Below are 57671 nucleotides of genomic sequence, written 5' to 3'. Positions count from 1 at the left end.
GCCCTCAAGGGCCGCTCCGGTTCCGGCAAGACGACCCTGCTCAACCTCGTCGGCGGCCTCGACGAGCCCGACTCCGGGCAGATCGTCGTCGACGGCCGCGACCTCGCCGGCCTCGACGAGAACGGCCTGCTCGAACTGCGCCGCGACCGCATCGGCTTCATCTTCCAGTCGTTCGGCCTCATCCCCATCCTGACCGCCGCCGAGAACGTCGGCGTCCCGCTGCGTCTGCGCCGGGCCCCCGCGCGCGAGCGCGAGGAGCGTGTCGAGCTGCTGCTCTCCCTCGTCGGCCTCGACGGTCACGCCGAACAGCGCCCCGGCGAACTCTCCGGCGGCCAGCAGCAGCGCGTCGCCATCGCCCGCGCCCTCGCCAACCGCCCCGCCCTGCTCATCGCCGACGAGCCCACCGGCCAGCTCGACGCGGAGACCGGCCTCGCCGTCATGCAGCTGCTGCGCGCCGTCGTCCGCAGCGAGAACGTCACCGCCCTCGTCGCCACCCACGACGCCACGCTCCTCAGCCTCGCCGACCGGGTCCTCGAACTCAGCGACGGCGAGATCGTCCAGCACTGATGCGGCCCGCCCCGCGCCCCGCCCCGCGCCCGGCCCCCCGTCCCACCCCGCGCGCGTGCCGCATCAGGGTTACGTCAAAGCCGTCGCCCCCGGCAGCCGTCCGTCCCATTTGCGACAATTGCTGGCCGTAAGGTCGACGCTGCGTGAAGCGGCGACGGAAAGACATGAGGCCATGGGACGCGGCAAGCTCCGGATCTACCTGGGTGCGGCACCAGGCGTCGGCAAGACGTACGCGATGCTCGCCGAGGCGCACCGCCGCGTCGAGCGGGGCACCGACTGTGTCGTCGCCTACGCCGAACATCACGGCCGGCCCCGCACCGAGGTCATGCTCAGCGGCCTGGAACAGATCCCCCGTAAAGACCTCGTCCACCGGGACAGCGCCTTCCAGGAGATGGACGTCGACGCGGTCCTCCAGCGCGCGCCCGCCGTCGCCCTCGTCGACGAACTGGCCCACACCAACGTCCCCGGCTCCCGCAACGCCAAGCGCTGGCAGGACGTCGAGGAAATGCTCGCCGCCGGCATCGACGTCATCTCGACCGTCAACATCCAGCATCTTGAGTCACTCGGCGACGTGGTTGATTCGATCACTGGTGTACGTCAACGCGAGACGATCCCGGACGAGGTCGTGCGCCGGGCCGACCAGATAGAGCTTGTCGACATGTCGCCCGAGGCTCTGCGCCGCCGCATGGCCCACGGCAACATCTACAAGCCCGACAAGGTCGACGCCGCCCTCTCCAACTACTTCCGCCCCGGCAACCTCACCGCGCTGCGCGAACTCGCCCTGCTGTGGGTCGCCGACCGCGCCGACGCCTACCTCCAGCAGTACCGGGGCGAGCACAACATCCGCACCACCTGGCAGGCCCGCGAGCGCATCGTCGTAGGGCTCTCCGGCGGGCCCGAGGGCCGTACCCTCATCCGGCGCGCCGCCCGCCTCGCCGAGAAGGGCGCGGGCGGCGAGGTCATGGCCGTCTACATCGCCCGCAGCGACGGACTGACCGCGGCCTCGCCGAAGGAGCTGACCGTCCAGCGGACCCTCGTCGAAGACCTCGGCGGAACGTTCCACCACGTCGTCGGCGACGACATCCCCTCCGCCCTCCTCGAATTCGCCCGCGGCGTCAACGCCACCCAGGTCGTCCTCGGCTCCTCCCGCCGCAAGACCTGGCAGTACGTCCTCGGACCCGGTGTCGGGACCACCGTCGCCCGCGAGTCGGGCCCCGACCTCGACGTCCACATCGTCACCCACGAGGAGGCCGCCAAGGGGCGCGGCCTGCCCGTCGCGCGCGGCGCCCGCCTCGGCCGCTCCCGCATCCTGTGGGGCTGGCTCATCGGCGTCGCAGGGCCCGCGCTGCTCGCGCTGATCCTCATCCACGTCCACAGCGATCTCGGCCTCGCCAACGACATGCTGTTGTTCCTGTCGCTGACCGTCGCCGCCGCCCTGGTCGGCGGGCTCCTGCCCGCGCTCGCCTCCGCCGCCTTCGGCTCCCTGCTCCTGAACTACTTCTTCACGCCGCCCCAGCACCTGTTCACCGTCGCCGACCCCAAGAACATCGTCGCCATCGTGATCTTCGTCGGCGTCGCGGTCTCCGTCGCGTCCGTCGTGGACCTCGCCGCGCGCAGGACCCACCAGGCCGCCCGGCTGCGCGCCGAGTCCGAGATCCTCTCCTTCCTCGCCGGCAGCGTCCTGCGCGGCGAGACCAGCCTCGAAGCCCTCCTGGAACGCGTACGGGAGACCTTCGCCATGGACTCCGTCGCCCTTCTGGAACGGGAGAGCGACACCGCGCCCTGGACCTGCGCCGGCAGCGTCGGCCCGCGTCTGCTCGCCCGGCCCGACGAGGCCGACGTCGACATGCCCGTGGGCGACCACATGGCGCTCGCCTTGGCGGGGCGCGTCCTGCCCGCCGAGGACCGCCGCGTCCTCGCCGCGTTCGCCGCCCAGGCCGCCGTCGTCCTCGACCGCCAGCGGCTGCGCTCCGAGGCCGACCGCGCCCGCGCCCTCGCCGAGGGCAACCGCATCCGCACCGCCCTCCTCGCCGCCGTCAGCCACGACCTGCGCACCCCGCTCGCCGGCATCAAGGCGTCCGTGACCTCGCTGCGCTCCGAGGACGTCGACTGGTCGCCCGAGGACCAGGCCGAACTGCTCGCCGGGATCGAGGAGGGCGCGGACCGCCTCGACCACCTCGTCGGCAACCTCCTCGACATGTCCCGCCTCCAGACCGGCACCGTGGCCCCCCTGATGCGCGAGATCGACCTCGACGAGGTCGTCCCCCTCGCCCTCGTCGGCGTGCCCGACCCCGAGCGCAGCGTCGGCCTCGACGTCCCCGAGACCCTGCCCATGGTCAATGTGGACAAGGGCCTGCTCGAACGCGCCGTCGCCAACATCGTCGAGAACGCCGTCAAGTACAGTCCACCCGATCAACCTGTCCTGGTCTCCGCCAGCACCCACGGCGACCGTGTGGAACTGCGCGTGGCCGACCGCGGCCCCGGCGTCCCCGACGAGGCCAAAGACCGCATCTTCGCCCCCTTCCAGCGCTACGGTGACGCACCGCGGGGCACCGGCGTGGGCCTCGGCCTCGCCGTCGCCCGCGGCTTCGTCGAGGCCATGGGTGGCACCCTGACCGCCGAGGACACCCCCGGCGGCGGACTGACCATGGTCCTCACCCTGCGGGCCGCCGCCCGCACCCCCACCGCGACGACCGCACCAGAGGTCGCCCCGACAGCACGCACGCAGAGAGGCAGGCCCGCATGACCCGGGTGCTCGTGGTCGATGACGAACCCCAGATCGTCCGCGCCCTCGTCATCAACCTCAAGGCGCGCAAGTACGAGGTCGACGCCGCCGCCGACGGCGCCCAGGCCCTCCAGCTCGCCGCCGCCCGCCACCCCGACGTCGTCGTCCTCGACCTCGGCCTGCCCGACATGGACGGCGTCGAGGTGATCAAGGGGCTGCGTGGCTGGACCCGCGTGCCGATCCTCGTCCTGTCCGCCCGGCACTCCTCCGACGAGAAGGTCGAGGCGCTCGACGCGGGAGCCGACGACTACGTCACCAAGCCCTTCGGCATGGACGAACTGCTCGCGCGGCTGCGCGCCGCCGTACGCCGTGCCGAGCCCACCGGGGGAGGCGAGGACGAGGGCATCGTGGAGACCGCGAACTTCACCGTCGACATGGCCGCCAAGAAGGTCCACCGCGAGGGCCGTGACGTACGCCTGACGCCCACCGAGTGGCATCTGCTGGAAGTCCTCGTGCGCCACACGGGCCGCCTCGTCAGCCAGAAGCAGCTCCTCCAGGAGGTCTGGGGGCCCTCCTACGGCACCGAGACCAACTACCTGCGCGTCTACATGGCGCAATTGCGGCGCAAACTGGAGACCGACCCGTCCCACCCGCGGCACTTCATCACCGAGCCCGGAATGGGATACCGGTTCGAGAAGTAGCCCCCGCGTTCGCACCCGCCACCCCGGGTACGCTTCTTGCATGAGCGCTGTTCCACGTTCCGACAGGACGTCCGAGAAGCCTGCGGGCCGGTTCCGGCGCATGCTCGACCGCCTGTCGACGTCCCAGGAGGACCTGGAGTCGGAGGAGCTGCGCGAGGACTCGGAGACCACGGGCTGCACCCGCATCGGTGACTGCCACGACCGACAGATAGTCACCGTAACTGGTACGTTGCGCACGGTCACCCTGCGGCCACGCGCCGGAGTCCCGGCCCTGGAGGCCGAGTTGTTCGACGGTTCGGCCGCCCTCGACGTGGTGTGGCTCGGCAGGCGCTCCATCGTGGGGATCGAACCGGGCCGCAAGCTGATCGCATCGGGCCGGATCTCGATGAGCCGGGGCCGTAGGGTGCTCTTCAACCCGAAGTACGAACTCAGACCGCTCGGACGGGAGTAGCCGGTGACGTCCCTCGACAAGCCGACCGACCGCGAACCCGGAGTCGCATCCGACTCCGCCGATTCCAAGGCGGTGACCGAGGCGGCGCTCTTCGAAGCCTTCGGTGGCGTGCGGGGCATGGTGGAGACCGTCGTGCCCGGCCTCCTCTTCGTGACCATCTTCACGATCAACAAAGACCTGCACATGTCGGCCATCGCGGCCCTCGCGGTGTCGCTGGTCCTGGTCGTCGTGCGCCTGGTCATGAAGGACACCGTCAAGCACGCCTTCAGCGGTGCCTTCGGCGTCGCCTTCGGTGTCGTCTTCGCCATGATGACCGGCAACGCCAAGGACTTCTATCTGCCCGGCATGCTGTACACGCTGGGCCTCGCGCTCGCCTACATCATCACGACGCTCGCCGGCGTTCCCTTGATCGGGTTGATCCTCGGCCCGGTCTTCAAGGAGAACCTGTCATGGCGTACACGTAACCCGGGCCGCAAGAAGGCGTACGCGAAAGCCAGTTGGGCCTGGGGGCTCATCCTGCTCGCCAAGTGCGCGGTCCTCTTCCCGCTGTACTGGTGGGGCGACACCACCCAGTTCGGCTGGGTGCTCATCGCCCTGAAGATCCCGCCGTTCCTGCTGGCCGTCTGGCTGACGTGGGTCTTCCTGGCGAAGGCGCCCGCGCCGATCGACGTGTTCGCCGAGATGGAGGCGGAGGAGGCGGCCGCCAAGGAAGCCGCAGCCGCGAAGGAGGCCGCCGCCGAGGAGCCCGCCGCACGGCACGAGGGCGCCGCGGGGGCCGGTCCGCGCCACCGCCGCGAGAGCTGACCTCGCCGGCCCGCACAGCGCCGGCGAGGGGCACCGCCCAGGGCTCCCCACGAGCCCGTACGACATGAAGGTGGGCCCGAGCATCCGATGCTCGGGCCCACCTTCGTACGTACTGCCTCAGGCGACCGTCCTCGCGGTGTCGCTCACGCGTCCGCGCGGCGCACCGACAGGAGGTCCTCCAGCTGCTCCTCGCGGGCCTGCGCGGCGACGAACAGCAGCTCGTCGCCCGCCTCCAGCGAGTCCTCCTGGCTCGGCGCGAGCACCCGCGTACCGCGGATGATCGTCACCAGGGACGTGTCCTCCGGCCACTGCACGTCACCCACGCGCGTGCCGGCGAGCGCCGACTCCGGCGGGAGCGTCAGCTCCACGAGGTTCGCGTCACCGTGGCTGAAGCGCAGCAGCCGGACCAGATCGCCGACGCTCACCGCCTCCTCGACCAGCGCCGACATCAGGCGCGGCGTCGAGACGGCGACATCGACGCCCCACGACTCGTTGAACAGCCACTCGTTCTTCGGGTTGTTCACGCGCGCGACGACACGCGGAACCCCGTACTCCGTCTTGGCGAGCAGCGAGACGACGAGGTTCACCTTGTCGTCGCCCGTGGCCGCGATGACCACGTTGCAGCGCTGCAACGCCGCCTCGTCCAAGGACGTGATCTCACAGGCGTCGGCCAGCAGCCACTCCGCCTGCGGCACCCGCTCGACCGAGATGGCCGTCGGCGCCTTGTCGATCAGCAGAACCTCGTGCCCGTTCTCCAGCAGCTCGCCCGCGATCGAGCGGCCGACGGCACCGGCACCGGCAATGGCGACCCTCATCAGTGACCGCTCTCCTCATCGGGTCCCTCGGCGAACGCCGCCTCGACCTTGTCCACGTCGTCCGTGCGCATCATCACGTGCACGAGGTCGCCCTCCTGCAACACCGTCTGCGACGTCGGCAGGATCGCCTCGCCGAGCCGGGTGAGGAACGCCACTCGCACCCCGGTCTCCTCCTGGAGCCGGCTGATCCGCTGGCCCACCCAGGACGGCGCCGCGTGCACCTCCGCGAGCTGCACACCGCCCGTCGGGTCGCGCCACAGCGGCTCCGCGCCGGACGGCAGCAGACGGCGCAGCATCTGGTCGGCGGTCCAGCGGACCGTGGCGACCGTCGGGATGCCGAGCCGCTGGTAGACCTCCGCGCGCCGCGGGTCGTAGATGCGCGCCGCCACGTTCTCGATGCCGAACATCTCGCGCGCCACCCGGGCCGCGATGATGTTGGAGTTGTCGCCACTGGAGACGGCGGCGAACGCGCCCGCCTCCTCGATGCCGGCCTCACGCAAGGTGTCCTGGTCGAACCCGACCCCGGTGACACGCCGACCGCCGAAGCCGGAGCCCAGACGGCGGAAGGCCGTGGGGTCCTGGTCCACCACGGCGACCGTGTGGCCCTGCTGTTCCAGGGTCTGGGCGAGTTGGGACCCTACTCGGCCGCAGCCCATGATCACGATATGCACGGCCCTACCACGCACTCCTCATAGGCCAACTGACCTGCGTAAACGTCCTGCTCATGTCTCTCTCTCGCGGCTCGGTCCAGCCGAAGCGGCTCGATCTCGGGCACGGGGCGGGCTGCTTGCGGCTCGCGCTCATGACCACCGTATCGGCAATGCGCGCCGTCTCGTCCTTCGCGTCAGCCCGTGGACCACCGCCGATTCCTACACTGGGCACCCTGTGAGACGCCCCGCGACGACCGGCGCGGCACGCGGCGCGCGCGGGAGGTGGCGACATGGCGGGACGGCGCAAGCGATGGGCGTGGTGGGCGCTGGCCGTCGCGGCCGTCGTCGTGTGGGGGCTCGTGGCGCGCGGCGGGGCGTCCCGTACGCCCGTGCAGGGCGACGCGGGCGTACGGGACGCCCCGAGCGCCACAGCCGCCCCCACGGGCCCCTCCAGCGCCCCCACGAGGCCCTCCCCGGGCCCTTCCACGTCCTCCGGGGGCGGCGCGGACCCCGCGGAGTCCTCGCCGGGCGCCGAGAGCCGTGACACGTCCGGCTCCTACGACCCCGCCCACTACGCGGCCCAGGTCCGCACCTGGGCCGGCCGCGCCGGGATCAGCCCCCGCCTGCTCATGGCGATCCTCTACAACGAGGCGTACAAGCCGCACGACCCCGCGCTTGAGCGGGCCTGGCAGCGCTACAAGCCGGGCGCCGCCTTCGGCATCGCCAACATGCACCGCGCCGCGTTCGACGAGACCAAGAAGGGCCGCGACTTCGCCGGCAGGCGCTGGGAGGAGCTGCCCGACGACCGCGACCTCGCCCTGGAGGCCGCCGCCTGGCACCTGCACGACCTCGACGCCCGGCTGCCCGCACACTGGAGCGGCCCCTTCACGCGCGACCAGCTCCTCGCCCTCGGGTACAACACGGGGGCGGGCAACATGCTCGCCTTCGCGCGCGGGGCGACCCCCGGCGACCAGGCCCGCGGCTACCTCGACAAGCTGCATGAGAACTGGACGAAAGCGGGCCGTGCGGTGCGTTGAGCCTTTGATTCGGGGTGGCTGAGCCCTGATTCGGGGTGGTGGGTGGGCGCTCTCGCGTTCGAACGCTTACGATCCTCTGCGTGTCCAAACTGACCGACGTGCCCAAACGGATCTTGATCGGGCGCGCACTGCGCAGTGACCGGCTCGGAGAAACGCTCCTGCCGAAGCGCATCGCACTCCCCGTTTTCGCCTCCGACCCGCTGTCCTCCGTGGCCTACGCGCCAGGCGAGGTCCTGCTGGTCCTCTCCATCGCGGGCGTGTCGGCGTACCACTTCAGCCCCTGGATCGCGCTCGCGGTCGTCGTGCTGATGTTCACGGTCGTCGCCTCGTACCGGCAGAACGTGCACGCGTACCCGAGCGGCGGCGGCGACTACGAGGTGGCCAACACCAACCTCGGCCCCAAGGCCGGCCTCACCGTCGCCAGCGCCCTGCTTGTCGACTACGTGCTCACCGTCGCCGTGTCGATTTCCTCCGGCATCGAGAATCTCGGCTCCGCCGTCCCCTTCGTGGTCGAACACAAGGTGCTGTGCGCCTCGGCCGTGATCATCCTGCTCACCGTCATGAACCTGCGCGGTGTCCGGGAGTCCGGCAAGCTGTTCGCCATCCCCACGTACGTCTTCGTCGCGGGCGTCTTCATCATGATCGCCTGGGGTGCCTTCCGCGGGCTCGTCCTCGGCGACTCCATGCGGGCCCCCACCGCCGACTTCCACATCAAGGCCGAGCACCAGGGGCTCGCCGGCTTCGCGCTCGTCTTCCTGCTGTTGCGTGCCTTCTCCTCCGGCTGTGCCGCGCTCACCGGCGTCGAGGCGATCTCCAACGGCGTGCCCGCCTTCCGCAAGCCCAAGTCGAAGAACGCGGCGACCACGCTCGCCATGATGGGCCTGCTCGCCGTCACCATGTTCTGCGGCATCATCGCCCTCGCCATGGTGACCAAGGTCCGCATGGCCGAGAACCCCGCCGCCGACCTTCTGCACAATGGCGTCGCGGTCGGCTCCGACTACGTCCAGAACCCCGTGATCTCGCAGGTCGCCGAGGCCGTCTTCGGCAAGGGCAGCTTCCTGTTCGTGATCCTCGCCGCGGCCACCGCGCTCGTGCTGTTCCTGGCCGCCAATACGGCCTACAACGGCTTCCCGCTGCTCGGCTCGATCCTCGCCCAGGACCGGTACCTGCCGCGCCAGCTCCACACCCGCGGCGACCGCCTCGCGTTCTCCAACGGCATCGTGCTGCTCGCCGGGACGGCCGCCTTCCTCGTCATCATCTACGGCGCCGACTCCACCCGCCTGATCCAGCTCTACATCGTGGGTGTGTTCGTGTCGTTCACGCTCAGCCAGACGGGCATGGTCCGGCACTGGAACCGGCACCTGCGCGCGGAGAAGGACCCGAACAAGCGTCGACACATGATCCGGTCAAGGGCGATCAATACGTTCGGTGCATTCTTGACGGGTCTCGTCCTGGTCGTCGTGCTCCTCACGAAGTTCACGCACGGCGCCTGGGTCGCACTGCTCGGCATGTGCATCTTCTACGCGACGATGACCGCGATCCGTAAGCACTACGACCGGGTCGCCGAGGAGATCGCCGCGCCTGACCAGCCGTCCGACGACAGCGTCCGGCCCTCGCGCGTCCACTCGATCGTCCTCGTCTCCAAGATTCACCGTCCGACGCTGCGCGCACTGGCGTACGCGAAGCTCATGCGGACGGACACGCTCGAAGCGCTCACCGTCAATGTTGATCCGACCGAGACGAAGGCGTTAAAGCAGGAGTGGGAGCGTCGAGGCATTGACGTTCCGCTCAAGGTTCTTGACTCGCCCTACCGGGAGATCACCCGGCCGATCATCGAGTACGTGAAGGGCTTGCGCCGCGAGTCCCCGCGCGACGCGGTCAGCGTGATCATCCCCGAGTACGTCGTCGGCCACTGGTACGAGCACCTGCTGCACAACCAGAGCGCCTTGCGCCTCAAGGGCCGTCTGCTGTTCACGCCCGGCATCATGGTCACCTCCGTGCCCTACCAGCTCGAGTCCTCCGAGGCCGCCAAGAAGCGGGCCCGCAGGCGCCAGGAGTGGAGCGCGCCGGGTGCCGTGCGCCGCGGGCCCGTGGAGAAGCGGCCCAAGGAGCACAGCGGCAAGGAGCCGAGCGGTAAGTAACGGCAAGTAACCGGGCGGCGAGAAGCCGAGCGGTAAGCGCCGGGCGGCGAGCAGGAGCGGCGCCGTGGTGAGCGGCCGGACGACAGCCACGTAGACTGGACGGCTGTTGTCCGGCCGCTGTTCTGTGGCCGCGTGTCGTAGACGTAACGGAGCCCCCGCCATGCCGGCAGAACCGAAGAAGTCCCTGGTGGGGGAGGAGTACGAGGTCGAGGTCGGGCCCGTCGCGCACGGCGGCCACTGCATCGCCCGTACGGCGGAGGGCCAGGTCCTCTTCGTCCGCCACACGCTGCCCGGCGAGCGGGTCCGCGCCCGGGTCACCGACGGCGAGGAAGGCGCCCGTTTCCTGCGCGCCGACGCCGTGGAGATCCTGGAGGCGTCCAAGGACCGCGTCGAGGCGCCCTGCCCGTACGCCGGGCCCGGCCGCTGCGGCGGCTGTGACTGGCAGCACGCCAAGCCCGGCGCGCAGCGCCGCCTGAAGGGCGAGGTCATCGCCGAGCAGTTGCAGCGGCTCGCGGGCCTCACGCCGGAGGAGGCCGGCTGGGACGGGACCGTCATGCCGGCCGAGGGCGACAAGCTCCCGGCGGGCGAGGTGCCGCAGTGGCGTACGCGCGTGCAGTACGCGGTGACGCCCGACGGGCACGCCGGTCTGCGCCGCCACCGTTCGCACGAGGTCGAGCCCGTCGAGCACTGCATGATCGCCGCCGAGGGCGTCAGCGAACTGGGCATCGAGCAGCGCGACTGGACCGGCATGGAGTCCGTCGAGGCCATCGCCGCCAGCGGCTCCCAGGACCGGCAGGTCATCCTCACGCCGAAGCCGGGCGCGCGGCTGCCCATCGTGGAACTCGACAAGCCCGTCTCCGTCATGCGCGTCGGCGAGAAGGACGGCGGTGTCCACCGGGTCCACGGCCGCCCCTTCGTCCGCGAACGCGCCGACGACCGTACGTATCGCGTCGGCAGCGGCGGCTTCTGGCAGGTGCACCCCAAGGCCGCCGACACGCTGATGAAGGCCGTCATGCAGGGCCTGCTCCCGCGCAAGGGCGACACCGCCCTCGACCTGTACTGCGGCGTCGGCCTGTTCGCAGGGGCGCTCGCGGACCGCGTCGGCGAGAAGGGCGCGGTGCTCGGCATCGAGTCCGGCAAGCGCGCGGTGGAGGACGCCCGGCACAACCTCGCCGGGTTCGACCGCGTCCGCATCGAACAGGGCAAGGTCGAGTCCGTCCTGCCGCGCACCGGCATCACCGAGGCCGACCTCATCGTCCTCGACCCGCCGCGCGCGGGCGCGGGCCGCGCCACGGTCGCCCACCTCAGCACGCTCGGCGCCCGCCGCATCGCCTACGTCGCCTGCGACCCGGCCGCGCTGGCGCGGGATCTCGGGTACTTCCGGGAGGGCGGGTACCGGGTGCGGACGCTGCGGGCGTTCGATCTGTTTCCGATGACGCATCATGTGGAGTGCGTGGCGATTCTGGAGCCAGTCGAGAAGGGTCGCTGACCTGTCAGTTCGCCGGCTGTGTATGACGTGCGTCACGCGCGATGGGTTGACGCGTAACTGGCGCACGTAATGCACGTTGGACGCACGAGCTGGTGGACCGTCAGTCTCTCTCTTGGCTTGCCGACGGCTCGTCAGCTCCGGTGTTGTCGATGTGTCAGTGACTCCCGGTATGAATCAGAGTGCATGTGGTTACGTGCCGAGGCCACAGCTCACTGAGAGGGGCAGGGCGTGACGGATCAGCCGGTGTTCTTGCTGGGGCAAGGGCTGCACGCGCTGGAAGTCTGCGGGTTCGAGACAGAAGAAGAGTTCCAGGAGTTGCTGGCGCGACATCCTCGCGTGCTGGACTTCGGCACGTTGTCGGACGGACGTCCGTTGCGTCTTGTGCTGGTGGCACGAGAGATGGGAGTGGCCACGAGCGCGGACAGCGGCTCCGCGTACTGGCTGGACCATCTGTTCGTCGATGCCGAAGGGGTACCGACGCTGGTGGAGGTCAAGCGCGCCACCGACACCCGGATCCGCCGCGAGGTGGTGGGGCAGATGCTCGACTACGCTGCCAACGGAGCCCGCTACTGGCCGGCGGCCCTGCTGCGCCACTCTTTCGAAGAGACGTGCAAGGCTGACGGCCGCGATCTGACCGGGGCGTACGGGGAACTGCTGGGTGAACGCTCGCCGGACGACTTCTGGGCGCTTGTGGAGGAGCGACTGGCTGCCGGCCAGATGCGTCTGCTGTTCGTCGCCGACAGGATCCCGCAGGAGCTACGCGCTGTCGCGGAGTTCCTCAACCGTCAGATGCGGCACACGGACGTGTACGCGGTGGAGCTGACCCAGTACCGCGGCGCGGGCGAGCAGAGGGTCCTGGTGCCCCGCGTCTACGGCGAAGTCGCCACGGCCGCGAAAACCTCCTTGGGCCAGCAACGCGGTGCACCCCGCACGCGTGAGGAACTGGAAACCGCTCTCGACAGGCGCTGTACCCCTGAGGTGCGTCGTGTCGCCAAAGCCTTGTTGGACCATGCGCAGGAGCGGGGGCGGCTCGTAGGGGGCACCGCCAGGTATCCGAGCATGAATCTGCACTACCGGGCCGCAGGTCAATGGGTGTCGGTCGGGACCTTGTCGCTGTACGACGGAGACGCTGCCGGGGAACTCGCCTTCAACTTCAGCTCCATCACACGGCGGCTCGGGCATGAAGCCGCGGCCGGATTCGCTGATGCGCTGCCAGCCTTGGGCGGGTTGGGGCAGAAGCTGGCCGTGCAGCGGGAATCGGGCTTCAACGGCTGGCCAACTGTCTCTCTGCCAGCACTTGCGGCCGACCCGGAGACCGTGAAGCACGTCATCCAAGCGATTGAGCAGCTCCTGGACGCGGTTGACTGAGCTGGCGACCAAGTCGAACCTCGCCTGCGGCGGGGGCCCGGTGGCTGTCGTCTCGCGATCCGGCCCGCGCCGCCTTGCCGACCGCCCTGGCGTGCCTCAATCCGTCTATGCTGCCAGCCAGTTGGATCAATCCAGGGGGAGATCCGCAGGCGGGCTTCGTGCCGGGGCTGCGGGCTGCGGGCTGGGGGAGGAGAGGGCGGGCGTGGAGCTGTATCTGTGGGTCGAGGGGGGCGAGGTTGTCGAGGAGTTGGAGGACCTGGAGGACTGGCTGAGCCAGGAACCGGGGCTGCGGGGGCGGGTCAAGCCGGCGCCGGCGGTCCCGTCCGAGGGTGAACTCGGCGGGCTGTCCGAGGTCCTGATCGCCGCGCTGGGCGGTGGCGGCGTCGCCAGCGCGCTGGCCACGTCCTTGAGCGCGTATCTGTCGCAGCCCAGGCGCCGTTCGGTCCGTATCAAGATGAAGGGGCCGCAGGGTCAGGAGGTCGAGGTGGACGCGCAGTGCGCGGACGACGCCGAACGGCTCCTGCGGATCGCGCTGGGGCAGGCGGAAGGGCCCCGGTGACCGGGCGCGGTATCGACCCGGCGCGCTCCCGCGTCGTCCTGCTCGGTTCGGCCTCGTACGACGACGCGCAACTGCCCGACGTGCCCCAGGTGTCGGCCAATCTGCGGGACCTGACCGCCGTGCTCACCGATCCCGCGCTCGGCGCGTTCCCCGCGGAGTGCTGCGTCACCGTCCCGCCCCAGGCGACCGGCAAGTCGGTCGGGCAGATCCTGCACCGGGCGGCGGACGAGGCCGAGGACCTGCTGCTGTTCTACTTCGTCGGACACGGCATCCCGGTCGGCCGCTCCCACGAGTTGTACCTCGCCCTCCACGAGACCGCCATGGACGCCGTGGAGTACAGCGCGCTGCGGTTCGACACCGTACGAGGGACCTTCCTCGGCAGCAGGGCCAAGAACCGCGTGATCATCCTGGACAGCTGCTTCAGCGGGCGGGCCATCGGCGCCACCCTGAGCGCCGGTCAGCAGGACGTCCTCGGGCAACTCGACATCCAGGGCACCTACACCCTGACCTCGGCGCCGCCCAACAGCACCGCGCTGGTGCTCGCCGACGAGGAACACACCGCGTTCACCGGGCGGCTCCTCTCCCTGCTGCGCGAAGGCGCCCCGCACGCCGGCCCGTTGATCACCATGCAGGACATCTACCGCACCCTGTGGAGCCGGTTCACGGCGGAACGGCTGCCGCTGCCCCAGCAGAGAGGCACCGAGAACGCCGACCAGCTCGGGCTCGTCCTCAACCGCAACGCGGCCCCCGGCGACGGCCCCCAGGCGGCGGCCTTCGATCCCCGTACCGACGCGCTGGCCCTCCGGCACGACGAGGCCGTGGACCTCGCCGTGGACGGTCGTACGGACGAAGCCCTCGCCCTGCTCGCCCAGGTCGCCGAGGAGCGGTCCCGCGTGCTCGGACCCGAGGACCCGGACACCCTCGAAACCCTCTACCAACTCGCCCTCGCCCACGGCGACGCCGGCCGTGACGAAGAGGCCGCCGACCTGGGACGACGGGTCGCCGAAGCGCGCGCCCGCGTGCTGGGACCCGACGACCCCGCCACCCTGGAGGCGCTCGACGTCGTCGCCGTCTCCTACGCCGCGACGGGCCGCGTCCACGAGGCCGTCGAGGTGTGGGAGCGGGTGGCGCGGGCGCACGCCCGCACCCTGGCCCCCGACGACCCGGAAGCCCTCAACGTGCTGCACGTCCTCGCCTCCGTCTACAGCGAAGTGGGGCGGGACCAGGAAGCGGCGGACGTGGGTGAGCGCGCGGCCGAGGCGCGGTCCCGGGTGCTCGGCCCTGAGGACCCGGACACCCTCCGCACCCTCCACGACCTCGCGCTCACCTACGACTGCCTCGGACGCGAGGGCCAGGCGCTGAGCCTGCGGGAGCGGGTGGCCGAGGCGCGGTCCCGGGTGCTCGGGCCCGAACACCCCGACACCCTGGAGACCCTCTTCGATCTCGCCGTCTCCTACGACCGGTCGGGGCGCGAGCAGGAGGCGCTGCGGCTCAGGGAGCGCGTCGCCGAGGCGCGCGCCCGGGTCCTGGGCGCGGACGACCCCGACACCCTGCGAGCCGTGCGCAGCCTCGCCGTCTCCTACAGCTCGGTGGACCGCGTCCAGGAGGCCGTCGCACTCTGGGAGCGGGTGGCGCGGGCGCACGCCCGCACCCTGGCCCCCGACGACCCTGACGCCCTCGACACGCTCCATATCCTCGCCGCCGCCTACGGCGAGATGGGCCGGGAGCGGGAAGCGGCCGAGGTGGGCGAGCGCGTGGCCGAGGCGCGCGCCCGGGTGCTGGGGCCCGACGACCCCGACACGCTGGAGAGCCTCTACACCCTCGCCCTCGCCTACGACCTCCTCGACCGCGAGCAGGAGGCGCTCGACCTGAAGGCGCGGGTCGCCGAGGCCCGTACGCGCGTCCTCGGTCCCGACGACCCCGAGACCCTGGAGACGCTCGCCGGACTCGCCCTCTCGTACAGCGTGGTGGGCCGCGATCAGGAGGCGGTGAGCCTGGGCGAACGGGTGGCCGCGTCGTACTCCCGCGTCCTCGGCCCGGCCGATCCCGTGACGCTGGAGATGCTCGACACCCTCGCCGACCTCTACGACAGCGTGGGGCGGCACGCCGAGGCGCGGACGGTGAAGAAGACCGCGAGGGCGACCCGCGCGCAGGCGAGCCATGCGCCGGCGGCGCCGTTCGTGCCGGGCGGGAGCGGCGGGGCGGAGACGGGGCGCGGGTGGTTCCGGCGGCGCGGCTGACCGGGCCGGGCGGCCTGCGTGGGGGCGTGCGGCGAACGGTGACCGGCAGATCACCGGCGCCGGATGGGTGCTGACGACGGCCGTGGCGGCGGGGTTGAGCGGTGTCCTAAAACGGGACTGATCCCCGCCCTGCGCACGTCCCCTGCGCGGGCCGCACCGGCCGACGCGCAACGCCTTTTGAGGGAGCGTCAGGTCTGGTAGCGCGTCGCGGTGAACAGGTGGGGGTGGGCCGCGACCCACGCGGACGTGCGGCGCAGGCCCTCCTCCAGGGAGACGCGCGGGGTCCAGCCCGACCACTCGCGGGCCCGCGTGTTGTCCGAGAGCAGGCGGTGGACCTCGCTGCCCGCCGGGCGCAGCCGGTCGGGGTCGGTGACGATCTCCGCCTCGCGGCCCGAAGCGCGTATCAGGGCGGTGGCCAGGTCGCCGATGCTGATCTCCTGGCCCGTACCGAGGTTGACGCTGTGGCCGAGTGCCCGGTCGCAGGCCGCCAGGGCGAGGAAGCCGTGCGCGGTGTCGGTGACGTACGTGAAGTCGCGCGTCGGAGTCAGCGAGCCGAGCCTGATCTGCCGCGCCCCGGCGTGGAGTTGGGCCAGGATCGTGGGGATGACGGCGCGCGCCGACTGCCGGGGGCCGTACGTGTTGAAGGGGCGCACGACCGTCACCGGAAGCTCGAACGCGTGCCAGTGCGAGAGCGCCATCATGTCCGCGCCGATCTTGGACGCGGCGTACGGGGACTGCGGCTGGAGCGGGTGGTCCTCGCTGATCGGGGCGGTGCGCGCGGTCCCGTAGACCTCGCTGGTGGAGGTGTGCACGAGCCGGCGCACCTGGTGGCGGCGGCACGCCTCGGCCACGTTCTCGGTACCGACGACGTTGGTGTGGACGTAGGCGCCCGGCGATTCGTAGCTGTAGGGGATGCCGATGAGCGCGGCCAGATGGAAGACGGTGTCGCAGCCCTCGACGGCGTCCATGACGCGGCCCGCGTCGCGGACGTCGCCGGAGACCAGTTCGAGGGGGCCGTCGGGGTCGCCGAGGTGGGGCGCGAGGTTGCCCTTGTCGCCGTACGGCTTGTAGTGGGCGAAGGCCCGTACGCGTGCGCCCCGCGCGATGAGCAGGTCGACGAGCGTGGAGCCGATGAAGCCCTCGGCGCCGGTGACGAGCACGGTCCGGCCGGTCCAGTCGAACGCGGGGGCGGCGGGGGAGGCGGTGGCGGCGGTGTTCATGAGGTGGGTTCCTTCTCGGGGGTGGGCAGAGGGAGGCGGGCGCCGGAGCGGGCGGCGAGGCGCAGGACGTGCTGGGCCAGCAGGTCGGCGGCGCGCGCGTGGTGGCCCGGATGCGCGGCGGCGGACATGGCGGCCAGCCGCTCGGGCCGGGCGAGCAGCGGCTCGGTGAGCGCGGCGAGCCGGTCGGCGTCCGTGTCGGCGTCGGCCAGCAGCAGGCCCGCGCCGCTGTCGGTGAGCACGCGCGCGTTGTGCGTCTGGTGGTCGCCGGGCGCGTACGGGTACGGGACCAGCACGGCCGGGGTGCGGGTGGTGGCGAGTTCGGCGACGGTCGCCGAGCCGGCGCGGCAGACGGCCAGGTCGGCGGCCGCGTACGCGAAGTCCATGCGGTCCAGATAGGGCACGGCGGTCGCCACATGGGCCGCACCCGTCGCGTGGAGGCGGTCGCGCGTCTGGTCGAGCAGGGCGGGGCCCGTCTTGATCAACAGGTGGACGTCGGTCCGGTCCCGCCAGCGCGCCGCGAGTTCGGTGGCGGCGGCGGTCAGGCGGGCCGCGCCGAGACTGCCGCCGTTGACGAGGAGCACGCGGCCGGTGGCCGGGAGCCCGAGGGAGCGGCGCGCCCGGGTGCGCAGCGCGGCGCGGTCCAGGTCCGCGAGGCCGGCGGCGATGGGCATGCCGACCACGTCGGCGCCTCGGCTGCCGGCGAGGTGGGCGCGGCTCTCCTCGAAGGCCAGCGTGATCTGGTCGGTGAGCAGCGCGGCGAAGCGGTTGGCGCGCCCCGGGACCGCGTTCGACTCGTGGATGACGCTGGGCAGCCCCGCCATCCGCGCCCCGACGATGACCGGCGCGCTCGGATAGCCGCCCATCCCGACCGCGACCTGCGCCCGCCGCTCGCGCAGCACGGCCTTGGCCTGGACGCCCGACTTGACCAGCGCGGCGGGCAGCAGGAAGCGCCGGGCGCCGAGCGAGGGGTCGAAGGGGATCATGTCGACGGTGTGCAGGCGGTAGCCGGCGTCAGGGATGATCCGCGTCTCCAGGCCCCGTTCGGTCCCGATGAACGCGATGTCCGCGTCCGGCACCGCGCGGCGCAGCGCGTCCGCGAGGGCGAGGCCCGGATAGATGTGTCCGCCGGTGCCGCCCGCGCCGATCACCACCGACAGGCGTGGGGGAGGTGTGTGCTGTGTGGTCATGACGAGCACCCTGCTGACCTGCTCTAAGAACTTTGTGAGAGCCCGCTCTGGCAGGCTTTGCCCCATGAAGGACGATCTGGGCGAGGGTGCGCCGAAGGTGCTGGTGGTGGACGACGAGCCGGAGGTGCGGCTCGCGGTGCGCGACGGGCTCGCCGTCGAGGGCTATCGGACGCGCGCGGTCCCGGACGGCCTCGCCGCGCTGACCGCCGTCGCCGACTGGGGTCCCGACGTCGTCGTCCTCGACGTGATGATGCCGGGCCTCGACGGTCTCGCGGTGTGCCGCAGGCTGCGGGCCCTCGGCGACCGCACTCCCGTACTCGTCCTCACGGCGCTCGACGCGGTCAGGGAGCGGGTGGACGGGCTCGACGCGGGCGCCGACGACTACCTCGTCAAGCCGTTCGCCCTGGACGAGCTGGTGGCGCGGGTGCGGGCCCTGCTGCGGCGCACCGCCCCGGCGGACGCGCCCGGCACCGCCCTGGCCTTCGCGGACCTCGAACTCGACCCGGAGACCCGCACGGGACGCCGCGCGGGCCGCCCGTTCGAACTGAGCCGCACCGAGACCGCTTTGCTGGAACTGCTGCTGCGCCATCCCGGGCAGGTGCTCACCCGCGAGACCGTCCTCGACCGGGTCTGGGGCCGCGACTTCGGGCCCGCCTCCAACTCCCTCGCCGTGTACGTCGGTTACCTCCGCCGCAAGCTGGAAGCGGGCGGCGAACCCCGCCTCATCCACACCGTGCACGGCGTCGGCTACCGCCTGGACCTGCCATGACCCCGCGCTCGCGGCGCGAGCCGCGCACGAACGGGCCCGCCGACGCCCGGGGCAGGCACGCCCGCTGGCCGCTGCGCCGCCCCCTGCGCACCCGGCTGACGCTCACCGCGTCCCTCGCCGTCGCCGTCGTCGCGGTCGGCCTGTGCGGCGCCGCGTTCCTGGTCGTCCGGCACCAGTTGCTGCACCAGCTCGACCTGCATCTCACCCAGTCGGCCCGGCTCGCCGCGCAGCAGTACCGGCACGAACCGGTCGGCGTCGTCCAGGGCGAGTGCCGCTACCTCGCCGCCCCCGCCTGCGCCCAGCTCGTGCCCGCCGACGCCTCCGACGACCCGGCCGAGCCGTATCTGCTCCCCGTCACGGGGGCCACCCGGCAGATCGCCGCGGGCCACGGCGGCCCCCGCTTCGGCGAGGTCACCCTCGCGGGGCACCACGGGCGGATGCTCACCACGCCGCTGGGGGAGGGCCGCGCCCTCCAGGTCGCCGTGCGCGCCGACACCGTGGACCGAGGGGTGCGGCAGGCGGCGACGGCGCTGAGCGTCATGGGGGCGGTCGGGGTGGCGCTGGCCGGGCTCCTCGGCTCCTGGGTGTCGCGCACCGGGCTCGCGCCGGTCGCCCGGCTCACCGCGACAGCGGAACGGATCGCCGCGACCCGTGACGCCCGGCACCGGATCGAACTGCCGCCCGAGCGGCCCGGACCGCACGACGAGATCACCCGGCTGGCGACCACCTTCAACACCATGCTCGACGAACTGGAGAAGTCCGTCACCGCCCAGCGCCGCCTGGTCTCCGATGCCTCGCACGAACTGCGCACCCCGCTGACCGCGCTGCGCACCAACGCCGAACTGCTCATGCGCGGCTCCCGACTGACGGAGGCTCAGCAGGAGCGCGCGGCCGGCGCCCTGACCCGGCAACTGCGCGAGGTCACCCTGCTCGTCAACGACCTCATCGAACTCGCCCGTGACGAGGAACCCGACCTGCTCGTCGAGGAGATCAGGCTCGCGGGCCTCCTCGGGCGCTGCGTGGACGCCGCCCGGGACCACTGGCCGGCCGTGCCCTTCACCCTCGCCGTCGACCCCGACGCCCGTACCGCCGTGGTCCGCGGGGTCCCGGCCCGCCTCGCCCGGCTGCTGTCGAGCCTCCTGGACAACGCCGCCAAGTTCAGCCCCGGCGACGGGCGGCCCGTCGAGACGGCGCTCACCGCGCGGGACGGACGGCTCGACGTGACCGTCCGCGACCACGGGCCCGGCATCCGCGAGGAAGACCTGCCGTACGTCTTCGACCGCTTCTACCGGGCGAGCGCCGCCCGTTCGCTGCCCGGCTCCGGGCTCGGGCTCGCGCTGGCCCGGCAGATCGCGCTGGCGCACGACGCGGACCTGACGGCGGAACACGCGCCGGGGCAGGGCGCCCTGTTCCGCTTCACGATCCCGCGCGCGGACGGAACGGCCGAAGAGGGACAAGTCGCCGATCACCCGAAATTGTAGGTTAGGCTTGCCTAAATTCTCCGGGGGGAGTCCTTCGATCCGTCAAGGAGTACTTCCGTCATGCGTGCGACCTTCCTACGCCCTGTCGCGGGCGCCGCCACCGCCCTCGCCGCCGGCCTCGTCCTCGTCGGCTGCTCCGCGGGCTCCGGCGCCGACCGCGCGAGCGGGGCGACGACGACCGTCCCCTCCAACAAGGGCGACGTGAAGATACCGGTGGCGCCCGCGCGCGTCGCCGCCCTCGACAACACGTCGTTCGCCACGCTGAAGGAGTTCGGCATCAAGCCGGTGGCCGTCCCCAAGCAACTGCTGCCCAAGAAGGGTTACGAGGACTGGCGCTCGGACGACGGCATCGCCGACGTCGGTGGGCACCGCGAACCCAAGCTGGAGGAGCTGAACGCGGCCGAGCCCGACCTCATCATCGGCGGCTACCGCTTCGAGAGCTACCACGACAAGCTCTCCAAGATCGCGCCCACCCTCGACATCGCCCCCTCCGACAAAGCGAAGGGCGGCTACGTCGACGCCCTCAAGACCCAGACGCGTACGCTCGGGAAGGTCTTCGGCAAGGAGGACGCGGCCCGCGCGCTGACCGGCAAGCTCGACGCGGCGAAGAAGCGGGCGGCGGACGCCACCCACGGCGAGAAGGTCTTCCTGGGCGTGGCGAGCGCCGGGAAGATCGACAACGGCGCGAGCCGCATCGGCCGCCTCGCCGCACCGCTCGACCTGCGCAACGTCCTGAGCGCGGACGGCCAGGACAGCACCTCCGTGCACAACGACTCCGGCCTCGCGCCGGAGACCGTCGCCAAGCTCGACCCGCACTGGATGATCCTCCTCGACCGCGACGCCGCCGTCGTCGAGGACGGGGAGTCCGCGCCGCCGGCCGCCAAGCTCGTGGCCGGGCAGAAGGCGTGGGCGAAGACCACCTTCAAGAAGAAGGACCAGATCATCCATCTGGAGCCCGACTTCTATCTGACCGAGGGCATCCAGGCGTACACGCGCGCGTTCACGCAGGTCGCCGACGCGTTCGACGCGGCCCGCTGACCGCTCGCGCCATGCGCCGACTCTCCTTGCCGCTGGCCGTCGCGGGCGTGCTCGCGCTCCTCGTCCTCTCGCTGTTCGTGGGCGGCTACGACATCAGCCCCCGGGCCCTGTTCACCGACGCGGACGCCCGCGACATGTTCTTCATCTCGCGGGTGCCGCGCACGCTCGCGCTCGTCCTCGCCGGGGCGGCCATGGCCACCTCCGGGGTGATCATGCAGATGCTGGTGCAGAACCGGTTCGTCGAGCCGACGACCACCGGCACCAGCGAGTGGGCCGCCCTCGGCGTGCTGCTCCTGACGCTCGTCGCGCCGGGGGCGAGCCTGCTGGTCCGCATGACCCTGGCCGGCGTCTTCGCCTTCGTGGGCGCGCTGGTCTTCCTGGCGGTCCTCGACCGGCTGGCCCTGCGATCGGCGGTCGTCGTCCCCGTCGTCGGCATCATGCTCGGTGCCGTGGTCGGCGCGGTGACCTTGTGCGTCGCGTCCACCACCGACCGCCTCCAGACGCTGGCGACCTGGCGCTCCGGCGGGTTCAGCTCCACGACCAAGGGCGCGTACGAGCCGCTGTGGATCGTCGGCGTCATCGTGGTCGTGCTGTACCTCGCGGCCGACCGCTTCACCCTCGCCGGGCTCGGCAGGGAGGTGGCGACCGGCCTCGGGCTGCACTACCGGCGCGTGCTCCACCTCGGCGTCGGCCTCGTGGCGCTCGCCACCGGGGTCACCACCGTGGTCGTGGGCTTCCTGCCCTTCCTCGGCCTGATCGTGCCCAACCTCGTCTCCCTCGCCCGGGGCGACAACGTACGCGCGAACCTGCCGTGGGTGGTGCTCCTCAGCGTCGCCCTCATGACCGCCTGCGACCTGATCGGACGGACCGTCGTGTTCCCGCTGGAGATCCCCGCGACGGTGATCCTGGGTGCCGTGGGCGCTGTCGTCTTCATCGCCATGGTCCTGCGGCAGCGGGGGGCGAGCCGTGTCTGACGTCCTGCGCACCCCGCCCGCGCGGCGCCCGGCCGTCGCCCGCGCCACGGCACCGCTCGCCGCGCCCGGCGCCCGGATCGCGGTCGTCGCCGTGCTGTGCGTCGTCGCCGCGCTCTGCTTCCTGTTCCTCTTCGTGCGCGGCTCCTACGCGTTCGCCCTCGACCGGCGGCTGACCATGCTCGGCGCGATGGCCGTGGCCGCGTTCGCGCAGGCGGTGGCGACCGTCACCTTCCAGACCGTGACCCGCAACCGCATCCTGACGCCCTCCGTCATGGGCTACGACGCCGTCTACACGCTCATGCAGACGGCCATGGTCGCCGTCTTCGGCGGCAGCGTGCTCGCGGCGACCGACGGCACCGCGAAACTCGTGACGCAGACGCTGCTCATGATGGGCTTCACCACCGTTCTCTTCCGGTGGCTGCTGCAAGGGCCCGGCGGCAACATGCACGTCCTGCTGCTCGTCGGCGTGGTCCTCGGGCTGGCCTTCAACAGCCTGTCCGTGTTCCTGCAACGGCTGCTGTCCCCGGCGGAGTTCGACGTGCTGAGCGCGCGCCTCTTCGGGCGGCTCAGCGCCGTGGAGGCGACGCATCTGCCGCTGGCCGCCGTCGTGTGCGCGGTCGTCGGCGTCGTCGTGTGGCGGCGCAGGCACCGGCTCGACGTGCTGCTGCTCGGGCGGGACGCCGCGACGAACCTCGGGATCGGCTACCGCCGGGAGCTGACCGTGATCCTGCTCGCCGTCTCCGCGCTGATCTCGTTCTCCACGGCGCTGGTCGGGCCGATGACCTTCTTCGGCTTCCTGGTGGCGATGCTCACCTACCAGGTCATCGGCACGTACCGGCACGCGGCGGCCCTGCCGATGGCGTTCCTGCTCGGCTTCCTCGTCCTCGTCTGCGGCCAGTTCGTCCTCGAACACGTCTTCTACGCCGCAGGAATGCTCACCGTCGTCATCGAGTTCGCCGGCGGTGCGGTCTTCCTCGTCCATCTGGTCCGAAAGGGCACCCTGTGATCGAGTTCACCGACGTCACCAAGGCTTACGGCGACCATGTCGTCCTCGGACCCGTGTCCGGGAGCATCCCCACGGGCGGGATCACCTCGCTCGTGGGCCCCAACGGTGCGGGGAAGTCCACCCTGTTGACCATCGCGGGCCGCCTCACCGCGCCCACCTCCGGGCGCGTCACTGTCGACGGGATCGACGTGCACCGCGCCCCGACGCGGGACGTGGCGCGGCTCCTGTCGGTGCTGCGGCAGGAGAACCACTTCACCGCGCGGGTCACCGTGCGCGAACTGGTGTCGTTCGGCCGCTTCCCGCACTGCGGCGGCCGGCTCACCGCGGAGGACGTACGCCAGGTCGACACGGCCCTCGACTTCCTCGACCTGGCCGCGCTCGAAGGCCGCTACCTGGACGAACTCTCCGGCGGGCAGCGCCAACGCGCGTACGTGGCCATGGTCCTGGCCCAGAACACGGCCTACGTCCTCCTCGACGAACCGCTCAACAACCTCGACATGAAGCACTCGGTCCGCATGATGGAACGGCTGCGGCAGGCGGCGGACGAACTCGGCAAGACCGTGGTCCTGATCATCCATGACATCAATGTCGCGGCGGCCTACTCGGACCATGTCATCGCCCTGCGCGACGGGCGGATCGTCGCCGCGGAGAGCGCCGCGTCGATCATGCGCCCGGAGACCCTGACGGAAGTCTTCGGCACCCCGGTGGAGGTGCACGACCTGGCGGGCCGCCCCACGGCCGTGTACTACGGGCGCGGGGCGTAAGTCCTGCGGGTCGGGACCTGTGTCACCACTACATGTGGCATGGGCGTGTCGGGAGTGTGGCAGATGTAGTGTTCGAGCGTCGGTTCGGCCGGGACGCGGGAGACGCGGAAGGTCGAGGCAACAGGGAATCCGGTGCGAGTCCGGAGCTGCCCCGCAACGGTGTGCCCCCAGGTGGAGGGCGAGCCCGATACCTGCCGGCGCCGGCCCCCGTTCCGTCCGGGCCGGGCTCACTCCGTACGCCTCGTGGGAGGGCCGTCGTGACGTTGATCAACGCTGTTGATTCCGTGAACGAGTATCTGGACCGTAGTGACTGGCGCGTCAACGCCAATGCCAATCAGGGCTATTCGCTCGGTGGGTTGATCCTCAACACGGCCGGCAAGGTCGTCGCCAACTACTGGCTCGACCAGGTGTACCCGGAGGCCGTGGGGCGCGCCCACCGCGAAGGCGACTTCCACATCCATGACCTCGACATGCTCTCCGGGTACTGCGCCGGCTGGTCCCTGCGCACCCTGCTGACCGAGGGGTTCAGCGGGGTCCCCGGGCAGATCGACTCCGCGCCGCCGAAACACTTCTCCTCGGCGGTCGGCCAGATCGTCAACTTCCTCGGCACGCTCCAGAACGAGTGGGCCGGCGCGCAGGCGTTCAGCTCGTTCGACACCTACATGGCGCCCTTCGTGCGCAAGGACGCCATGACGTACGACGAGGTGTACCAGTGCGTGCAGGAGATGGTGCACAACCTCAACGTCCCGTCCCGGTGGGGTACCCAGACCCCGTTCACCAACCTCACGTTCGACTGGACGTGCCCGCCGGACCTGCGCGCGCAGGTGCCGGTCGTCGGCGGCGCGGAGATGAGCTTCACCTACGGCGAGTTGCAGGCCGAGATGGACATGATCAACCGGGCCTACATCGAGGTGATGACGGGCGGTGACGCCACCGGCCGCGTCTTCACCTTCCCGATCCCCACATACAACATCACCGAGGACTTCCCCTGGGAGAGCGAGAACGCGACGCGGCTGTTCACGATGACCGCCAAGTACGGCCTCCCGTACTTCCAGAACTTCATCGGCTCCACACTCGAACCCGGCCAGATCCGCTCCATGTGCTGTCGCCTCCAGCTCGATCTGACCGAGCTGCTCAAGCGGGGCAACGGCCTGTTCGGCAGCGCCGAGCAGACCGGCTCCCTCGGCGTCGTCACGCTCAACTGCGCGCGCCTCGGACACCTGCACGCGGGCGACGAGGCCGGCCTGTTCGCCGCGCTCGACCGTCTGCTGGCGCTCGCGGAAGAGAGCCTGGAGGTCAAGCGGGTCACCGTGCAGGGCCTGATCGACAGCGGCCTCTTCCCGTACACCAAGCGGTACTTGGGAACGTTGCGCAATCATTTCTCGACGGTCGGCGTCAATGGGATCAATGAGATGATCCGTAACTTCACGTACGACCGGGCCGACATCACCGCGCCGGAGGGCCACGCGCTGGCCGTGCGGCTGCTGGACCACGTGCGGGCGCGGATGGTCGAGATCCAGGAGCGGACCGGGCATCTGTACAACCTGGAGGCGACCCCCGCCGAGGGGACCGCCTACCGCTTCGCCAAAGAAGACCGCAAGCGCTTCCCCGGCATCCTCCAGGCGGGCACCGACGCCCACCCGTACTACACCAACTCCTCGCAGCTACCGGTGGGTTGGACCGACGACCCGTTCGAGGCGCTGGAGATGCAGGACACGCTCCAGACGAAGTACACCGGCGGCACCGTCCTGCACCTGTACATGGCGGAGCGGATCTCGACCCCCGAAGCCTGCCGCGCCCTCGTCCGCCGGTCGCTCGAGCGGTTCTCGCTGCCGTATCTGACGGTGACGCCGACGTTCTCCATCTGCCCCGACCACGGCTATCTCGCCGGGGAGCACGCCACCTGCCCGACCTGCGGGGGCGTGTGCGAGGTGTGGACCCGCGTCATGGGCTACCACCGCCCGGTCTCCTCCTTCAACACCGGCAAGAAGGGGGAACACGCCGAACGCACGCACTTCACGGAACGCGCGTACGTCACCGAACGCGCCGACGGCGCCGGAACGGCGGTGGTGCCCGCGTGATCGCGCTCGGCGGCTGGTCCCGGCTGTCCACGTGCGACTGGCCCGGCCGCCTCGTCACCACCGTCTTCTGCCAGGGGTGCCCCTGGCGCTGCGGCTACTGCCACAACCCCGCACTGCTCGACCCCCGGGGCCCGGCGCCGATCGCGTGGGAGGACGTGACGGCCCACCTCGAACGGCGGCGCGGGCTGCTCGACGGCATCGTGTTCTCCGGCGGGGAGCCGCTGCTCCAGCCCCGCCTGGCCGACGCCGCGCGGGACGCACGCGAGCGGGGCCACGCCGTCGGCCTGCACACCGGGGGCGCCTACCCGCGCCGGCTGGCGGACCTGCTGTCCGCAGGGCTGCTGGACTGGGTCGGCTTCGACATCAAGGCCCACCCCGACACGTACGACCGCGTCACGGGCCGAGCCAACAGCGCGGCCCCCGCCCTGCGCAGCCTGCGCCTCCTGCGCGCGTCCGGCGTCCCCCACCAACTGCGCACCACGGTCGACCCGTCCGTCCTCGGGCCCGCCGACCTCACCCGCCTCACCGGCTGGCTGGGGGAGGAGGGGCTGCGGGGGCACGTGTGGCAGGAGGCGCGGGCGGTGTGAGGCGGTGCCGTACGGGGTGCGGGGGCGTGGGCCGCGCCCCCGCGCCCCCGCACCCCGGCGTCAGGAGGAGAAGGAGCCGGCGTTCTCGGCATGGGAGCGCGGATGTCGGTCCTTAGCTGCTCACTGGCGGCTCAGGGCGCGGGAGACGCCCGCCGTCACCGTCGTGGCGAGGATCCAGCCCGCCGTCGTCAGCGCGTACGCCAGCCACTGGCCCGCGCCGCCGTGCGGGGCGAACGCCGACTTCTGGCCGAAGCCGATGACGGGCAGCAGGAGATCGAGCGTGTAGAACGCCGGGCTGAAGGGCGGGGCCTTGTCCGGTTCGAGCGGGCTCGCCGGGTGCGCGGTGAACCAGGCGGCGCCCACCACGAGCAGCGCGATGAGCCACAGGGCGGCGCGTGCGGGGCGGTAGCCGTAGCCGACGGTCGCGTCCTGGACGTACCCCCACGCGCGCGCGTGCCGGGGCAGCGTGGCACGGCGGTGGCGCTGTTTGGCGAGGAGCACGGTGCGGGCCTCGTCCTCGTGGCCCAGGCGCCGGTAGGCGGACGCCAGTTGCTCGTAGGGCTGGGGGAGGTAACCGCCCGTGCCGCGGCGCAGCCAGGCGAGGCGGACGGGCGCGGCCAGGGGCGTGGCGAGCGAGTCGTACGTCGTGTCGCTCAGCCGGAGCCGGGCGGGCCAGGTCTCCGGGGTGTCGTGGAGGACGCCGAGCGCCGCCTGCTCCGCGTCGACCGTGCCGTCGATCGGGCGGCGGGTGCGCAGGTCCGTCGCGCGGGCCCGGACGAGCCGCAGCGACAGCGCGGTGCCGGCGGGAGCGGTGATCGTGGCGTCGTGGAAGCTGAGGCGGGTGCCGACACTGGTCCCGTCGAGCTTGACCCCGCCCGTCACTTCGAGTCCCAGGCCGAGGTCGACGTTGCGGGCGACGGTGACGTCCACGGCCTCCAGGGCCACGTCGCCGGGGTGGTGCAGCCGGGCCCCGCAGAAGCCGACGGCGGCGCCGACGTCCGCGCCCGAGAGGATGATGCGGCCCTCCGCGCGAAACCCCGGGTGGAACGTGAAGTCCTCGGTGACCCGGACGTGGTAGGCGTCGAGGGCGGTGCCGCCGGGGTTGCTCAGCCGGGCGCCCTCCAGGTCGAACTCGCCCGCCACCGACGCCCCCGACAGCCGTGCCGCGCCCCGCACGCTCAGGTGCGTGGCGAGCAGGTCGCCGCCCGTGACCAGGCCCACCGCGGACCATGCCTCCCGGTCCTGCGCGGTGATCGCCGTGTGCGTCAGGTCCAGTTCGCCGCGGATCTCGGCCCGGGTCAGGACCAGCGGCCCGGCCAGGCGGCAGGCGGAGAGGACGAGGCGGCCCTGCACCCGGAGCGCGGGCGCGCTCAGGCCGGGCGCCTCGCAGTCCCGCAGGGCCAGTTCGCGGAACTCGGCGCCCTCAAGGAGCGGTGCCTCGGCGAAGCGGCAGTCCCCGAGGGCGACCGGCGCGCGGACCTCGGCGTGCCGCAGGTCGAGCGTGCCGGTGACGTACGCGCCGCTCAGCCGCAGCGCGGGGCGGTCACCTGGGGCCGGTTCCGGGCCGGCGCCCACCAGCAGCGCCGCGAGGAACTCGGCGCGTACGGTCGGGCGCGGGGGAGCGGCGGGCGGCTCGGGAGTGCCGGGCGGTTCCGGAGTGCCGGGCGGCTCGGGCGGCCCCGGGCGGAGGGCGAGGGCGCGGCCCTGCGCGTAGGCGTCCCACAACTGCCGTTCCGTCGTGCTCAGTTCCCCCGGTCGCATGATCCGCGATCTTCCCAGCGCCACGCTCCCCGGACAAGGACAGCGCCCGCCCCCGGCCTCGGCCCGCCCGCGTACCGAGGCCGATCCCCGCCCGCCCCTCAACTCCCCAGCGCCGCCAGCCAGTCCGTGAGAAGCGCGTTGACCTCCTCGGGGCGTTCCTGCTGGAGCCAGTGGCCGCAGCCGGGGAGGAGATGGGACGCCGACAGGCCCGGGAGGGTCGTCGGGAACGCGTCGATCGCGTCCGCCATCCACGTCGTCGACGCGTCCAGCGCACCGCCGACGAACAGCGACGGCTGCGTCAGCGGAGCCCCCTGGTGCGGCGCCAGGTCCGCCCAGTCGAGGTCCACGCAGCGATAGCGATTGAGGGCGCCCGTCAGGCCCGTACGCTCGAACTCGCCCGCGTAGACGTCGAGATCGGCCTCCGGCAGCCACGCGGGCAGCACGCCCGCGGGGAACCGGTCGCGCAACCGGCCGCCCCGGGCCACGAAGTGCGGGTCGGGCGCGCCCGCCGAGGGCATCGTCCCGGCGGACAGAGCCGCGTAGAAACCGGCGAGCCATCCCCGTACGTCCGGCTCGATCTCCGCCTCCGCGCGGCCCGGCTCCTGGAAGTACGAGACGTAGAACTCCTGGTCGGGGCCGCCGATCTCGCCGAAGACGGACGTGGGGCGCGGGCCGCCCGGCGGCGCGTACGGGACGCTCAGCAGGCCGACCGCGCGGAACACCTCGGGGTGCAGCAGGGCGGAGGCGGCGGCGATGTTCGAGCCCCAGTCGTGACCGACGACGACCGCGCGCTCCTCGCCGAGAGCGCGGACCACCGCCGCGTTGTCGGCGGCGAGTTCCCGCAGCCGGTACGCGTCCACGCGCGCGGGCTTCGAGGAACGGCCGTAGCCGCGTACGTCGATCGCCGCCGCGCGGTAGCCCGCCGCCGCGAGGGCGGGGAGCTGGTGGCGCCAGGAGTACCAGGACTCGGGGAAGCCGTGCACCAGCAGGACCAGGGGGCCCGTGCCCTGTTCGACGACGTGCGTGCGGCCGGCCGGGGAGTCGACGAGACGGTGGCGGGGCTCGGCCGGCGAGGCGGGCGAGACGGGAGGTTCGGGCGAGGCGGGTGGGACGGGCTGCATGGGCTGCTCCTCGGCTCACGGGGGACGCGGCTGCCTCTCGATCATGCGGGTCCCCCGGGGCGGCGCGCGATCAGACTTGCCGTTCCGGCAAACCCGGCCGTCCGGCCCCCGGAGCGAGGTCGCCGGGTCCAGGCGCGCGGACAACTCCCTCGGCGGTCGCCGCAGTCGGAGCCGCGGGCGGTCTCCCCGGCCGCCCGCCCGCGCTCACCCGTCCAGATGCTGCCGCAGCAGCGCGTACGAGCCGGTCCGCGCGGCGAAGTCGTGGACCGGGGTCGTCAGCATCAGCTCGTCCGCGCCGGTCTCCTCCGCCAGCCCGGCGAGCCGCGCCGCGACCTCCTGCGGGGTGCCGACCGCCTGCGCCGCGCGGAACCGGGCCAGCGCCTCCCGCTCCTTAGGCGTGAACTCGTGCGCGGCGGCCTCGGCGGGCGTCGGGAAGGGGCCCGCGCTGACGCCCTTCAGCAGTCCCGCCTTGACGACGTTCATCGGGCCGCCCCACCACTCGGCCTCTTCGCGCGTGCGCGCGCAGATCGTCTCCACGCACACCAGCACCCGGGGCCGCGCGCACCAGCGCGACGCGGTGAACGCCGACCGGTACGCGTCCAGGACCGCCCGCGTGTTCTCCGGACGGATGTGATGGGCGACGGCCACGGGCAGGCCCAGCTCAGCGGCGAGCGCCGCGCCCGCCGGGCTCGACGCCAGCAGCCACGGCTCCGGCAGCGGCTCAAGCCCCACCTCGTCCACCAGGAACGCCAGGATCGCCGCCACGTCGTCCCGGTACGCCCCGTCCGTCGTCGGGCCCGCGCCCCGGCGCAGCGCCCGCGCGGTCGCCTCGTCGAACGTGCCCGGGCCGCGCCCCACGCCCAGGTCGATACGGCCGTCGTGCAGCGCGGCCAGCGTGCCGAACTGCTCCGCCACCATGATCGGCGCGTGGTTCGGCGCGAGGACACCGCCCGAGCCGAGCCGGACCGTCGTCGTGCAGGCCGCCGCGTGCGCGGCGAGGACGACCGGCGGGAACGCGCCGATCGCCCGGGAGTGGTGGTGCTCGGCGTACCAGATCCGCCGGTAGCCGAGCCGTTCCACCTCCCGCGCGAACGCGGCCGTGTCCTTCAGGGTGTCCTCGGCGCGGGCGCCGGCCTCGACCATCGCCACTTCGAGCGCGGAGAGCGGAATGTCGATCATGTCCCCAGCATAGGAATCCGGGGCCGGGCGCGGGGGTTCCTGCGCGCTTCGCGCCATGTGGCGTGAAATCACCCCGCGCGGTTCGCGCCAGGTGGCCTTCGCGCGGATTTTCGAAACCGGGTCGTGTTCGTGGGAACCTTCCGCCGGGAGCCGGACACGGACGGGACATGGAACTGAACGACGCTGGGTCGGCCGGACCGGTCGGGGGCACCTCCGACCGGGAGCTGTGGGCGAGAGCCGTGAGCGGTGACCGCGAGGCGTTCGGCCGGATCTTCGACCGGCACGGCAAGGCGGTCTACAACCATCTGTTCCGGCGGACGGCCGACTGGGCCGAGGCCGAGGACCTCACCTCCACGGTGTTCCTGCACGCCTGGCGGCGGCGGGCGGACACGGTCCTCGACCGTGACTCGGCGCTGCCCTGGCTGCTCGGCATCGCCAACGGCCAACTGTCGAACACCCGGCGCCGTCTGCGGCGCGCCGAGGCGCTGCTGCACCGGCTCGTCCCGCACGACGAACCGGTGAGCGACCACGCCGAACGCGTCGCCGGCCGGATCGACGACGAGCGCCGCATGTCGGAGATCCACCGGGCGCTCGCCCGGCTGCCCCGCCACGAACGCGAGGTCGTCGAGCTGTGCGTGTGGTCCGGCCTCGACCAGCAGGCCGCGGCCGCCGCACTCAAGGTGCCCGTCGGGACCGTCAAGTCCCGTCTGCACCGGGCCCGCAGACGGCTCGGCGCCGCCCTCGACCCGGCCCAGGACACCCCACCGCCGCGCGGTTCCAGACGTCCCGTCCCCACGAAGGAGATCGCACGATGAATGGCACGCAGGGCATTCCCGCGGCTCCTTCCGATCGTGATCTGCCGGACCACCGGCGGACCCGAGAGGAACTCCTGAAGATGATCGAGCCGCAGGAACGCACGCAGGGCACCGCCCGCCGCCGGAGCTGGATGGTGCCGATCGGTGTCGCCGCCGGGGTGACCGCCATGAGCGTCGCCGCCGTCGTCGTGCTCGGCGACGCGGGCGACGCCCGGCCGAACGCCACGGGCCCCGGCCGGGGCGGCGTCGCCACCGCGGACGCCTCGCCCGAGCCGTCCGGCTCCGCCTCGGGCGGCGCGGCCGCGGGACGCAAGGGCGCCGGACACAAGGGCGGGCGCCTGGGCGGGGAGGTCTCCAAGGACACCGGGCAGAAGAACTTCACGGTCACCGGCTCCGCGACCCCCCCGATCGACACCGCGGCGACCGGCCGCATCCTGTCCTCGTGCCTGGGCGCCACGGCCGCCAAGTACCGCGCGGTGCTCGCCGTCCGGCTGCCCGTCGCCGCGCCCGACGCGGACGGTGTCGCCGTCGCCGTCGATCCGGCGGGCCAGTACGCGCAGTGCCAGACGAAGGGCGACAAGGGCGAGAGCCCGGACTCCCCGCCGACGTTCATCAACAACCGCCTGTGGGGCACCGGCCGCATGATCTCCTACTTCGACGCCCTGTTCATGCCCGCCGGCAAGGGCACGTACGTCAGCCTCGGCGCCGGGCACTACACCTCGCGCGTCGCCAAGGTCACCGTCAGCTTCGGCGAGGAGCCGAAGGAGTACCCGGCGCGGATGGCGGGCGGCGCGTTCGTGTACGGGGTCGCCATCACCCCGGACAGCCCTCCCGGGCCGCGCTACTCGGGCCCGAACCCGTACGTCCACGCGTACGACGCGGCCGGCAAGGAGATCTACGACCAGACGAAGGACCCGAAGTTCACGGACGACAAGTAACCGGCCCGAGGGGGAACGCGCCGGGGGCGGGGCGGGGGACCGCCGGGGTCTGGCGCGCCGCCCCGGCGGTCACGGCGTCACGATGCCCGTGGTGTCGCTGACCGTCGGGGAGACCGTGGGGTCTCCGGGCTGGCGGCGGACCGCGAGCAGGGCGATGTCGTCGTCCGTCTCGTCGCTGTAGTGCTGGAGCAGCGCGTCGCGCAGCGGGTGCGGGTCACGGGGGAGGTCCGCGATGTGCGTGCGCAGGGACTCCAGGGAGTCGGCCAGGTCCACGCGCGGGCGTTCGATCAGACCGTCCGTGATCATCAGCAGGATCTGGTCCTCCTCCAGCCGGGCCGGGGAGGCCGGGTGGTGCGGGAGGTCGAGGCCGAGGAGCGGGCCGTGGGCGCGGACATAGCGGGCCTGCCCGTCCGGGTCGATGATCAGGGGCGGGAGATGGCCGGCGTTGGCGACCTCCATGGCGCCCGTGTGCACGTCGACGACGAGCAGGCACATCGTCGCCGTCACCTCCGGGTGGAAGTGCACCAGCAGCCGGTCCATCAACTCCAGGATGCGGTGCGGCTCGTGGCCCTCCAGGGCGTACGCGCGCAGCACGTGCCGCAGCTCCACCATGACCGTCGCGGCGGCCAGCGAGTGCCCCGCGACGTCGCCGACCGCGAGCAGCACCCCGCGCTCGACGGCGAACGCCGCGTAGAAGTCGCCGCCGAGCTGCGAACGGTCCATCGCCGGTACGTAACCGACCGCCAGATCGACGCCTTCGAGGCCCTCCAGACGGGCCAGCTTCTGCGCGGGCGGCAGGAACGCGTGCTGGAGGTCGAAGGCGAACCGGCGTTCGTCCCGGGCCTCCCGCGCCTCCCGGCCGGCGGCCAGCACCATGTCCACCGTCGCCAGCAGCTCCTCCGGCGCGACCGGGGTGGCCAGATAGGCGCTCGCACCGCCCTCCATGCCCCGGACGCGGTCCTCGGGGTCGTTGGCCTCCGCCGAGATGTGCACGACCGGGATGCGGGGCAGCTTCGGGCTTGTCGTCATCTGGCGGGCCAGCTCGAAGCCGTCGATGCCGGGAAGCCGGACGTCGATGATCGCCAGCTCCGGGAGCGGGTCGGTGGCGTCCAGTATCGACCACGCCTCGGGCCCTGAGCCCGCCTCCAGCACGCCGAATCCCGCCCGGCGCAGCACGCTGCCCAGGGCGAGGCGGTTCGGCTCGTGGTCGTCGACGACCAAGATGGTGGCCCGGGGGCCCGGGCTGGATCCGGCATGTGTCACTCGCGGAAACTACGGTGCCGTACGGGAGCGACACAAGTCCTCCCGAAAGCTGTGATCGCATCGCGTCCCGCGCGCGCGTGCGAGGGCACCCGGTGCCACGCCGGGAAGTGGCCGAACCACCGCCCCCGGATGGCCGGATACCGCGCCCGCGCCCCTGGGCGCGTGCGGCCGCTCCAGGGCCCCGGTGCGGTCGCAGTCGGCCCGCGCCGCGTGGGGCTCGCTTCCGCACCCGGTCGGGTGGTGAGGCCCTAGGCTGACCATGAGACGGCCTCTCGGGCCGAGGCGGTACGTGACAGGGGGCCCCGCGCATGACACCCACCCACCCCGCGACGGACACGGAACGGTACGGCCCCGAGCCCGGGCCCCGCGCCGTGCCGAGGCCGGTCCTGCCCGCCGTGCCGCCCGCCCTGCGGGCGCCGCTCGGTGTCCTCGCCGGGCTCGCCGCGACCGTCCTCGTCGTGCTCGGTGTGCGGTACGCGGGGCGGGGCGGGCCCGGGCGCGTCGACCGGTGGTTGCGGCCGCCCGCGGACGGGGTGCACGGGACGCTGCTCGACCTCGCGCACGGTGCCGACTTCCTCGGGGAGCCGGTGGGTGCCGTGCTGCTCGTCGGCGTGCTGTGCGGGGTTTGCCTGCTGGTGCGGGCGCCGCGGACCGCCGTGCTGCTTGCCGTGGGGCCGTTGGCGGCGGTGGGGGTCGCGCGGGTGCTCAAGTTCTTTGTGGGGCGCACGATCCATGGGCCGGGGAACTTGTCGTACCCGAGCGGGCACACGACGTTCGCCGCGTCGGTCGGCGTGGTGCTGGCGCTCGGGGTGGCGGCGCGGGTGGGGGTCGGGCGGGTCGGTGGGGTTGTTCTTGTGGTGGGGGTGTCGTTGGTCGTGGGGGCGGTGATGGGGTGGGCGCAGGTGGTTCTGGGGGCGCATTATCCGACGGACACGGTGGGGGGTTGGTGCGCGGCCCTGACGGTCACCCTCCTGACAGCCCTCGCCCTGGACTCCCTCCTCAATCGCCGGAGGGGCTGGACAGCCCGCCGCTGAGGCAACCCCCCTCCTCAATCGCCGGAGAGGCTGGCAGTTCGGCGCTCAGGTCAGTCCCTCCTCAATCGCCGGAGGGGCTGGGAGTTGGGGTTGAGGCCAGCCCCCTCAGGGGCGCGGGGAACTGCGCGAGAAGCCCCACCGGGGCTGCACCCGAGGCACAACAGTTACGCACCCGGCGCTGGGTGCCGCCTTGCCCACCCTGCCGCCCCAGGCGGCAGATTGCCCAAGGCGGCGCGGGGCGCCGAAGAGGTGCCGGTGCTGGCAAGCCCCGTCAGGGGCGCGGGGAACTGCGCGTCAGGGACGTGCCCGGCGATGAGTACAGCCCCGTTGGTCCCGGTACCGGCCGTCAGGCCTGAGGGCGGAAGACCGGCTGGACGGGGCGGCCGCCGAGCCACGGCGTGGGGTCGCCGGATTCCAGCGCCTTGCGATACACCCCGCACGCCTCCGCCACCACCCCCACCGTGAACGCGACATCCCCCTCACTGAGCGCCGCGCTCACCACGAACGACGGCGCGAGCACCCCACCCGCCACCAACTGCCGGAGGAACAACGTGCGGTAGAGCTGCGAGGGCCGCCCCTGCTCGTCCAGCGTCCCGAACACCAGATTGCTGGCCCGCCCCCGCACGACGACATGCTCCGAGACCCCCGCCCCGGCGGCAGCCTCCCGCACCCCGGCGGCCAACAGCTCCCCCAGCTCGTGCAGCCGCGCGGTGACGCCCTCCTCCACGTACGTCTCCTGCACCGCCATCGCCGCCGCCAGCGCATGCGTCTCCGCGCCGTGCGTCGTGGAGAGCAGGAAGACCCGCTCGTCGCCGTGGCGCAGCCCCCCGCGCTCCATCACCTCGCGGCGCCCGGCGAGCGCGGACACCGCGAACCCGTTGCCGAGCGCCTTCCCGAACGTCGACAGGTCCGGCACCACCCCGTACAGCCCCTGCGCGCCCGCCTCCGACCAGCGGAACCCCGTGATCATCTCGTCGAAGACCAACAGGCAGCCGTGCGTGTCGGCGAGCGCGCGCAGGCCCGCGAGATAGCCGGGCGGCGGCTCGCTCTGACCGGCCGGTTCGAGGATGAGGCAGGCGATCTCGCCCGGGTGGCGTTCGAGGAGTTCGCGGGTCGCCTCCAGATCCCCGTACGGGAAGGAGACCGTCAACTCGCGGATCTGGCGCGGGATTCCGGCCGGCATCGGGGTCGTCCCGATGAACCAGTCGTCGACGGAGAAGAACGGCTGGTCGGAGCAGATCGCCACCCGGGGGCGCCCGGTGACCGCGCGCGCGAGGCGCACCGCCGCCGTCGTCACGTCCGAGCCGTTCTTGGCGAACTTCACCATCTCTGCCGTCGGCACGGTGGCGAGGAACCGCTCCGCCGCCTCGATCTCCAGCGCCGCCGGACGGACGAAGTTGGCACCCCGGTCGAGCTGGCGGCGCACCGCCTCGGTCACCCGGGGATGCGCGTGCCCGAGGCTCACCGAGCGCAGGCCCGACCCGTACTCGACGTAGCGGTTGCCGTCGACGTCCCACACATGGGCGCCCGCGCCGTGGCTGATCACCGGCGCCAGGTCCGCGGGGTACTGGTCGTCGCCCTTCGCGTACGTGTGGGCGCCGCCGGGGATCAGCGCGTGCAGCCGCTCGTTGGCCGCGCGGGACCGGGGCAGAGGGAACTCTTCTCTCTCCAAGCCGACTTCATCCTTCCTCGTGCTTCGACGCGATGCGTCAGTACTTGTGCTTCAGGACGTTCTTGAGGACTTCGCCGAGGCTCGGCGCCTCCCGGTCCCTGCGGGACGCCGAGGCGACCGGCAGCGGCCACGGCACGGCGAGTTCCGGGTCGTCGAACGCGATCGTCACGTCCTCGGCCGGGTCGTGCGGCCGGTCGATGCGGTACGAGGTGTCGGCGGTCTCGGTGAGCGCCTGGAACCCGTGGGCGCAGCCGGCCGGGATGTACACGGTGCGCTGAGTGTCACCCGACAGGTCGAAGAACGCGAGCCCCCGGTATGTGGGGGAGCCCTCGCGCAGATCGAGGACCACGTCGAAGACGCGGCCCGCCGAGCACCGTACGAGCTTCGCCTCGCCGTCGCCCGACCGCAGATGCAGGCCGCGCACCACGCCCCGCGCCGACCGCGACACGCTGTCCTGGACGAACGCGTGCGGGTCCAGGCCCACCGAGCGGATCACGTCGGCGTCGAACGTGCGGCAGAAGAAGCCCCGTTCGTCGGTGTGCGGGGTCGGCTCGAACAGATAGGCGCCCGCGATCTCGCGGACTTCGGTCGCTTTCATGGGACTAGGGGGCCTCTCGCACAGGGGTGGGGCGCGCCGCGCGGGACGCGGACGCCGGGAACAGGGCGGCGGACAGGGCGGTGAACTGGGCGTCGAGCCTGCGGGCCGCCGCCGCGTTGCGCTCGACGAGCGTGGCCCGCAACCGCGGCGCCTGCTTCTCCAGCGCGCGGAACTGGTCGAGGAGGCGCTCCGGGTCCACCTCGCGCGCGGGATGGACGTACGCGGCGAGGCCCATGCCCGCCATCAGGGCCTCGCTCTTGGCGGCGTAGCTGAGCGCGAGGACCGGGGTGCCGGTCCGCAGGGCGCAGATCAGGTTGTGGTAGCGGACCGCGACGACGCTGTCGGCGGCGGCCATCTCCCGCATCAGGTCGGCGAGGGAGCGCGGTTCGGCGGCGGTGAGCAGCGGCGAGGGCACCGCCTCCTGGATCGCGGTGACCACGCGCGCGTCGCAGTCGTCGCCCGTCAGCAGCCGCACCGGGCGGCCCTCCTCGACGAGCGCCCGTACGAAGCGGACCGTGCCGTCGAGATAGCGGCGGTGGATCTCCTCGGCGCGGGCCCGGTCGTCGTTGCCGCCGTGGAAGTCCATGACGCCCACACAGACCCGCCCCGGCTCGGCCGGCTCGCGGGCGGGCGGCACGGGCAGCGAGAACGCCAGATCCGGGTACACCTCGTCGCGCGCGGTGTCCACGCCCATCGCCCGCATCGCGTCCCGCGACTGCTCGTCCCGGTAGGAGCGGTAGGACGCCAGCCGCCCCGACCAGCGCACAAGAGCGCGCGTCGCCCGCTCGCGGATCTCGGCGGCGCCCACGCTCACCAGCGCCACCCGCGTCCCGCACAGCCTTCCGCTCGCGCACAGCAGGAACAGCGCGTACGGGAAGCCCCACGGCCGCAGCGGCAGCGTCGCCTCCAGGACGCCCATGCCGGGCACGATCACCACGTCGTGGCGGCGCACCCAGGCTGCCGTGCGGAACGCGTCGACGACCTTGCCGGCGCCCTTCGCCGCGACCGCGCCGAGCCGGGACGCCGTGCGGTACTCGCCCCGGTTCCAGTGCAGCCGTGTCGCCGGGATGCCGAACCGCTCGGTGACCGCTTCAGGACCCCCGCACAGCGCGTCCACGACGGCCTCCGGGTGCGCGGCCCGCACCTGGCGAAGGAGCGCTTCGAGGGAGCCGTCGTTGCCGAGGTTGCCCGAGCCGAGCAGCCCGAACACGCCGACGCGCGGCGCCCGTTCACGTGCCTGTGTCACGCCCCGGCCCCCGCCCCGCCGGCCGCGCGGTGCTCGCGCCCGGCGACCAGCGCGTCCACGGACACCGGGACGTCCGCCGCGTCGACCGGCGGCCGGTCCTCGACGCGCTCGCCCGCGCCGGGGCGGGCCCGGCTGGCCGCCCATGCCGCCAGATGCCCGTAGCAGGCCCGCCGGTCGGCCGCCGACAGCGGCGCCCGCCGGATCGCCGAGACGAAGCCCCACACGTACTCCGCGAGCAGCCGGGGCGTCGGGTGCAGCAGGCCCGCGCGGCGGGGGTCGAGGTTCACGCACCGCGCGCGCTTGCCCGGGTTCGCCCGCTCCGCGCGCGTGGGGTGGTCGCGGCGGAAGTACAGGGTGCGCGGCACCTGGTGGAACGGGCCGTGCAGCCCGATCTCGGTGACGAACGTGCGGTCCGCGTGGTGGTAGCTGTCCATGGGCTTCACCCGGCGCAGCACGTCCGCGCGGATCACGCCGTAGAAGTCGTCGCCGCCCGGCTCGAACAGCATGCTGCGAAAGCGCGTCGGGGCGCTCGGCGACGCCGTGCGCAGCGTGTACTCGTAGGGCACCGTCACCTTGCCGTCGCCGTCGATGACGGCCTGGTCGGCGTGGGCGAGGATCACCTCGGGCCGCTCGTCGAGCGCCGCCACGCACGCCTCGACCAGATCGCGGGCGTAGAGGTCGTCGTGCGAGGCCCACTTGAACAGCTCGCCGCGCGCGAGCGTGAACAGCCGGTTGTGGTTGGGCGTCGCGCCGATGTTCCTCGGCAGCCGCTCGTAGCGGACGCGCTCGTCGCGGGCGGCGTAGTCGCGGCAGATGTCCTCGGTGGCGTCGGTGGAGGCGTTGTCGGAGACGATCAGCTCGAAGTCCTCGTACGTCTGCCCGAGCAGCGCGTCGAACGACTCGGCGAGATACTCCTCGCCGTTGTAGACCGGCAGGCCGATGCTCAGCCTGGGACGGTGGGTCATGCGGTCCTCGCTTCGGGAAGAGGGTGGGGGAGGCGGGCGCGCAGCGCCGAGCGCAGTTGCAGCCACCACACGGCCGAACCGGCGAGCGTCGCCACGCCGACGCCCCAGGCCGAGCCGACGGTGCCCGCCGCGAGCGCGCCGCCGAGGCCGCCGCCGACGTAGCAGACGGAGGCGAACAACTGGCAGCGCAGGCTGCGCCGGGCGGCGGCCAGCGCCCGCAGCCCGGCCGCGGCGCCGGTGCCGAGGCCCGCGCCCGCGACACCGAGCGTGATGGGGACGATGAGCTGGGAGGCCGAGGGCCACACCGTGCCGAGGACCAGCTCGCCGAGCCGGTCGGGCAGCAGCAGGAGCGCCGAGCCCCACGCGAGCGCCGCGAGGGCCTGCCCGCCGCCGAGGACGAGACAGAACGCGCCGAGGCGGTGCGGGGCCCGGCGCAGCACCCGGGCCGCCTCCGGCACCGTCACCAGGGACAGGCCCATCAGCACCGCGAGGAACGGCCCGAGCAGCAGTTCCGCGCCGCGCACCGCGCCGACCGCGCCGACGCCGACGATCGCGCCGAGCCCGTACGCCCGAAGCTGGCTCGCGCCGCTCAGGCTCACGTTCTCGACGAGGTAGCGGTAGCCGAGGTCGCGCTGCTCGCGCAGCCAGCCCCGGGCGCCGGACGGGACGGGCCGGATGCCGGACTGGTACCAGCCGTAGCCGGCGGCCACCGCGGCGGCGCCGCCCCACGCCAGCAGGAACGCGCCGACGCTGCCCACGCGCGCGGCGCCGACCAGCGCGGCGATCAGCACGATTCCGCACAGCAGGTCGTTGAAGAACGCCTTGCGGCCGGTGCCCGCAGCGAAGAACGCGAACCGCCAGGCGTCCTGGAGCAGCAGCGCCGGCAGCACCACGCCCAGGCACACGAACGCGGGCCCCACCCGGTCGCCGAGCGCGAGCCCGACCAGGACGCAGGCCACACCGAGGGCGCCGCCAAGACCGAGCGCGGTGCCCGTGGACCGCTTCACGGCCGAGCGCCACACGGGCTCCGGCACGCCGCTGAACCGCACGACGAGCGGATCGGTGGCGAGCCCGCGCGACACGTTCAGGACGACGCCGTACGTGACCCAGGCCAGGCTGAACACGCCGAACGCGGCGACGCCGAGCGAGCGGGCCACGTAGATGCCCACCACGAAGTTGGACATGCTGGAGGCCGCCTGGTCGGCGAGCCCCCACGACAGCCGCCCGAGCACCCCGCGCCGGATGCTGCCGCCCTCCGGCGCCGGAACCTCGGCGGGCGGGGCGCCGGTGCCCGGGATCTCGGGGCCCGGGGTCCCTGCGGGCGGGACCCCCTCGTGGGCCGGTTTCTCTTTCGTTCTCTCCCCCTCGACGGCCATGCGCCTCACGCCTTGATCAGCCCGGCGGCGGCCAGGGCGTCGGCCGCCGCGGCGACCGTCTCGAAGGGCAGCGCCGACCGCTCGGCCACATCCAGCAGGCTGTGCGCGCCGTCCGACAGGTTCAGCACCCACAGCATCGCCATCTGCGCCTGCTTCGTGTCGCTGCGCCCGCCGAGCGCGCCGTACAGGCCGCGCCGCCCCAACTGCGGCTCCCCGTAAGGACTCAGGTTCAGATAGCTGCGGTTGCGGTCCAGGAGGGCGAACGCCTCCCGGCACACGGCGAGCGTGTCCTCCAGCGACTCGGGCGCGACGAACGCCGGATCGTCGCCGGACGTGTGGTACTCCGGGTACTCCGCGTACGGCGTACGGGTCAGCGAGCCCACCGCGAGGTCGAAACCGGGCGAGCAGTACTGCCGCTCGTCATAGCCGTACGGGGTGAACTCCCGTATCTCGTGCGGGCGTCCGGACGCGGTCAGCACATGGCGCAGCACCCGGTCGATCTCCGCGTCCCCGCGCCGCGACCGCTTGTACGTCACCTGCCCCCGGTCCCCGGCGCAGGCGAGCACGAGCCCGTGCCGGACGCGCTCCACGCGCTCCCGGCTCTGGGCGAGCCAGGTGATCGCCCCGATCGTGCCCGGCGCGAACACGAACCGGTACGTGTAGTACGGCTCTCGGCGCGCCAGTTCGCGGGCGAGGAACACCGCCACGGCGACCCCGGCCATGTTGTCGTTGGCGAGCGCCGGATGGCAGATGTGCGTGGAGACCAGCACCTCGTCCGGCACCCGCCCCGGCACCACGTGCTCCGCGTACGTCAGATGCCCGTCGGCCAGCGTCGAGTCGATCCGCACCTCGTAGTCGCCCTCGGGCAGCGCGTCCAGCGTGCGCTGCGCGAGGCAGAAACCCCACCGCTCCTCGTAGTAACTCGTGCGGTACGGCACCAGATCGGGCTGGTCCGGCAGCGTGTACAGGTGCGCGCGCAGCTCCGCCAGCGGCATCGTCCGCGCCACCGGCACGCTGTAGCCGAGCACATGCAGGCTGGACGCGGCGAGGTCCACGACGCGGCGCCCGGAGGCGTCCGCGACGTAGGCGTCCCGCACGTTCCACTCCCTGGGCACCGTCCAGTCGAGGACCTGCGTGCCCGTGGGCACCTCGTGCACCGTCAGCGGGACGTACTCGCCGATGATGTCGAGGGTGGCCCGCACGCCGTCGCCCGTGATCGAGCGGCACAGCGGGTACAGCCGCTCCACGAGCGCGTGCATCTCCTCGCCGGGTGTGCTCATCGGCGCCACCGCAGGGTGTCGTCGACCGTGCCCGCGCCGGACGCCGCCCGCAGCACCGCGAGCCGCGTGAACCGCTGCTCGAACGACTCCCGCGTCAGCTTGAACTCCCGGTAGGCGTCCGCCAGTTCCCGGGCCCCGCGCGCCACGCTCCACTCGCAGGCGAAGCCCTCGACGGCCTCCCGGAAGCGGGAGAAGTCCACCCGGTAGGAGCGCGGGTCGGCGCCCGCCTCGCCGGTGATGCGGACCTTCGCCCCGTCGACGGCCCGCGCGACCTCCTCGGCGATCTCGGCGACCGTCACGTTGTTGTCCTCGGTGCCGATGTTGAACGCCCGGTCGTGGACCGCCTCGCGGGGCGCCGACAGCGCGGCCGTGAACGCGCGCGCGATGTCCGCCGCGTGCACCAGCGGACGCCACGGCGTGCCGTCGGACAGCACCAGCACCTCGCCGGAGAGCAGCGCGTGGCCGACGAGGTTGTTCAGCACGATGTCGGCGCGCAGCCGCGGCGAGAAGCCGAACGCCGTCGCGTTGCGCATGTACACCGGCGTGAAGTCGTCGTCCGCGAGCGCGTGCAGATCGTCCTCGACCCGCACCTTCGACTCCGCGTACGGCGTCACCGGGCGCAACGGCGCGTCCTCGCCGACGAGTTCGCCGCCGCCGGCCGCCCCGTACACCGAGCACGTCGACGCGTACAGGAAGCGGCGCACCCCCGCGTCACGGGCCAGGCGCGCGAGGCGTACGGAGGCGTGGTGGTTGATGTCGTAGGTCAGTTCCGGGGCGAGCGAGCCGAGCGGGTCGTTGGAGAGCGCCGCGAGATGGATCACCGCGTCCACCCCGGCGACGTCCTCGGCGGTGACGTCGCGCAGGTCGACGCGGCGCCCCGGCGGGTCGGCGGGCGCGGGGCCGAGGACGCAGTCGGCGAAGAGGCCGGAGTCGAGGCCGACGACCTCGTGTCCGGCGGCGGCCAGCACCGGGGCCATGACGGTGCCCAGGTAGCCCTGGTGGCCGGTCAGAAGTACGCGCAAGGTTCAGTCCCCCAGGTCGAGCGTGAGTTTGGTGACGGTGAACGCCTCGGCGTAGCGCGCGTGGCATTCGATACCGCGGATGCGGGCGAGCCCGAGGAACGCCTCGCGGTCGTACCAGGGGCGGTGCCGCTGCGACGGATAGTGGTCCTGGAGCAGCCGCACCTTGCGCTCCGCCGTCTGCGGTGTGAGCGGCTGGTACGTGTTCGGGCGGCCGAGGTCGCCGTCCCACTTGACGATCTCGTAGCCGAGGACGAGATGGTCGCGGAACGCGGTCGGCAGCAGCCGGGCGAGCCCCTGGTGGTCCTGGTGGGCGTCGTCGGTGCGCGGGGCGAGGATCAGGTCCGGGTCGGTGCGCTCGCGCAGCTCCTCCACGGCCGACTTCGCCTCCTCCCAGTGCGCGGGCAGCCGCCCGTCGGGCAGCTTCAGCACGGTCAGCCGCAGATCGGCCCCCGGGCAGAACGCGGCCAGCGCGGCCCGCTCCTCCCGCTCCCGCTCGCCCCCGCCGCCGGACAGCACCAGGGCGTCCACGCGCAGGCCCGGCCGGGCGGCGCACAGCGTCAGCAGCGTCCCGCCCGCGCCGATCGCTATGTCGTCGCAGTGCGCGCCGACCGCGACGACGCTGTCCAGGCCACCGGCGCCGAGGCGGATCACGCGCCCACCTCCGCGCCCGCCCGCTCCCACACGGCCCACGGGCGCTCGCCCCTGCCGTACGCGGCGTCCAGCGCGGCCCGCTCCTTGACGGTGTCGGTCGGCTTCCAGAACCCGCGGTGCTGATGCGCGACGAGCCGGCCCCGCTTGGCGAGCTGACCGCAGCCGTCGGCGACGAGGTCACCGCCCTCGGGGATGTGGTCGAAGACCTCCTGGCGCAGCACGAAGTAGCCGCCGTTCTCCCACAGCGGCAGCTCGCTGACGGCCGTGATCCCGCCGACGAGGTTGTCCTCGCCCAGCTCCACGCAGTGGAACGAGGACTGCGGCGGCACGACCATCATCGAGGCGCCCGCGTCGCGCCGCTCGAAGTTCTCGATCATCTCGGGCAGCGGTGCGTCCGTCAGCACGTCCGCGTAGTTGGCGAGGAACATCTCGTCGCCGTCCAGGTGGTGGCGCACCCGGCGCAGCCGCTCACCGATCGGCGACTCGATGCCCGTCTGCGCGAACGTGATCGTCCAGTCCGCTATGTCCGTCGACAGCAGCTCCGTACGGCCCTTGCGGAGCACGAAGTCGTTCGACGCGGTCTCCTCGTACGTGAGGAAGAAGTTCTTGATGTGCTCGGCGCCGTAGCCGAGGCACAGGATGAACTCCGTGTGCCCGAAGTGCGCGTAGTAGCGCATGACATGCCAGATCAGCGGCCTCGGGCCGACCATCGCCATCGGCTTCGGCACATCGTCGGCGGTGCCGTTGCGCATCCGCATCCCGTAACCGCCGCAGAACAGTACGACCTTCATGCCTTGACCTCGATCACGCTCAGTTCGGGGATGGGGAAGACGAGCTTGCCGCCCCACTCGTGCACGTAGGAGAGCTGCTCGACGAGTTCGTCGCGCAGGTTCCACGGCAGGACGAGGACGTAGTCCGGCTTGTCCGCGGCGATCCGCTCCGGCTCCAGGATCGGGATGCGCGTCCCGGGCGTGTACCGGCCGTGCTTGTACGGGTTGCGGTCCACGGTGTACGCGAGCAGGTCGGGGCGGACGCCGCAGTGGTTGAGCAGCGTGTTGCCCTTGCCGGGCGCGCCGTAGCCGACGACCGTCTGCCCGCGCTCGGCCGCGTCGATGAGGAACCGCAGCAGGTCCCGGCGGACCTTCGCCACCCGCGCCGAGAACTCCGTGTACCCGGACAGCTCCTGGAGGCCGGCCGCCTTCTCGCGCGCCAGCACGTCCGCGACGCGCTGCGACGGCTCGCCCGCCGCCTCCGCGGGTCGCGCCCACAGCCGGATCGAACCGCCGTGCGTGGGCAGCAGCTCCACGTCCACCAGCGTCAGACCGCCGCTGGCCAGCGCCCGGATCGCGGAGGCGACCGTGTAGTACTGGAAGTGCTCGTGGTAGATCGTGTCGTACTGGTTCTCCTCGATCAGCGTCAGCAGGTGCTGCACCTCGATCGAGACCCAGCCGTCGTCCGCGACCAGCGCCCGCAGGCCCTGCGTGAACCCGATGACGTCCGGGATGTGCGCGTACACGTTGTTGGCGACGACCAGATCGGCCGGGCCGTGCTCCGCGCGCACGCTCGCGCCCGTCTCCGGGTCGAGGAAGCGGGTCAGCGTCGGCACCCCCGCCTCGCGCGCCGCCGCGCCCACGTTCACCGAGGGCTCGATCCCGAGGCAGCGCATGCCGCGCTCCACGACGTGCCGCAGCAGATAGCCGTCGTTGCTGGCGACCTCCACCACGAACGCGTCGGCGCCGAGCGAGGCACGCTCGCTCGCGTCCGCGACGAACCGCCGCGCGTGCTCCACCCACGACGTCGAGAACGACGAGAAGTACGCGTACTCCTCGAACGTCTCCTCGGGCGAGATCAGCGGCGGGATCTGCGCCAGCCAGCACTCCGTGCACACCCGCAGATGCAGCGGGTACGCCGGTTCCGGCAGATCGAGACGGTCCGCGGCGAGGAAGCTCTCGCACGGCGGCGTCGCCCCGAGGTCGACGACGCTCTGCATCGCCTCCGAGCCGCACAGTCGGCATCGTGTCATTGGCTGTTCCCATCCCCCCTGCCCGCGCGGACGCTCCCGTCGCGGGCCTTCACCGACCGCCCCGCGATCGCGGCGCGGTACTCCTCCTCCAGGCGCGCGAGACCGACGGCCGGGCTGAAGCCCCGCGCGTAGCGGTCCCGGGCCGCCAGGCCCATCTCCTGGTTGCGGTCCGCGTCCCCGGCCAGCGCGCGGATGCCGTCCGCGAGGGACGCCGCGTCGCCGGGCCGGTGCAGCAGGCCGCTCACCCCGTCGTCGACCAGTTCGGTGAACGCGCCGTGCCCGGCGGCGACCGCCGGCACCCCGGCCGCCATCGCCTCCGCGACGACCAGCCCGAACGTCTCCAGGGCCAGCGAAGGCGCCACCACGGCGACCGCCCGCCCCACCGCGTCCCGGCAGCCGTCCGGGTCGAGCAGGCCGAGGTGGCGCACGTCGTCCCGGCCCGCCGCCCACGCCCGCACCTCGCCCGCGAGCGGCCCCGCCCCGGCCAGCGCCAGCGGTACGCCGACCCCGCCCGACGCGGCGACCGCGTCCCAGGCCGCCATCAGCAGCCGGACGCCCTTGGCCTCCGCGAGCCGCCCGAGGAACAGCACGTGCTCGCCCTTGCCGTCACGGCAGCGGCCCGGGTCCGGCACGAAGTTGTGCTTGACGCTCAGGCGCTCGGACGGCATCCCGGAGCGCACCAGCACCTCCCGCTGCGCGTGCGAGATGCAGAAGAACCGCTCCACGCCCGACCACCAGCGCCGCCGGTTGACCGTGAGGCTCACCGCGAGCGGCACCGTCGCAAGACGCGAGTCGCGGTAGCAGCCGTGCCGTACGGCGGGCAGCGGCACCGCCTTGTGCACGCACTCCGTGCACAGCCGGCCCTCACGCTGGAGCGTGCCCGGCGGGCAGACCTGCGTGTAGTTGTGCAGCGTCGCCACCACCGGCACGTCCGCGTCCGCGCACGCGGCGAGTACCGCGGGGGACAGCAGCGGGAACACGTTGTGGACGTGCACGACGTCCGGCCGCCGCGTGCGCAGCAGCTCCCTCAACTCCGTACGCACGGACGGGTTCCACGGCACGAGCAGCGGCACCGCGGCCTTCCCGGCGAGCGAGCGGCCCCCGATGTCGTCGCTGCGCCGTTCGAACATCTCGACGTCGTGGCCGGCGCCGCGCAGCAACGCCACCTCCTCGTCGACGACCCGGTTCTCCCCGCTCGGCTGCGCCGACGAGTAACGGTTGTGCACCACGAGCACACGCATGCTCAGCCCACCTCTCGATCCCGGGCCCAGCGCGGGACACGTCGTCGCGGCGCGGGCAGCGGCACGGGCACGCCCGGCGTCGCGGGAGCCGCGAGGAGCGTGGCGGCCAGCGCCAGATGCAGCAGATACGGCGAGGCGTCGCCGAGGCCCGCCTCCGTGTACGAGGAGATCGCCACGTAACTGATGAGGAAGATCGCGCACGCCCGCTGGAGCGAGGGCGGCCGCAGCAGCGCGATCCCGCCGAGGGTGAGCAGCACCGCCGCCACGATCCCGACGCCCACGAGCCCCTGCTCGTTGTAGACGGCCAGCCAGCTGTTGTCGATGGGCAGCCCGCCGAACGACTTGTCGCCGAGCCCCACCCCGAACAGCTGCTCGGCCGTCGTGCGCGGCGCCGACAGCAGCGCGTCCCACACCTTCGCCCGGCCCGTCAGGGACGTGAAGTACTCCTTGGACTGCCCGCGCAGGAACCACGCCTGGAGCGCCGACGCGAACCCGATGCCCGCGACGGCCACCACCGCCACCGCCCACACGAAGAACCGGCGGGCCGCCGCGCTCGTCAGGATCAGCGAGCAGATCGCCAGCGCCAGCCCGGCGAGCAGCCCCACCGTCGCCGTACGGGTGTGGGTCAGCGCCAGCAGCACCAGCGACGCCACGATCACCAGCGCCGCGCTCGCCCGGTCCACCTGCCGGCCCACGAGCAGCAGCACCGTCAGCCCCGTGATCACCGCCGTGTACTGGCCGATCTGCGGCGGCGTCAGCGGCCACAGCGCCCCCACGAGCCGTCCCCCGTACAGCTCGGGCATGGCCGCGCCGGGCGAGATCACGAGGCCCGCGGCGACCGAGATCAGCACCACGAAGTACATCCGGATGTGATGCCGTACGAACGTCAGGCTCCCGTCCCACCAGCGGCTCAGCAGCCACAGCGTCCCCACGAACAGCGCGAGCCGCGTGCAGCGGAACAGCGCGCCGAACCCCGACTCCAGATGGACGCTGGAGATCACGCTCGGGAGCAGCAGCAGACTCAGCAGGAACAGGAACGCGCTCGCCCGGATCCGCAGCCGCGCGTTCAGCGCGAGCGCCAGCGCGAACGCGGCGACCAGCGACCCCATCGTCACCATCTGGATCAGCGACCGGGGGATCGGCACGATCGTCTTCGCGCCGGCCGAACCCAGTGTGTTCAGCCCGAGCAGCAGCCACACGATGCCCACCCCGCGCGGCGGCGCCTGCCGCCGCGCGAGGTCCGGCTCCACCGGCATCGCCGTCACCCCTGTCACCCCCGTCATCCCCGTCATCCCACAGTCCGCGCGCGGAAGGTGCTGCCCTTGTCCTGGCCGTACGGCAGCCCCTGCCACTGCTCGACGTCGAGGACCTTGCTCGGGTCCTGTACGACGAACTTCCACGGCCCCCGGTAGGAGTTGCGCCGCCAGCGGTTGTCCTGCTTGAGCGTGATCGCCCGCGCGACCTTGTCGCCCTTGTACGGCGACCAGGACGGATACGTGCCCCAGTTGGACAGCACCGCCATCCGCTCGCACCCGCGCGTGCAGTCCAGCGCCGACTTGACCAGCACGAACCGGTTGTCGTGGATGTCGACCCGGCGCGTCTTCCACCGGCAGTCGTCGTACAGCGGCGGCTCGGCGATCCCCGGCCGCTTGCAGGAGCGCCGGTCCTTCACCAGCAGCGTGCAGTCACCGGAGGAGGTGTTGGCCGGGCTGTTGCAGAACCGGTCGGCGCTCTCCCACAGCGTGATCCCGTTCCAGTTGTTCTCCAGCAGATTGCCGCTGATGTCGATCCGGTCCGTACGGGCGCGCACGCGCGGCTCGCCGCCCGACTCCGACACGTACACCGTGCCGAACGGGAAGGGGTCGCCGCGCCGCGCCGAACGGCCGCCCTCCACCACGTTGTTGCCGCGGATCGTGTTGTTCCGCACGATCGCGTTGTAGCTGATCTCGTAGATCAGGGCCGCGCCGTCGTTCTTCTCGATCAGGTTGTCCTCGATGAGGAAGTCGTTGTTGTCGGTGTCGGCCCACAGGCCCGCGCCCCGGTTGTCGTGCACCCAGTTGCCGCGCACGTCCGCCCCGTCCACCGCCCAGAACTTGACGCCCCCGGTGCAGCCGCAGCCCGGCTTGCGGCGCTCCCAGTCGCCGGTGTTGTTGCCGGTGATCTCGTTGCCCTCGACCACCAGGTGCCGGATGGAGTCACCGGTCTTGTACGCGTTCATGCCGTACTGGCCGTTGTCGCTCAGGCAGTTGCCGCGCACCTGCTGACGGGCGCCCGCCATCAGACCCGCGCCCGAGTTCCGCGTGATGCGGGAGTGCTCGATGATCCAGCCGTCCGCCATGTCGTGGTTGACGACGCCCTCGTCGGGCGGCGCCACGAACCCGGTCACCGTCAGCCCGCTCACCCGCACGCCGGTCGCGGTGCCGCTGAGCGCGTACGCGTTCTTCCTGCGCCCGTCGAGGACCGCGCCGGGCGCCCCGAGATAGCGGTCGCCCTTCTTCGGGAAGACCTGCGCGTACCGCTCGGCCTCCAGCCGGTGCCGGCCCGGCGCCAGCCAGAACGTCGTCCCCGGCGGGCTCTGCTTCGTCTTCGCCGCCAGATCGCCGACCACCGCCGGATCGACCCGGACCGCGCCCGCCGGCGGCTTCGCGTACCCCGCCGGGGGCTTCGCGCACACCCGCGCCGCCGCCGGCCGCGCCCCGGACACGGTCGGCGACGCGCTCGGCCTCGCCGCCCGCCCGTCGTCGTCCTTCGGCGAGTCCGTGCACCCGGCCACCGCCAGCGCGGCCAGCGTCAGCGTCACCGCCCACGCCCCGCGCGCCCTCTTGCCCCCCACGCGTCCCCCTACCGGCCGAACCTGAGCACCGTCGTGAACTCCCGCGCGCTGTCGGAGAATCCGGTGCCTATGAGCGTCACGGCCGCCTCCTTGCGCCCGAACCCGGGGGAGTACCAGCCGAGCGGCGGCGCGCTCTCGCCCCGGTGCGCCCGCCACGCGAGCGCGTCCGGCAGGTCGAGCACCGCGCGGCGCTCCTCGCCGTCCGCCCGCCAGGTCAACAGGGCGCGCTCGTCCGTGAGTTCGGCCGCGATGTCGGGCCCGAGGTGGAAGGCGAGCCGCAGCGGGCGGCGCGGGCCCCCGGCCACCGTGTCGACGATCCGCAGCTCCTGCTCCGCGCCCGTCAGCTCAACCCGGCGCCGGTGCGTGCTCGGCGCGTACCCGTCGTGCTCGGCGCTCCAGCGCTGCACGTCCCCGGACGTCTCCGCCGCAAGGACCCGGCTGCGCGCGTGCCGCGTCCACAGGAACGGGCCGCCCGACACGGACTGGTCGGTGCCGTCCAGCTCCAGCGTGCTGTGGCCGACCGTGGAGCGGAAGTAGGACCGCCACGCGGGCTGCCCGTGGTAGCAGTACGTGCCCGGGTCCGCGAGCACGTCCACGCCCGCGTGCCGCACCTCCACCGACAGGGCGTCCGCGTGGGCGTGCGCCGCGATCGACAGGAAGCCGTGCGGGCCGCCGTCGCACCGGCACCAGATCTCCCCGGAGCCGGAGCCGGAGCCGTCGCCGTCGCCGGAGCCGTCGCCGACGCCGGAGTCCGAGGCAGCGCCCGCGCCGGAGTCCGCGCCGGAAGCCGGGTCCGCCGTGCGTAGGATCGTCAGGCCCGCGTCCGCGAAGTGCGCGGGGCGCTCGGCAGGCCGGGTCACCGCGGGCGCCCCCGGCACCTCGGCGTACCGCCGGACCAGCGCGGCCAGCAGCGGCGTGCGCACATCCGTGCCGGGCACCGCGGGCCACCACGGGCGGCGCCCGAAGACCGCCTCCCCGGTGAGCAGCAGCGAACCCCAGCGGTCGCTGTCCTCGCCGTCGAGGACGAGCCCGTACCCGTCGTCGGCGTCGCCCTGCCGGGGCGGCCGCAGCCGCGCATCGACCACCGCGGCCAGCGCGTCCGTCATCCGCACCAGCACCAGCCGCAGCGTCACCGGCACCGCCACGCCCGCCGCGTCCGCCTCCGCGAGCGCCGCGAGCCCCAGCTCGAGGACGAGGCCGTGGTACTCGGAGGCCAGCTCCCGGTTGACCCCCGAGAGGTAGGTGTTGGCCCGCAGCCGGCGCTCCAGCAGCCGCAGCGCCGCAGCGCCCCGGCGCCGCGAGTCGGGGAACCAGTCGAAGGCGCAGGACGCGGCGAACTGCCCGGCCGCCTCCGCGATCACATGGTTGTTCGCCGAGGAGCCCCGGCTCGGGAACGCGGCCAGCCAGCGCTGGTGGTGCCAGATCTGCTCCCGCGCCACCGGGTTGTCCTCGAACAGCTCCGCCGCGCCGGACCAGCCGTCGAGCAGCCGTCGCACCCACACCCACGAGATCAGCCGGATGCCCAGCTCGATGCCGCTGACCCAGTGCACCCCGCGCAGCGGCGGGTTCGCCGCCCACCACGAACGCAGCAGATCCGCGACGCGGCGCGCGTAACGCTCGTCACCGGTCAGCGCGTACGCGGCCGCCAGCACCGTGAGCGTGTGGTGGCGCGAGGGCTCCCAGATCTGCTTGATGTCCCCGCACGCCTCCTCGTCCCGGTACGGCACGTCGAACGCGTAGCCCTCCGGCGCCCGCCGCCCGGTCTTCGGGTCGAGGAACCAGTCCGGGTCCGCGAGATCCTCCCGCGCCACCCCGAAGAACGTGCCGTGCCCGAGCAGCAGCCGGTCCGCGTCCTCCACCAGCCGCTTCACCGCGTCCGCCGGCACCGCCGCGAGCGCCCCCTCGGGCAGCACCGACGTGAACCGGGCGCCCGCGACCGCCGGCGCCCCGGGCCGCGTCGCGCGCCAGCGCCGCCTGCGCAGCGCGTCCCCGGCCCGGCCGCCGATCTCGCCCGGACCCATCCGCGACAGCCGGCGCAGGTACCAGCCCGCGCCCATCGTCATCGCGGCCCCGCCAGGGTCACCGGGGCGCCCGAGGCCAGCGAGGTCTGCACCGCGAGCGTCGCGGCCGTCGTCGCCACCAGCGACTCCAGCGGCACCGGCATCGGCCCGCCCGTACGCACCGCCCGTACGAACGCCGCGAGTTCGGCCTCCTGCCCCTTGTCCCGCGCCTTCGGCATCCGCGAACTCACCCACCGCTTACGCCCGTACACCGACGCCCGTACGAAGTCGTCCAGGCGCAGCGCCTTGCCGTCCGCCACCAGGTCCAGCGTCTCCTTCGGCAGGCTCGCGGGGCCCGACGTGACGTAACTGAGCGTCGCCGTCGAGCCGTCGGGGTAACGCAGCACGATCTGGAGGTCCTCGCCGCCCGCGCCCGCGACCGCGTACACGGAGACCGGGTCGGCGCCGACGAGATGGCTCGCGGTGTCCACGAAGTGGCCGCCCTCACCGGCGAACCGGGTGCCCTCCGTGCCCTGGCGCAGATACCAGCTCCCGTGGTCGAGGCGGCCCGCGTTGATCAGATAGCGCAGGCTCGCCGGGCCCGTCCGGGCGCCGAACCGGTCGTGCGCCTCGCGCAGCAGCGGCGCGAAACGGCGGTTGAAGCCGACCTGGAGCCGGTCGTTGCCCGACTCCTCGACGGCCGCGAGCACCGAGGCCAGCTCCTCCTCGCTCAGCGCCAGCGGCTTCTCCACGAAGACCGCCTTGCCCGCCAGCAGCGCCTTGCGCGTCAGCTCCGCGTGTGAGCTGTGCCGGGTCACCACGAAGACCGCGTCGACGGCCTTGTCGCCGAGCACCGCGTCCAGGTCCGTGGTGGCGTGCGCGAAGCCGAACTTGCGCTGCGCGTTCGCCGCGGACAGCGCCGTCGTCGTCACCACCGTCGACAACGTCACCCCGGCGCGCTGCGCGAGGTGCGGCAGCAGCATCGACGACGCGTAGTTGCCCGCGCCGACGAACGCCAGCCGCACCGGCGAGTTCGTCACGCGCGCGGGCGCCGCGCCGCCGGACGGGCGGCGCACGGCGGGCACCACCAGCTCGGGCGCCTGTGCCGCGACGGGCTCGGCGGCCGGCCCGCCCGGGTAGCGGAACAGCACCGCCACCGCCTTCAACCCGCCGTCCTTCAGGCTCCCGTACGTCTCGACCGCGTCCGCGAACTCCGCGACATGCGACACGAGCGGCTCCACGTCGACCCGGCCCCGGGCCATCAGATCGAGGAAGCACGCGAGGTTGCGCCGCTCGGTCCAGCGCACGTACCCGATGGGGTAGTCGCGGCCCTCCAGCTCGTACTCCGGGTCGTAGCGCCCGGGGCCGTAGCTGCGCGAGAAGCGGACGTCCAGCTCCTTCTCGTAGTACGCGTTCCACGGCAGGTCCAGACGGCACTTGCCGATGTCGACGACCCGGCCCCGGTCCCGGCACAGCCGCGCGGCCAGCTCCACCGGCTCGTTGCTGCCGCCGCCCGCCGCCAGATACACCTGGTCCACGCCGTGCCCGCCGGTCAGCTCCGCGACCGCCGCCTCCACCGCCGCCGCACCCGGATCGCCGACCGCCGCCGCGCCCAGCCCCTCCGCCAGCGCGCAGCGCACCGGGTCCGGGTCCACGCCCACCACCCGCACCCCGGCCGCCGTCAGCAACTGCGCCACCAACTGCCCGATCAGACCGAGCCCGATGACGAGCGCCACCTCACCGAGCTGCGGCTCGCCCTGCCGTACGCCCTGCAACGCGATCGAGCCGACCGTGCCGAACGCCGCGTGCCGCTCGTCGAGCCCGTCGGGCACGCGCGCGTACAGGTTCTTCGGGACCCAGTTCACCTCGGCGTGCAGCGCGTGCTCATTGCCCGCGCACGCCACCACGTCACCGACCGCGACGTCGTCCACCCCGTCACCGACCTGCTCGACGACCCCGCACAGCGAGTAGCCCAGCGGCGTGTACGAGTCGAGCTTGCCCATCACCTTGCGGTAGGTCGCCGGCACGCCGTTCGTCGCCACGCTCTGCATGACCTTGGCGACCTGGTCGGGGCGCGAACGGGCCTTGCCCAGCATCGACATGCCGGCCTCGGACACCTTCATCATCTCGGTGCCCGTGGAGATCAGCGAGTACGCGGTCCGCACCAGCACCCCGCCCGGCTTGCACCCCGGCACGGGCACGTCGAGCACCGCCAGCTCGCCGCTCTTGTAGTTCTGCACTACCTGCTTCACCCGAACTCCTTGCGAAAAGTCACGCCGACAGCCGTGCGGTGTGCCCGGCCCCCGAGGTCGCGTCCCGATACCAGTGCTCCAGCGTCAGCACATGCCACAGATGCTTGGAGTAGTCCGCCTGTCCCGCCGCGTCCTCGGCGACCATCCGCCGCAGCGCGTCCCGGCGCAGGAACCCGGCGCGCACCAGCTCGCCGTCCTCCACCACCTCCCGCACCAGCGGCGCGAGATCCCGGCTCATCCAGGCCCGCAGCGGCGCGCTGAACAGACCCTTGGGCCGGTGGACGATCTCGTGCGGCAACACCGTCTCCGCCGCCTGCTTCAGCACCGCCTTGCTCTGCCGCCCGGCGATCTTGCGCTCGCCCGGCACCGCGAACGCCGCCTCCACCACGTCCACGTCCACGTACGGCACCCGCACCTCGGTCGACGCCGCCATGCTGGAGCGGTCCGTGTACGTCAGGTTCAGGCCCGGCAGGAACATCCGCGCGTCGCCCAGGCACATCCGGTTGACGAAGTCGTCCAGGTCGTTGTCCTCGTAGACCGCCGCGTGCTCACCCAGCACGTCGTCGACCGCGCCCGCGAGATCCGGGTCCACCAGCGACACCAGCTCGCCCCGGTCGTACATCGTGTAGCTGCGCCGGAACGCCGTCTCCTCCGGCAGCTCCGCGAACGACAGGAACCGCTTGGCGAACCGCACCGACCGGTACCCGCGCCGCGCCGACGCCACCGGCAGCCGGTCCACGACCGCCGACACGCCCCGCCGCACCGGGCGCGGCACCCGCTGGTAGCGCAGCGCGATCAGGTTCGCCAGATGCTTGCGGTAGCCCGCGAACAGCTCGTCCGCGCCCATCCCCGACAGCATGACCTTCACGCCGGCCTCCCGGGCCGCCGAACAGATCAGGAACGTGTTGATCGCCGCCGGATCACCGATCGGCTCGTCCAGGTGGTACGTCATCCGGGGCAGCAGGTCGAGGACGTCCGGCGCGATCTCGATCTCGTGCAGATCCACGCCGAACCGCTCCGCGACCTGGCGCGCGTAGCGCAGATCGTCGGGCATCGCCTCGAACTTGGCGTCCTCGGCCCGGAACCCGATCGTGTAGGCGGAGATCCCGGGCTGCTCCCGCGCGGCCAGCGCCGTCAGATAGCTGGAGTCCAGGCCCCCCGACAGGAACGTCGCCACCGGCACGTCCGCCAGCAGATGACGCCGCGTCGAGTCCTCCACGACCGCCGCCAGATCCACGCTCTCCCCGGCCCGCGCCCGCTCCTGCCCGGCCGCCGCGACCGCCTTCAGGTCCCAGAACCGGCCACGCTCCTCACGCCCGTCCGGCCGGATCCGCAGCCAGCTCCCCGGCGGCAGCTTCTCCGCCCCGGCCAGCGCGCACCGCGAATCGGGCACCCAGTAGTACAGGAGCGACGCGACCAGCGCCGCCGGATCCACGCCCAGGCCGCCGACCGCGGCCGACAGCGCCTTCAGCTCCGAGGCGAACACCAGACCCGGGCCGCGCCGCAGCAGGAACAGCGGCTTGATGCCGAGCTGGTCGCGGACGAGGACCAGCTCACCGGTCCGCTCGTCGAAGACCCCGAACGCGAACATGCCCCGCAGCCGGGGCAGCGCGTCCGTCCCCCAGCGCCGCCACGCCTCCAGCAGCACCTCCGTGTCCGACGTGCCGCGGAAGCGCACCCCGGCCGCCGTCAGCTCGGCCCGCAGCTCCGGCGCGTTGTACAGCTCCCCGTTGTACGTGAGGACCAGCCCGTCGCGGACCATCGGCTGGGCGCCCGTCTCCGACAGGTCGACGATGGCCAGCCTGCGGTGCCCGAGATGCACCTCGCCGTCCGCCAGGGCATGGCTGTAGCGGCCGCTGCCGTCGGGGCCCCGGTGGGCGAGGGTGTCGGTGAGCCGGTCCGTGACGATCTTGCCGTCCGGCCACCGGTACGTACCTGCGATGCCGCACATGACTACCGCGCCTCCTGGTCGTTGTCCTGGACCCGCGCGGCCCACATCGGCTGGCGCTCCGCCCGCCGCCGGCCCGTCCCGGTCGGGCGCGGGGGACGCTCGCCCGGGCCGCGCAGCGCGGTGTGCAGCCCGTCCCACAGCGTGCCGTCCGTGCGGTCCCGCGGATCGGGGTCCACGAGGACCACGCCGCTCACCGCGATCCGCTGGTCCGCGAGCTGCCGCGCCACCGTGTGCAGCCAGGCCGCGCTGCCGTGCCCGGCCCGCACCACCAGCACCGTGCGCGTGCCCAGGTACCGCAGGTCCGTCCACGCCGTGCCCGGCGCCACCGAACCGACGCCGACCCGCCGCTCCTGCGCGGGGATCGCGCCGACGCTCTCGCCGCCGATCACGGGCGGATCGCCGGCCTTGGCGCGCCGGTCCGCGAGCTGGGTGCCCGGCAGCCCGTCCACGACCGACACCGGCCCGTCCGCCGCGAGCGCCCGCGCGAGGTCCAGCGCCAGCTCCCCGGTCTGCCGCGCGCAGCCCAGCTCCAGCAGCGACACCTGCTCCGGCGCGCCGCGCACCGTACGGGCCAGCGTCGCCGTCAGCCGCTGCCGTGACAGCCGCGTCCGGCCCCGCCGCCACGGCAGGAGGGAGCGCGGCGCCAGCTCCGCGAGGACCGACGCGCCCAGATGCGTGGCGATGTCCCGGCGCAGCACCGGCCGGTCCGCGACGACCACGCCCACGGCCGCCAGCGCGAGCCCGAGCGCGAGGCCCAGCGCAAGACCCACGGCCGCGTCCGTGGCGGCCGTCCGCGCCAGTGAGTGCTTCACGGGACGGGCCTCGTCCACGATCTGCGTGCCCGCGACCACCTGCGGCGTGCCCGTACGGGCCTCCGCCGCCCGCTGGTCGAAGTCCGCGATCCGCGAGTTCAGTTCGGCGCGCCGCGCGAACAGCGACTCGACGCCCGCCGACGCTCCCGGGTCGTTCTGCGCGGAACCGTCCCCGATCTCCTTGTTGACCTGGGCGAGTTCACCGCGCATCCGGTCCCGCTGCTCCAGCAGCGCCTTGGACTGCGCCTGCGCGCTCTGCCGCATCCGCCGTACGTGGTCCGCGACGAACGCCTTCGCCAGCGCCCTGGCCCGCGCGACCGCCTCGGACTGCGTCGCCGCCGTCACGTCGATCTGCATCAGATTGTTCGTCAGGCCCGTGCCCCGGTAGTCCTTCATGAACGTCTCGGGGTCCTCGGAGGAGTGCACGCTGTGCAGCGCCGCCCGCGCGATCCGCGTCGTCCCCAGCAGCGCGACGTCCGTACGGATCAGCGTGCCGGTGTCGTTCGGCTGGTCCTCCTGGTGCGCGACCAGCACCTTCGTCACCGCCGCCGGGGGTGCCGGCAGCAGCACCGCGAGCGCGAGGCCGATCAGCACGCCGAGGACGGCCGCGCCGCCCCACAGCCTGCGCCGCCTGCGCACCGCCACCACCAGGCCCTGAAGGTCGAACAGCGGGGGGACCGCCGACGACTCGGGTGTCGTGCTCTGGCTCACGCCGAACCTCCCGTCGCGTGGCCGCGCACCGCGAGCGCCGGAGCGCCCTCGGCCGCCCGGCCCGCGGACTTCGTCGGACGGGCCTGCACGGCCCCGGCGACGACGACGCCCACGACCTCGTGCCCGCCGTCCGCGCACGCCTCGGCGATGCCCGCCAGTTCCTCCGCCGTCCAACTGCCCGCGCTCAGCACGACCAGCGCGCCCGACTCGGTCTCCCGGTCCGGCACCGTCGGCCGCGCCACGGACACCTGCACCGGCCGCAGCAGCGGATCG

At 72.9% G+C, this 57671-nt stretch carries 48 protein-coding genes and 1 riboswitch (2 of these 49 running past the window's edge); of the genes, 22 read left to right on the top strand and 26 right to left on the bottom strand.

The features are described from left to right. The 5 genes from ACZ7LY_RS01695 to ACZ7LY_RS01675 all read left to right on the top strand — a co-directional run. On the top strand, positions 1 to 567 hold the 3' portion of the coding sequence (locus ACZ7LY_RS01695) for an ABC transporter ATP-binding protein (protein ID WP_471622465.1). The gene continues 159 nt to the left of window position 1, outside the view; the window shows 567 of its 726 coding nt (coding positions 160–726); its start codon lies beyond the left edge, outside the window; the stop codon is at positions 565 to 567. Between the two features lie 172 nt (positions 568 to 739). Then, complete coding sequence (locus ACZ7LY_RS01690; RefSeq protein WP_471622464.1) at positions 740 to 3313, top strand: ATP-binding protein; 2574 nt, start codon at positions 740 to 742, stop codon at positions 3311 to 3313. Continuing rightward, positions 3310 to 3993, top strand: coding sequence for a response regulator (locus ACZ7LY_RS01685; RefSeq protein WP_471622463.1), 684 nt, complete (start codon positions 3310 to 3312; stop codon positions 3991 to 3993). Before ACZ7LY_RS01690 ends, ACZ7LY_RS01685 begins: the two co-directional genes overlap by 4 nt. Positions 3994 to 4033: 40 nt before the next feature. Further along, complete coding sequence (locus ACZ7LY_RS01680; protein ID WP_471622462.1) at positions 4034 to 4444, top strand: OB-fold nucleic acid binding domain-containing protein; 411 nt, start codon at positions 4034 to 4036, stop codon at positions 4442 to 4444. A gap of 3 nt (positions 4445 to 4447) precedes the next feature. Then, positions 4448 to 5248 (top strand): DUF3159 domain-containing protein, encoded by an 801-nt coding sequence (locus tag ACZ7LY_RS01675; protein ID WP_471622461.1) that lies wholly within the window; start codon positions 4448 to 4450, stop codon positions 5246 to 5248. Positions 5249 to 5391: 143 nt separating this feature from the next. On the opposite strand, the gene ACZ7LY_RS01670 is transcribed toward ACZ7LY_RS01675, so the two are convergent. Next, complete coding sequence (locus ACZ7LY_RS01670; protein ID WP_471622460.1) at positions 5392 to 6063, bottom strand: potassium channel family protein; 672 nt, start codon at positions 6061 to 6063, stop codon at positions 5392 to 5394. Further along, the gene (locus tag ACZ7LY_RS01665) at positions 6063 to 6734 is read right to left on the bottom strand and encodes a potassium channel family protein (RefSeq protein WP_471622459.1); all 672 of its coding nucleotides are present in this window, start codon (positions 6732 to 6734) and stop codon (positions 6063 to 6065) included. Before ACZ7LY_RS01665 ends, ACZ7LY_RS01670 begins: the two co-directional genes overlap by 1 nt. A 269-nt stretch (positions 6735 to 7003) precedes the next feature. On the opposite strand from ACZ7LY_RS01665, the gene ACZ7LY_RS01660 reads away from it, so the two are divergent. The 6 genes from ACZ7LY_RS01660 (at position 7004) to ACZ7LY_RS01635 (ending at position 15547) form a co-directional block, all read left to right on the top strand. After that, on the top strand, positions 7004 to 7750 hold the full coding sequence (locus ACZ7LY_RS01660) for a lytic transglycosylase domain-containing protein (RefSeq protein WP_471622458.1): 747 nt from the start codon (positions 7004 to 7006) through the stop codon (positions 7748 to 7750). Positions 7751 to 7830: 80 nt separating this feature from the next. Then, positions 7831 to 9891 (top strand): APC family permease, encoded by a 2061-nt coding sequence (locus ACZ7LY_RS01655; RefSeq protein ID WP_471622457.1) that lies wholly within the window; start codon positions 7831 to 7833, stop codon positions 9889 to 9891. 160 nt (positions 9892 to 10051) lie between these two features. After that, positions 10052 to 11380, top strand: coding sequence for a class I SAM-dependent RNA methyltransferase (locus tag ACZ7LY_RS01650; protein WP_471622456.1), 1329 nt, complete (start codon positions 10052 to 10054; stop codon positions 11378 to 11380). A gap of 228 nt (positions 11381 to 11608) precedes the next feature. Beyond that, complete coding sequence (locus ACZ7LY_RS01645) at positions 11609 to 12748, top strand: hypothetical protein (RefSeq protein WP_471622455.1); 1140 nt, start codon at positions 11609 to 11611, stop codon at positions 12746 to 12748. Between the two features lie 202 nt (positions 12749 to 12950). Further along, the gene (locus ACZ7LY_RS01640; protein ID WP_471622454.1) at positions 12951 to 13307 is read left to right on the top strand and encodes an effector-associated constant component EACC1; all 357 of its coding nucleotides are present in this window, start codon (positions 12951 to 12953) and stop codon (positions 13305 to 13307) included. Then, the gene (locus ACZ7LY_RS01635) at positions 13304 to 15547 is read left to right on the top strand and encodes a caspase, EACC1-associated type (RefSeq protein ID WP_471622453.1); all 2244 of its coding nucleotides are present in this window, start codon (positions 13304 to 13306) and stop codon (positions 15545 to 15547) included. Before ACZ7LY_RS01640 ends, ACZ7LY_RS01635 begins: the two co-directional genes overlap by 4 nt. Before the next feature lie 188 nt (positions 15548 to 15735). Here ACZ7LY_RS01635 and ACZ7LY_RS01630 read toward each other — a convergent pair whose 3' ends face one another. Together ACZ7LY_RS01630 and ACZ7LY_RS01625 are read right to left on the bottom strand one after the other, a co-directional pair. Further along, positions 15736 to 16767, bottom strand: a complete 1032-nt coding sequence (locus tag ACZ7LY_RS01630; RefSeq protein ID WP_471622452.1) for a GDP-mannose 4,6-dehydratase — start codon at positions 16765 to 16767, stop codon at positions 15736 to 15738. Beyond that, positions 16764 to 17954 carry a UDP-N-acetylglucosamine--N-acetylmuramyl-(pentapeptide) pyrophosphoryl-undecaprenol N-acetylglucosamine transferase gene (locus ACZ7LY_RS01625; protein WP_471622451.1) on the bottom strand — a complete coding sequence of 397 codons (1191 nt, stop codon included), beginning with the start codon at positions 17952 to 17954 and terminating at the stop codon, positions 16764 to 16766. The genes ACZ7LY_RS01630 and ACZ7LY_RS01625 overlap by 4 nt, the downstream gene beginning before the upstream one ends. A 64-nt stretch (positions 17955 to 18018) precedes the next feature. Between ACZ7LY_RS01625 and ACZ7LY_RS01620 the strand changes: the two genes are divergently transcribed. The 8 genes from ACZ7LY_RS01620 (at position 18019) to ACZ7LY_RS01585 (ending at position 26654) form a co-directional block, all read left to right on the top strand. After that, the gene (locus ACZ7LY_RS01620; RefSeq protein WP_471622450.1) at positions 18019 to 18723 is read left to right on the top strand and encodes a response regulator transcription factor; all 705 of its coding nucleotides are present in this window, start codon (positions 18019 to 18021) and stop codon (positions 18721 to 18723) included. Then, complete coding sequence (locus tag ACZ7LY_RS01615; protein ID WP_471622449.1) at positions 18720 to 20204, top strand: sensor histidine kinase; 1485 nt, start codon at positions 18720 to 18722, stop codon at positions 20202 to 20204. The genes ACZ7LY_RS01620 and ACZ7LY_RS01615 overlap by 4 nt, the downstream gene beginning before the upstream one ends. A gap of 60 nt (positions 20205 to 20264) precedes the next feature. Beyond that, positions 20265 to 21242: an ABC transporter substrate-binding protein gene (locus tag ACZ7LY_RS01610; RefSeq protein WP_471622448.1), complete on the top strand. Its 978-nt coding sequence runs from the start codon at positions 20265 to 20267 to the stop codon at positions 21240 to 21242. An 11-nt stretch (positions 21243 to 21253) separates the two neighbouring features. Next, a complete protein-coding gene (locus tag ACZ7LY_RS01605; RefSeq protein ID WP_471622447.1) occupies positions 21254 to 22216 on the top strand; it encodes an ABC transporter permease in 963 nt (320 codons plus the stop codon). Then, positions 22209 to 23222: an iron chelate uptake ABC transporter family permease subunit gene (locus ACZ7LY_RS01600; RefSeq protein ID WP_471622446.1), complete on the top strand. Its 1014-nt coding sequence runs from the start codon at positions 22209 to 22211 to the stop codon at positions 23220 to 23222. Before ACZ7LY_RS01605 ends, ACZ7LY_RS01600 begins: the two co-directional genes overlap by 8 nt. Beyond that, a complete protein-coding gene (locus tag ACZ7LY_RS01595) occupies positions 23219 to 23986 on the top strand; it encodes an iron ABC transporter ATP-binding protein (RefSeq protein WP_471622445.1) in 768 nt (255 codons plus the stop codon). The genes ACZ7LY_RS01600 and ACZ7LY_RS01595 overlap by 4 nt, the downstream gene beginning before the upstream one ends. 63 nt (positions 23987 to 24049) lie before the next feature. Next, positions 24050 to 24199, top strand: a riboswitch (cobalamin riboswitch). Between the two features lie 44 nt (positions 24200 to 24243). Further along, the gene (locus ACZ7LY_RS01590; protein WP_471622444.1) at positions 24244 to 26067 is read left to right on the top strand and encodes a ribonucleoside triphosphate reductase; all 1824 of its coding nucleotides are present in this window, start codon (positions 24244 to 24246) and stop codon (positions 26065 to 26067) included. Then, entirely contained in the window at positions 26064 to 26654 is a 591-nt protein-coding gene (locus ACZ7LY_RS01585; RefSeq protein WP_471622443.1) for an anaerobic ribonucleoside-triphosphate reductase activating protein, read from the top strand. The genes ACZ7LY_RS01590 and ACZ7LY_RS01585 overlap by 4 nt, the downstream gene beginning before the upstream one ends. Positions 26655 to 26774: 120 nt before the next feature. Here ACZ7LY_RS01585 and ACZ7LY_RS01580 read toward each other — a convergent pair whose 3' ends face one another. From ACZ7LY_RS01580 to ACZ7LY_RS01570, 3 genes are all read right to left on the bottom strand, one after another. After that, positions 26775 to 28415 (bottom strand): oxidoreductase, encoded by a 1641-nt coding sequence (locus ACZ7LY_RS01580; protein WP_471622631.1) that lies wholly within the window; start codon positions 28413 to 28415, stop codon positions 26775 to 26777. A 98-nt stretch (positions 28416 to 28513) separates the two neighbouring features. Then, positions 28514 to 29536 carry an alpha/beta fold hydrolase gene (locus ACZ7LY_RS01575; RefSeq protein WP_471622442.1) on the bottom strand — a complete coding sequence of 341 codons (1023 nt, stop codon included), beginning with the start codon at positions 29534 to 29536 and terminating at the stop codon, positions 28514 to 28516. Positions 29537 to 29740: 204 nt separating this feature from the next. After that, positions 29741 to 30715 (bottom strand): MsnO8 family LLM class oxidoreductase, encoded by a 975-nt coding sequence (locus tag ACZ7LY_RS01570; protein ID WP_471622441.1) that lies wholly within the window; start codon positions 30713 to 30715, stop codon positions 29741 to 29743. Positions 30716 to 30882: 167 nt separating this feature from the next. Here ACZ7LY_RS01570 and ACZ7LY_RS01565 point away from each other — a divergent pair, with 167 nt between their 5' ends. Both ACZ7LY_RS01565 and ACZ7LY_RS01560 read left to right on the top strand, forming a co-directional pair. After that, the gene (locus ACZ7LY_RS01565; RefSeq protein ID WP_471622440.1) at positions 30883 to 31530 is read left to right on the top strand and encodes an RNA polymerase sigma factor; all 648 of its coding nucleotides are present in this window, start codon (positions 30883 to 30885) and stop codon (positions 31528 to 31530) included. After that, complete coding sequence (locus ACZ7LY_RS01560) at positions 31527 to 32468, top strand: hypothetical protein (protein WP_471622439.1); 942 nt, start codon at positions 31527 to 31529, stop codon at positions 32466 to 32468. The genes ACZ7LY_RS01565 and ACZ7LY_RS01560 overlap by 4 nt, the downstream gene beginning before the upstream one ends. Before the next feature lie 69 nt (positions 32469 to 32537). Here ACZ7LY_RS01560 and ACZ7LY_RS01555 read toward each other — a convergent pair whose 3' ends face one another. After that, the gene (locus ACZ7LY_RS01555; protein WP_471622438.1) at positions 32538 to 33731 is read right to left on the bottom strand and encodes a PP2C family protein-serine/threonine phosphatase; all 1194 of its coding nucleotides are present in this window, start codon (positions 33729 to 33731) and stop codon (positions 32538 to 32540) included. Positions 33732 to 34039: 308 nt separating this feature from the next. On the opposite strand from ACZ7LY_RS01555, the gene ACZ7LY_RS01550 reads away from it, so the two are divergent. Next, entirely contained in the window at positions 34040 to 34765 is a 726-nt protein-coding gene (locus ACZ7LY_RS01550; RefSeq protein WP_471622437.1) for a phosphatase PAP2 family protein, read from the top strand. 346 nt (positions 34766 to 35111) lie between these two features. Here the strand turns inward: ACZ7LY_RS01550 and ACZ7LY_RS01545 are convergent, their stop codons facing one another. The 18 genes in view from ACZ7LY_RS01545 to ACZ7LY_RS01460 are tightly spaced (at most 37 nt apart) and all read right to left on the bottom strand, a layout consistent with a single transcriptional unit that may run on beyond the window. Continuing rightward, positions 35112 to 36437, bottom strand: a complete 1326-nt coding sequence (locus tag ACZ7LY_RS01545; protein WP_471622436.1) for a glutamate-1-semialdehyde 2,1-aminomutase — start codon at positions 36435 to 36437, stop codon at positions 35112 to 35114. A 37-nt stretch (positions 36438 to 36474) separates the two neighbouring features. Then, positions 36475 to 37035: a dTDP-4-dehydrorhamnose 3,5-epimerase family protein gene (locus ACZ7LY_RS01540; protein WP_471622435.1), complete on the bottom strand. Its 561-nt coding sequence runs from the start codon at positions 37033 to 37035 to the stop codon at positions 36475 to 36477. Between the two features lie 4 nt (positions 37036 to 37039). Beyond that, the gene (locus tag ACZ7LY_RS01535; protein WP_471622434.1) at positions 37040 to 38281 is read right to left on the bottom strand and encodes a polysaccharide pyruvyl transferase family protein; all 1242 of its coding nucleotides are present in this window, start codon (positions 38279 to 38281) and stop codon (positions 37040 to 37042) included. Continuing rightward, positions 38278 to 39246, bottom strand: a complete 969-nt coding sequence (locus ACZ7LY_RS01530; protein WP_471622433.1) for a glycosyltransferase family 2 protein — start codon at positions 39244 to 39246, stop codon at positions 38278 to 38280. The genes ACZ7LY_RS01535 and ACZ7LY_RS01530 overlap by 4 nt, the downstream gene beginning before the upstream one ends. Then, the gene (locus tag ACZ7LY_RS01525; protein WP_471622432.1) at positions 39243 to 40622 is read right to left on the bottom strand and encodes a hypothetical protein; all 1380 of its coding nucleotides are present in this window, start codon (positions 40620 to 40622) and stop codon (positions 39243 to 39245) included. Before ACZ7LY_RS01525 ends, ACZ7LY_RS01530 begins: the two co-directional genes overlap by 4 nt. Before the next feature lie 5 nt (positions 40623 to 40627). Next, a complete protein-coding gene (locus ACZ7LY_RS01520; protein WP_471622431.1) occupies positions 40628 to 41902 on the bottom strand; it encodes a DUF4910 domain-containing protein in 1275 nt (424 codons plus the stop codon). Beyond that, on the bottom strand, positions 41899 to 42924 hold the full coding sequence (locus ACZ7LY_RS01515) for an NAD-dependent epimerase/dehydratase family protein (protein ID WP_471622430.1): 1026 nt from the start codon (positions 42922 to 42924) through the stop codon (positions 41899 to 41901). The genes ACZ7LY_RS01520 and ACZ7LY_RS01515 overlap by 4 nt, the downstream gene beginning before the upstream one ends. 3 nt (positions 42925 to 42927) lie before the next feature. After that, positions 42928 to 43575: a PIG-L deacetylase family protein gene (locus ACZ7LY_RS01510; protein ID WP_471622429.1), complete on the bottom strand. Its 648-nt coding sequence runs from the start codon at positions 43573 to 43575 to the stop codon at positions 42928 to 42930. Beyond that, complete coding sequence (locus tag ACZ7LY_RS01505) at positions 43572 to 44366, bottom strand: sugar phosphate nucleotidyltransferase (protein WP_471622428.1); 795 nt, start codon at positions 44364 to 44366, stop codon at positions 43572 to 43574. The genes ACZ7LY_RS01510 and ACZ7LY_RS01505 overlap by 4 nt, the downstream gene beginning before the upstream one ends. Further along, positions 44363 to 45598, bottom strand: a complete 1236-nt coding sequence (locus tag ACZ7LY_RS01500) for a class I SAM-dependent methyltransferase (RefSeq protein ID WP_471622427.1) — start codon at positions 45596 to 45598, stop codon at positions 44363 to 44365. The genes ACZ7LY_RS01505 and ACZ7LY_RS01500 overlap by 4 nt, the downstream gene beginning before the upstream one ends. Continuing rightward, positions 45595 to 46839 carry a glycosyltransferase gene (locus ACZ7LY_RS01495; RefSeq protein WP_471622426.1) on the bottom strand — a complete coding sequence of 415 codons (1245 nt, stop codon included), beginning with the start codon at positions 46837 to 46839 and terminating at the stop codon, positions 45595 to 45597. The genes ACZ7LY_RS01500 and ACZ7LY_RS01495 overlap by 4 nt, the downstream gene beginning before the upstream one ends. Positions 46840 to 46841: 2 nt before the next feature. Beyond that, positions 46842 to 48095, bottom strand: coding sequence for an O-antigen ligase domain-containing protein (locus tag ACZ7LY_RS01490; protein ID WP_471622622.1), 1254 nt, complete (start codon positions 48093 to 48095; stop codon positions 46842 to 46844). A gap of 32 nt (positions 48096 to 48127) precedes the next feature. Beyond that, positions 48128 to 49672 carry a right-handed parallel beta-helix repeat-containing protein gene (locus ACZ7LY_RS01485; protein WP_471622425.1) on the bottom strand — a complete coding sequence of 515 codons (1545 nt, stop codon included), beginning with the start codon at positions 49670 to 49672 and terminating at the stop codon, positions 48128 to 48130. Positions 49673 to 49680: 8 nt separating this feature from the next. Beyond that, entirely contained in the window at positions 49681 to 51735 is a 2055-nt protein-coding gene (locus ACZ7LY_RS01480) for a heparinase II/III family protein (RefSeq protein ID WP_471622424.1), read from the bottom strand. Beyond that, positions 51732 to 53924, bottom strand: a complete 2193-nt coding sequence (locus ACZ7LY_RS01475; RefSeq protein WP_471622423.1) for a bi-domain-containing oxidoreductase — start codon at positions 53922 to 53924, stop codon at positions 51732 to 51734. The genes ACZ7LY_RS01480 and ACZ7LY_RS01475 overlap by 4 nt, the downstream gene beginning before the upstream one ends. A gap of 19 nt (positions 53925 to 53943) precedes the next feature. Beyond that, on the bottom strand, positions 53944 to 55875 hold the full coding sequence (gene asnB / locus ACZ7LY_RS01470) for an asparagine synthase (glutamine-hydrolyzing) (RefSeq protein ID WP_471622422.1): 1932 nt from the start codon (positions 55873 to 55875) through the stop codon (positions 53944 to 53946). 2 nt (positions 55876 to 55877) lie between these two features. Beyond that, complete coding sequence (locus tag ACZ7LY_RS01465) at positions 55878 to 57398, bottom strand: Wzz/FepE/Etk N-terminal domain-containing protein (protein ID WP_471622421.1); 1521 nt, start codon at positions 57396 to 57398, stop codon at positions 55878 to 55880. Next, positions 57395 to 57671 carry the final stretch of a Wzz/FepE/Etk N-terminal domain-containing protein gene (locus tag ACZ7LY_RS01460; protein ID WP_471622420.1) on the bottom strand. Its footprint extends 1085 nt past the window's final position, so only the last 277 of its 1362 coding nucleotides appear in the window; its start codon lies beyond the right edge, outside the window; its stop codon occupies positions 57395 to 57397. The genes ACZ7LY_RS01465 and ACZ7LY_RS01460 overlap by 4 nt, the downstream gene beginning before the upstream one ends.

Source organism: Streptomyces sp. NPDC107550, from assembly GCF_055639095.1.
Note: the sequence above shows the minus strand (reverse complement) of the source record. Positions and strands in the feature narration are given on the sequence as shown.

Excerpts from the sequence above, each read along its gene's own strand:
- ACZ7LY_RS01690 (WP_471622464.1), top strand. The coding sequence starts at position 740 with ATGGGACGCGGCAAGCTCCGGATCTACCTGGGTGCGGCACCAGGCGTC.
- ACZ7LY_RS01685 (WP_471622463.1), top strand. The coding sequence starts at position 3,310 with ATGACCCGGGTGCTCGTGGTCGATGACGAACCCCAGATCGTCCGCGCC.
- ACZ7LY_RS01680 (WP_471622462.1), top strand. The coding sequence starts at position 4,034 with ATGAGCGCTGTTCCACGTTCCGACAGGACGTCCGAGAAGCCTGCGGGC.
- ACZ7LY_RS01670 (WP_471622460.1), bottom strand. The coding sequence starts at position 6,063 with ATGAGGGTCGCCATTGCCGGTGCCGGTGCCGTCGGCCGCTCGATCGCG.
- ACZ7LY_RS01660 (WP_471622458.1), top strand. The coding sequence starts at position 7,004 with ATGGCGGGACGGCGCAAGCGATGGGCGTGGTGGGCGCTGGCCGTCGCG.
- ACZ7LY_RS01650 (WP_471622456.1), top strand. The coding sequence starts at position 10,052 with ATGCCGGCAGAACCGAAGAAGTCCCTGGTGGGGGAGGAGTACGAGGTC.
- ACZ7LY_RS01630 (WP_471622452.1), bottom strand. The coding sequence starts at position 16,767 with ATGAACACCGCCGCCACCGCCTCCCCCGCCGCCCCCGCGTTCGACTGG.
- ACZ7LY_RS01625 (WP_471622451.1), bottom strand. The coding sequence starts at position 17,954 with ATGACCACACAGCACACACCTCCCCCACGCCTGTCGGTGGTGATCGGC.
- ACZ7LY_RS01620 (WP_471622450.1), top strand. The coding sequence starts at position 18,019 with ATGAAGGACGATCTGGGCGAGGGTGCGCCGAAGGTGCTGGTGGTGGAC.
- ACZ7LY_RS01615 (WP_471622449.1), top strand. The coding sequence starts at position 18,720 with ATGACCCCGCGCTCGCGGCGCGAGCCGCGCACGAACGGGCCCGCCGAC.
- ACZ7LY_RS01610 (WP_471622448.1), top strand. The coding sequence starts at position 20,265 with ATGCGTGCGACCTTCCTACGCCCTGTCGCGGGCGCCGCCACCGCCCTC.
- ACZ7LY_RS01605 (WP_471622447.1), top strand. The coding sequence starts at position 21,254 with ATGCGCCGACTCTCCTTGCCGCTGGCCGTCGCGGGCGTGCTCGCGCTC.
- ACZ7LY_RS01580 (WP_471622631.1), bottom strand. The coding sequence starts at position 28,415 with ATGCGACCGGGGGAACTGAGCACGACGGAACGGCAGTTGTGGGACGCC.
- ACZ7LY_RS01575 (WP_471622442.1), bottom strand. The coding sequence starts at position 29,536 with ATGCAGCCCGTCCCACCCGCCTCGCCCGAACCTCCCGTCTCGCCCGCC.
- ACZ7LY_RS01570 (WP_471622441.1), bottom strand. The coding sequence starts at position 30,715 with ATGATCGACATTCCGCTCTCCGCGCTCGAAGTGGCGATGGTCGAGGCC.
- ACZ7LY_RS01565 (WP_471622440.1), top strand. The coding sequence starts at position 30,883 with ATGGAACTGAACGACGCTGGGTCGGCCGGACCGGTCGGGGGCACCTCC.
- ACZ7LY_RS01560 (WP_471622439.1), top strand. The coding sequence starts at position 31,527 with ATGAATGGCACGCAGGGCATTCCCGCGGCTCCTTCCGATCGTGATCTG.
- ACZ7LY_RS01550 (WP_471622437.1), top strand. The coding sequence starts at position 34,040 with ATGACACCCACCCACCCCGCGACGGACACGGAACGGTACGGCCCCGAG.
- ACZ7LY_RS01540 (WP_471622435.1), bottom strand. The coding sequence starts at position 37,035 with ATGAAAGCGACCGAAGTCCGCGAGATCGCGGGCGCCTATCTGTTCGAG.
- ACZ7LY_RS01530 (WP_471622433.1), bottom strand. The coding sequence starts at position 39,246 with ATGACCCACCGTCCCAGGCTGAGCATCGGCCTGCCGGTCTACAACGGC.
- ACZ7LY_RS01525 (WP_471622432.1), bottom strand. The coding sequence starts at position 40,622 with ATGGCCGTCGAGGGGGAGAGAACGAAAGAGAAACCGGCCCACGAGGGG.
- ACZ7LY_RS01520 (WP_471622431.1), bottom strand. The coding sequence starts at position 41,902 with ATGAGCACACCCGGCGAGGAGATGCACGCGCTCGTGGAGCGGCTGTAC.
- ACZ7LY_RS01505 (WP_471622428.1), bottom strand. The coding sequence starts at position 44,366 with ATGAAGGTCGTACTGTTCTGCGGCGGTTACGGGATGCGGATGCGCAAC.
- ACZ7LY_RS01500 (WP_471622427.1), bottom strand. The coding sequence starts at position 45,598 with ATGACACGATGCCGACTGTGCGGCTCGGAGGCGATGCAGAGCGTCGTC.
- ACZ7LY_RS01495 (WP_471622426.1), bottom strand. The coding sequence starts at position 46,839 with ATGCGTGTGCTCGTGGTGCACAACCGTTACTCGTCGGCGCAGCCGAGC.
- ACZ7LY_RS01490 (WP_471622622.1), bottom strand. The coding sequence starts at position 48,095 with ATGCCGGTGGAGCCGGACCTCGCGCGGCGGCAGGCGCCGCCGCGCGGG.
- ACZ7LY_RS01480 (WP_471622424.1), bottom strand. The coding sequence starts at position 51,735 with ATGACGATGGGCGCGGGCTGGTACCTGCGCCGGCTGTCGCGGATGGGT.
- asnB (WP_471622422.1), bottom strand. The coding sequence starts at position 55,875 with ATGTGCGGCATCGCAGGTACGTACCGGTGGCCGGACGGCAAGATCGTC.